We start from the raw sequence: 57,671 nt of genomic DNA, 5'->3' as shown, positions 1-57,671 counted from the left end.
GAAGCAACCACTTCGTCCTGTTCGACAGCTCCCGCCCGTTCCACGGGTGGCGGTCCTGTTCCCCGGACGTCACCACCGCCATCGTCGTCCAGATCCCCCGTGCCATGCTCGCGCTGTCGGCCAACGCCGCTGACCGGCTCACCGCCGTGCCCATTCCGGCCACCACCGGTGTCGGCGCGGTGTTCGCCCGTTGGCTGGTCGCGCTCAACCAGCGGGCCGAGGAACTGACTCCCGCCGACGGACACGCCCTGGCCTCGGTCACCGCTGGGTTGCTCACCGCCGTGCTGGCCCACCACGACGACACCCACCTCGCCCGGTCGCCGCACCCGCCGCACGACGTCCTGCGGGTGCGCGTCCGCGACTTCATCCGCCAGCGGCTCGGCGACCCTGGCCTGTCCGTCGCCGCGATCGCGGCCGCCCACGGCGTGTCCGTGCGACAGCTGCACCGGCTCTTCGAACGGGAGGGCGTCACGGTGTCGTCCTGGATCCGCCAGGAGCGCCTGCGCCACTGCTGCCGAGACCTGACCGACCCCCGGATGCGCGACATCCCCGTCCACGTCATCGCCCGCCGCTGGGGTTTCACCGCCGCCGCGCACTTCAGCCGTGCGTTCCGGGACGCCCACGGCCAGTCCCCCACCGACTACCGCCACGACCACGCGGACCCCGATCACCCGCCCACGAGGTGAGCGAGCGCGGCGGGCGGCCGCGCGGTCAACCACGTCGAGGTCGAACCGGGGCAGAAACGCGTCCGATCAACTGAACTAGCCAGTTCAAAACAATGTACTGCTTGGTTGCACATCAACCAATCGGGCCACTAGTCTGAACCAGCAAGTTCAACGGCTGATCGGCCAGCGGCAGCGCGGCCGGGTTGTCCAGCACGTCCCCCAGGGAGCCCCCTCAGTGAAGACCTTTGTTGTGTCCGGTGGCACGGACGGCATTGGCAAGGCCGTCGCGCTCACCTACCTGCGCCGCGGTGACCAGGTGGCGATCATCGGTCGCAGCGCCGAGAAGGGAGCGGCCTTCCTCGCGGACGCGGCGCGGCTGGGCGCGGCCGACCGCGCGCACTTCCTGCCCGCCGACCTCAGCCTGGTCAGCGAGAACAGGAAGGCCGTCGACCAGATCCGGTCCAGGTTCTCCACAGTGGACGCACTGGTGCTGTGCGCACGGCACTACCGGTCGACCAGGCTGGTCACCGCGGAGGGCTTCGAGCACACCTTCGCGCTGTTCTACCTGAGCCGCTTCGTGCTCAGCTACGAACTGCTGGACCTGCTCGACGCGGCGGACAACCCGGTGATCATGAACGTCTGCGGCCCTGGCGCCGACACCGGGCAGGTCCGCTGGCACGACCTGAACTTCGAGACCGACTACCACGGCCTGGCCGCGCTGGCGCACGGTGGCCTGCTCAACGACCTGCTCGGCGTCGGGTTCGCCCAGCGGCGGCCCGCGCACAGGGCGCGTTACGTGCTGTTCCACCCCGGCACGGTCAGCACCAGCTTCTCCGGGCAGTACACCCCGGACATGGCCGCGCAGATCGAGGCCATGCGGTCGACGGCCACGCCGGTCGCGGCGGCGGTCGTGCCCATCCTGGCGCTGCTGGACCAGCCACCGACCGAGCCGCTCAGCGCCTTCGTGCGGGGCGAGCCGATCGGTCTGGCCGGCCCCAGCTTCAACCAGGCGGCGGCCCAGCGGCTGTACGCCGAGACCCGCACCATGCTGTCCAGTTAGGACTTCCGGGGCGGCGCCCATGCCGCGACCCCCGCGCCCCCGACCGATCTGCGTTCTCGAAAGGCATGGCATGACGACATCAGGCGTGTCCCGCACCAGACTGCACGAGCTGCTCGACTCCAAGGTCTTCGCCACGGTGGCGACGATCCAGCCGGACGGGCGACCGCAGCAGTCCGTGGTCTGGGTGTTGCGGGACGGCGACGACGTGCTGTTCACCATCGGCCTCGGCAGCCGCAAGGAGCGCAACCTCCGCCGTGATCCCCGGGTGAGCGTGCTGGTCAGTCCGGCGGACGCGCCCTACACCTACGCGGCGATCTACGGCACGGCAACGCTGGACACCACGGCGGGACAGGACCTGATCGACCGACTGGCGATCAAGTACACCGGCCTCACCTACGCCGAACACAGCGAGCGCACCCCCGAGGCGGCCACCGACCTCACCAGGATCGCCGCCGTCCGCGTCACCCCGACCAGGATCGCCGGCCGGCTCTGACCCACCTACCCGGTCAGCCCGGGGAACAGACCCTCCACACGCGACAGTGTCGCGCGCACGTTGTCCTCGGCGGTGGCCGCACGGGCCTCGGAAACGCTGAGCCAACGCAGCGGCGCATCGGGTTTCTCCGGCCGCACCGCGTCCGGCTCGGCGGTGGCCAGCACGAACCGCAGGTCGGCGTGCTCGTGCGCGGGCTCGTCCCCCTTGGCTGGCACCGGAACGACCACCACGTGCACCAGCTCCGGCCCCGGCCAGGGCGTCAGGTCGGTGAGGCCGGTCTCCTCGTGGCCCTCGCGAAGGGCGACGGCCAGGGGGTCGGTCTCCCCCGGGTCGCCGTGGCCGCCGACGTGCAGCCACGACCGCTGCCGCTCGTGCCAGCGCAGCAGCACCCGCTCGCTGTCCGGGTGGACGATCATCGCCGACGCCGTGACGTGCAACGGGATCGTCCGCCGCCACGGGTCCCCGACCCGCTCCACCAGTGCGCGCACCCGTGCCACGTCGGCGGTCTCGACCGGATCACGGGGAACGTAGTGGGACAGCAGCTCGACGAGCCGGGGTTGGGCGGTGGCCATACCCGTCACGCTAACAGCCCGCCGACCTTCACTCCGAGAACGCGGTGTCCCTCGCCACCTTCTCCCAGGCGATGACCTCGGCGCGAACGCTGTCGAGGTGCCCGAGCACGGCGTCGACCGCATCGGAGCCCAGCGGCAGGCGCAGGGGCGTCTCGTCGGCGTCGAGCGCGGCGAGGATCGCGGCGGCGGCCTTCGCCGGGTCACCGGGCTGGGTGCCGTCGCCGCTCTCGATCATCGCCCGGGTGGGGCCCACGGTCGCGGCGTAGTCCTCGATGGCCGCACTCGCGCTGGTGCTGGCGAACAGGCCGGTGCGGAACGCCCCCGGCTCCACGACCAACACCTTGATCCCGAGTGGACGGACCTCGTCGGCCAGTGCCTCGGACAGCCCCTCCAGCGCGAACTTGGTGGCGCTGTAGGCGGAGAACCCGGCGAACGACATCTGTCCGCCCATGCTGCTCAACTGCACGATCGCACCGGACCGGCGGGCCCGCATGTGCGGCAGCACGGTGCGGATCAGCGTGGCGGGACCGAAGACGTGGACGTCGAACAGCGAGCGCAGTTCGGCGTCGGTGGTTTCCTCGGCGGCGCCCACGTGGCTGCGCCCGGCGTTGTTGACCAGCACGTCGATCCGGCCGTGCCGGTTGACCACCTCCAGCACCGCGGCCTCGATGGCGGCGGTGTCGGTGACGTCCAGCGGCAGTGCCTCGACCTGGCCCTGGTGGGCCGCGACCAGGTCGTCCAGTGCGGTGACGCGGCGGGCGGTCGCGACAACGACGTCGCCCGCGGCAACGGCCGCCTCCGTGATCGCTCGCCCGAAGCCGCTGTTCGCCCCGGTCACCAGCCAGACCCTGCTCATCGTTCTCCCTCGCTCGTGTTGCGATCAGAGCCTAGGCAGTTCCTGCCGCAGCAGGCCAAGATCAGCGGTGATAACCGATGGTTATCACCGTGCCCGGTGCGTCCTGTTCGGTCGCTGATCCGGTCCGAGGGCGCCCGGTCACGCGCCGGCAGCGGGCACCGGGTCGGGCCGCTCGGCCCCGCCGGCCACCGCGCTGGCGTGCCGTCGGCGGTAGGTGGCCGAACTGGCCTTCTCCCCGCAGGCGGCCATCACGCACCAGCGGCGCGAGCCGGGGCGCGACCGGTCGACGAAGTACAGCGAGCAGTCATGCCCGAGGCAGACCCGGATGTGGTGCCCGTGCGGGCCGCCGAACAGGCTGATCGCGTCGCGGGCGATGATCGACAGGACCGCCTCGAACGACAGCGCCCCGGGCGGGACCAGGCTTTCCCCGTCCCGGCCCAACAGCACCGGTGGCGGGTCGACCTGCGCGGTGTCGTTGACCAGGTTGATCAACCGGCGAGGCAGGGCGCGGCCGGCCACCCGGCAGCGGGCCAGTTCGTGGATTGACTCGCGGAACTCCCGTGCCCGTGCCACGTGCTGGTCGGTCAGTGGCGTCGAGGTGGGCGGGAGCCCGGCGGCGCGGAGCCACACCGCTAGCTCGGCCGGTCCGCCGAGCAGTTCCCGGTCCCCCATGCCGCGCTTGGCCAGGGTGCCCACGAAGTCCAGGCACAGCGCGCCGGACCGGAACGGAAAGCCGGCGCGGCGGAGGTCCTTGGTGGTGACCAACGGGTCCTCAGCACCCGCACCACCACGCCGCCGGATCGTCGAGGACACCGTTCCCCCCGCTGCCTGCTCTGTCGCGCCCAACCTTGCCTCTACTACCGGAATCCCGCGGCGAAGTCCAGCCATCCCAGCCGGCGTCCCACGCTGCGTGAGGCCTTTGACAACTCACACCGGCCGGGTGACGCTCGACCGCGGATCGTCGGTCCAGCGGGGACGACGCCACGGTCGGCGCCCGGTCGCTGCGACGCACAACGGCCTCGGAGAGGGCTTCCATGACCATCGAAAGCACGCTGTCCTGGCACGAACCCACCGGCCTCACCGCGCGGGGCACCCTTGTCGTACTGCCGGGCCGGGGCGAACAGCCTGGCCTGTACGAGCGGTTCGGCAGACGGCTGGCCGCCGACGCCTACCAGGTGCACGTGGTCGGGGACGCGTCGCCGGACCCCGAGGCCACCGGTGAGCGGGTCCGGTCCCTGCTCGCGGTGCCGGATCTGCCTCGGCCCTCGGTGCTGGTGGGTTCGGACACCGGTGCGCTGCTCGCGCTGCGCCTGGTGGCGCTGGGCGGTGTGGCGGTCGAGGCCCTGGTGCTCGCCGGGCTGCCGGTGCCCGGGGCCGGCGCCAGCGTGGCCGCCGAGTCCGAGGCGGAGACGCGCGCGTCCTGCCCGACGCACCAGAACCTGTTGCGCACCAAGGGACTCTTCCACTCCGGCAGGCTGACCGACCAGCACATCCCCGCGCTGTTGCGGGATCGCGTGGACCCGGCCGCGGTGACCGTGCCGGTGCTGGGGCTGCACGGGGACAACGACGTGGTCAGCCCGCTCCAGCAGGTGGAGTCCGACTACGCGGCGTTGCCCCACGCCCACCTGGTGGCCGTGTCCGACGGCCGCCACGACGTGCTCAACGCCGCCAACCACCGCAGCGTGGCCGCGCGGATCGTGCTGTTCCTCGAACAGCTCCGCGCGGGGAGCGGCCCGTCCCCCATCCTCGTCGAGCGGGCGGCCTGACCGGGGACACGACCACCGGTCACCGTCGCCCCGGAGACCGGTCCAGCTCGCCGACCACCAGGCCGAGGCCGGGCCGACCTCGGTGAGGCGAAGCGGCGTGCGCGGGCTCCTCGTCCCACCACTGTCCACACCGGACCGGGAGCGGGCGCCGCCCGTCGGCTCCGCCAGCGCCGTGCACGAAACCGGGCAGCAACAGCTACCAGCCCACCGCCCGGCTTCCACGCCAGGCGGATCAGGTCAAGGCCACTGACAACACTGCCCAGAAAGTGGGAGGCGAGGCCACTTGGTGGGAATTCGCGCCACGCCTGGCTAGCGTGGCGCTGCCGGCTCATCGGCTCCGGTGCGACACCACGTCACTCACCGCAGGAGGCTTCTCGTGTTCGGCCACGGCCCGTCCCATCCCGCCCGCACCACCGCGCTCGCACTCGCGCTGCCGCTCCTGCTCGCCGCCTGTTCCTCGGCTGGCGGAACGGGTACGACCGAGGCCGGGCCACCGCGGTCGGGCGGCACCCTGCGCCTGGGCATCTCCTCCAATCCGGACTGCCTGGACCCGCAACAGGTCGGCACCAACGCGGCCCTCAACGTGGGCAGGCAGCTCACCGACTCGCTGACCGACCAGGACCCCACCACCGGGCAGATCACGCCCTGGCTGGCCGAGCGGTGGGAGGTCAACGCCGACTCGACGAGCTTCACCTTCCACCTCAGGACGGACGCGACGTTCTCCGACGGCAGCCCGGTGGACGCGAACGCCGTCAAGACCAGCTTCGACGGGATCAAGGCGCTCGGCGCCAAGTCGCTGTTGGGCTCCAGCTACCTCGCCGCCTACCAGGGGTCGACCGTGCTCGACGCGAGCACGGTGCGGATCGACTTCAGCGCCCCGAGCGCGCAGTTCCTGCAGGCGAGTTCGACCATGTCGCTGAGCGTGCTGGCGCCGGCCGCGTACCAGCGGACCGCGGAACAGCGGTGCCAGGGTGAGGGCCTGATCGGCTCGGGACCGTTCGTGTTCAGCAGCTTCAAGCCCAACCAGGAGATCGTGCTCACCAAGCGCACGGGCTACCACTGGGGTTCGCCGCTGTGGCAGCACCAGGGCGAGGCCTACCTGGACCGCATCGACTTCAAGGTGGTGCCCGAACCGGCGGTCCGCACCGGCAGCCTGGTCTCCGGCCAGCTCGACGCCATCACCGACGTGCAGCCGGTGGACGAGCCGCAGTTCACCACGGCGGGCTTCACCGAACCGGTGCGGCCCAACCCGGGCATCGTGTTCAACCTGCACGCCAACACCACCCGGGGCGTGCTGGCCGACGAGGCCGTGCGCCAGGCCGTGTCCAAGGGCATCAACCGGGCCGAGGTCACCAGCACCGTGCTGACGCCGAACTACAAGCCGGCCACCAGCATCCTGGGTTCGGCGACCCCGCTGCACACCGACCTGTCCGCGCAACTGGCCTACGACCCGGCCGGTGCCACCGCGTTGCTGGAGGCCGACGGCTGGGTGGCCGGGCCGGACGGCATCCGGGTCAAGGCGGGGCAGCGGCTCACCGCCTCGGTGATCTTCTCCTCGGTGTTCAACCAGAACCAGAGCGTGCTGGAGCTGATCCAGCAGCAGCTCCGCAGGATCGGCTTCGACCTGCGGATCGAACTGCACACCAACACCGAGAACACCCAGCGGCAGCAGTCCGGTGACTACGACTTCCTCTGGTACAACGTGACCAGGTCCGACCCGGACATCCTGCGCCAGCACTTCTCCACCAAGGCCGGCAACCGCAGCCGGCTCACGCCGGGCAACCCGCTGGACGAGGTGCTCGACCAGCAGGCCGCCACCGTGGCCGAGGACGTCCGAGGGCTAGCGGTGGACCAGGCACAGCGGCTCATCGTCGAACACGCCTACGCCATCCCGGTGTTCGAACTGACCCAGGTGCACGCGCTCGGCCCGAACGCGCACGACATCGGCTTCGAGGCCTCGTCGCGGCTGCGCCTGTTCGACGCGTGGGTGTCCGGCTCGTGACCGCCGTGATCCGCCGACTGGCCCAGGCGATCGTCGTGCTCTGGGCGGCGTTCACGCTGTCCTTCGTGATCCTCTACCTGCTGCCCGGTGACGCCGTGCTGACCAAGCTGGGCTCCGCCGACGGCGGGATCAACGCGTCACCGGAACAGATCGCCCAGGTCCGCGCTGAGTACGGAGTGGACGATCCCGTGCTGGTGCAGTACGGCAAACGGCTGTGGGCGGCGCTGCACGGGGACTTCGGCCGGTCCATCGCGACCGGCGACGACGCCACCCACCAGGTGCTCTCCGCGCTGCCGCCGACGCTGGCGGTGTCCGGGTTCGCCCTGGTGCTCGCGGTGGTCTTCGGCGGGGGGATCGCCGTGCTGGGCACCTACACCCGGGCGCGGTGGCTGAGCCACCTGCTGCTGTCCCTGCCGCCACTGGGCATCTCGCTGCCCTCGTTCTGGGTCGGGCTGCTGCTGATCCAGGTGTTCTCCTTCCAGTTGGGGTTGCTGCCCGCACTGGGGTCCACCGGCTTCGCCTCGCTCGTGCTGCCCTCGGTCACGCTGGCGCTGCCCACCGGCGCGATCATCGGACAGGTCCTCGCCAAGAGCCTGCGCACCCAGCTCGCGCAACCCTACGTGGAGATCGTCAGGGCGAAGGGGGCCAGCCGCCGAAGAGTCCACTTCGGACACGCGCTGCGCAATGCCGCGCTACCCGCGCTGACCCTGGTCGGGGTGGTCGCCGGCAACCTGCTCGCCGGATCGGTGATCACCGAGACGGTGTTCTCCCGCGACGGCGTGGGTCGGGTGACCGCCGCGGCCGTGAGCGTCCAGGACATCCCGGTGGTGCAGGCGGTGATCGTGCTCGCCGCGTTCTTCTTCGTGACCCTCAACCTCGTTGTCGACCTGCTCTACCCGGTGCTCGATCCCCGCCTCGCCCGCGTGCCGGGCGAGCTGACGCGCAGGGAGAGGTCCCATGCCTGACTCGGTCACCCGGCGCCGCACCTGGTCGCTGCCGCGCCAGCCGGGGCTGGTGCTGTCCGCGGTGCTGCTGGCGGCGGTCCTGCTGGCCGCGGTGGCACCTGGGGTGTTCACCGGCCAGGACCCGATCACCGGCGTGCCGGCCGAGCGGCTGCGCGCCCCCTCGCCCGCGCACCTGTTCGGCACCGACGAGACCGGGCGGGACGTGTTCGCCCGAGTCGTGCACGGGGCGTCGCTGTCGTTGCGCGCCACCGTGCTCGCCGTGCTGGTCGCGCTGGTCGCGGGTGCCGCGATCGGCCTGCTCGCCGGCTTTCGCGGCGGCTGGCTCGACGCGGTGGTCATGCGGGTGGTCGACGTGCTCCAGGCCGTGCCGGCGATCCTGCTGTCGCTGGCGGTGGTCACCGCGCTGGGCTTCGGCACCACCAACGTGGCGATCGCGGTGGGGGTGTCCAACCTCGCCGCGTTCGCCCGGCTGATGCGCGCCGAGGTGCTGCGGGTGCGCTCCAGCGTGTTCGTGGAGTCCGCCCGCGCCAGCGGGGTGCGCTGGCCGGGTGTGCTGGCCAGGCACGTCCTGCCGAACGCGGCCGGACCGGTCCTGGTGCTGGCGACGCTGACGTTCGGCACGGCCGTGCTGGAGGTGTCCGCGTTGAGCTTCCTCGGTTTCGGCGCGACCCCGCCCACGCCCGAGTGGGGCGCGCTGGTGGCGGGTGGACGCAACTTCCTGGCCACCGCGTGGTGGATGACCACCCTTCCCGGGCTGACCGTCGCCGCCGTGGTGTTGGCGACCAACCGGCTGTCCCGGGCGCTCGACGGGGAACGGAGTGAGCTGCGATGAGCGCCGACCTGCTGGAGATCCGCGACCTCAGCGTGTGCTACCGCACTCGAACCGACACGGTCCACGCGGTGCGCGGCGTGGACCTGACCGTCGCCGCCGGTGAGATCGTCGCCGTGGTCGGCGAGTCCGGATCGGGCAAGAGCACCACCGCGCACGCCGTGCTCGGGCTGCTGCCCAGGGGTGGGCGGATCGATGCCGGCCAGATCCGCTTCGCCGGGCAGGATCTCACCGGACTGTCCGAAAAGGACTGGCAGGCGGTCAGAGGCACCGAGATCGGACTGGTCCCCCAGGACCCGACGGTCTCGCTGAACCCGGTGCGCCGGATCGGCGACCAGGTCGCGGAGGTGCTGCTCATCCACGGGCTGGCCGACCGGCGCGAGGCCCCGGCCCGTGCCGTGGAGCTGTTGCGCCGGGCCGGTGTCGCGGAGCCGGAGACACGGGCCAGGCAGTACCCGCACGAGTTGTCCGGTGGCTTGCGGCAGCGCGCGCTGATCGCCATCGCGCTCGCCGGCGAGCCCAGGCTGCTCATCGCCGACGAGCCGACCAGCGCGCTGGACGTCACGGTGCAGCGGGAGATCCTGGACCACCTGGAGGGGCTGGCGGCCGAGTCGCACACGGCGGTCCTGCTGATCACCCACGACCTCGGGGTGGCCGCCGACCGCGCGGCGCGGATCGTGGTGATGTCCGACGGCGCGGTCGTCGAGACCGGGCCGACCCGGGAAGTGCTCGCCGCACCGGAACACCCCTACACCCGGCGGCTGCTGGCCGCCGCACCGAGCCTGGCGCGCACCCCGCTGCGGCCCCGCCGGCCCCCCGGCCCGGACGTGCTGGTGGCCGTCACCGGGCTGGCCAAGACCTTCCCGCTGCCACGCACCAGATCCGGGCCGAGGGCGGTGCGCGCGGTGGACGACGTCTCGTTCACCCTCACCCGGGGCCGCACCCTGGCGCTGGTCGGCGAGTCCGGGTCGGGCAAGAGCACCATCGCGCGCATGATGGTCGGCCTGGAAACCCCGACATCGGGCCGGATCACCTTCGCCGGAACGGACATCACCCGCACCGGGGGCGAGGAACTGCGCCGACTGCGGCGGCGCTTCCAGCTGGTGTACCAGAATCCGTACGCCTCGCTGAACCCGCGGTTCAGCATCGAGGAGGTCGTTGCCGAGCCGCTGCGGGCGTTCCGCGTCGGCACCAGGGCCGAGCGCCGCGCCCGCGTGGTGGAGCTGATCGACCAGGTGGCCCTGCCCGCGTCGGTGCTGCGCCGCAAACCCGCCGAGCTGTCCGGCGGGCAGCGGCAGCGCGCGGCGATCGCCAGGGCGCTGGCCCTGCACCCGGATCTGGTGGTCTGCGACGAGCCGGTGTCCGCACTGGACGTGTCCGTGCAGGCGCAGATCCTGGAACTGCTGGTGCGCCTGCAGGACGAACTCGGGTTGACCTACCTGTTCATCACCCACGACCTCGCGGTGGTGCGGGAGATCGCCGACCAGGTGGCGGTGCTGCGCGCGGGCCGACTGGTGGAGTTCGGGCCGGCCGACACCGTGCTGGCCGATCCGCGCGCGGAGTACACCCGGCGCCTGCTCGACGCGATCCCGGGGAACACCCGGGTGGACATCGGCGACACCCAACGCTGATCCGCTACCTCGGCGCACGGCCACCCGCCGCACGCGCACCGCTCGGCACTCCCGTGCCTCGGTTCCGGTGTCTCCCACCGAACTCCCACCCGGTGGCGCGGCGCCGCCACCTGGTGCCGCGATTATTCCCGCCACGACAGAAAAACCCGCGAAGTTCCCAGCACGTGGCCAGCCCTGCCCGGTCGCCGTCGAGCGGCGCACAATTCGGCCACGGCCTGAGGGAAGGAAAGCCGGTATGACACAGAGAACTGGACCTCATCTCGCCGTGGCCCTGGACGGGGCCGGCTGGCACCCGGCCGCCTGGCGCGAGCCGGACGCCCGCCCCGCGGAGTTGTTCACCGCGCGGTACTGGACCGACCTGGTGCGGGAAGCCGAGGCCGGCACACTGGACTTCGTCACCATCGAGGACACCCTGGCGCTGCAGACCGACACGATCCCCGGTCCGTCCACAGTGGAACCTGGTGGCCCGGCCGGTCCGACCGACCGCGTGCAGGGCCGGCTGGACGCCGTGCTGGTCGCGTCGCGGGTCGCGCCAGTCACCTCGCACATCGGCCTGGTGCCCACGGCCGTGGTCACCCACACCGAGCCCTTCCACCTGTCCAAGGCGATCGCCACACTCGACTACGTCAGCACCGGCCGGGCCGGCGTCCGCGTGCGGATCTCCACGCAGCACGCCGAGTTCCGCCACTTCGGCCGGCGTGAACTCGGCGAGTTCCGGCTGGCCGACTCGGCCGAGCCCGACACCCCCAGCGTGCTGGCGGACCTGTTCGACGAGGCCGCCGACTACGTGGAGGTGCTGCGCCGGCTGTGGGACAGCTGGGAGGACGACGCCGAGATCCGCGACGTCGCCACCGGCCGGTTCATCGACCGGGACAAGCTGCACTACATCGACTTCACCGGCCGGTGGTTCTCGGTCAAGGGCCCGTCCATCACGCCGAGGCCGCCACAGGGCCAGCCGCCGGTCACCGCACTGGCCCACGCCGCCATCCCCTACCGGCTGGCCGCCAGGGCGGCCGACGTGGTGTACGTGACGCCGCACCACCGCGACCAGGTGGGCGCGATCCTGGCCGAGGTCCGGGCCGAGCAGGCCACCGCCGGCCGGGCCGACCAGCCGCTGCACGTGTTCGGCGAGCTGGTGGTGTTCCTGGACACCAGCGCCCAGGCCGCCACCGCCGGCAGGGCGCGGCTGGACGACCGGGCCGGCGCCGAGTACACCTCCGACGCCGCCGTGTTCACCGGGACCCCGGGTGAACTGGCCGACCTGCTGCTGGACTGGCACGCCGCCGGCCTGTCCGGGTTCCGGCTGCGCCCGGGACGGCTCCCGCACGACCTGGCCGCGATCACCCGGGGGCTGGTGCCCGAACTGCGTGCCCGTGGCGCGTTCCGCACCGGCTACGAGGCGAACACGCTGCGCGGGCTGCTCGGCCTGACCAGGCCCGCCAACCGCTACGCCGCCTGAGGAGGACCGAATGACCAAGCCGCTCAAGCAGATCCACCTCGCGGCGCACTTCCCCGGCGTGAACAACACGACGGTGTGGAGCGACCCGAGGGCCGGCAGCCACATCGAGTTCAGCTCGTTCGTCCACCTCGCCCAGACCGCGGAACGCGCCAAGTTCGACTTCTTCTTCCTCGCCGAGGGGTTGCGCCTGCGCGAGCAGGGTGGGCAGATCTACGACCTGGACGTGGTCGGCCGGCCCGACACGTTCACCGTGCTCGCCGCGCTGGCCGCGGTCACCGACCGGCTGGGCCTGGCGGGGACGATCAACTCGACGTTCAACGAGCCGTTCGAGGTGGCCCGCCAGTTCGCCTCGCTCGACCACCTCTCCGCCGGCCGCGCCGCGTGGAACGTCGTCACCTCCTGGGACGCGTTCACCGGTGAGAACTTCCGCCGAGGCGGCTTCCTCCCGCAGGAGCAGCGCTACGAGCGGGCCCAGACCTTCCTGCGCACGGCGTGGGAGCTGTTCGACTCGTGGCGCGGCGACGAGATCGTCGCGGACAAGGACACCGGGGTGTTCCTGCGCGACCCGCACGCGGGCGCGTTCGCCCACCACGACGCGCACTTCGACATCGCGGGCCGGTTCCCGGTGCCGCGCAGCCCGCAGGGCCGGCCGGTGATCCTGCAGGCTGGCGACTCGGACGAGGGCCGTGAGTTCGCCGCGTCCAGTGCCGACGCGATCTTCTCCAGGCACGGCACGCTCGCCGCCGGACAGGCCTTCTACACCGACGTCAAGGGCCGGCTCGCCCGCTACGGCCGCTCCCCCGAACAACTGCTCGTGCTCCCGGCCGCGACGTTCGTGCTCGGCGACACCGACGCCGAGGCCCAGGAGCGCGCCGACGTCGTGCGCCGCCAGCAGGTCAGCGGCCAGACCGCGATCAAGTTCCTGGAACAGCTGTGGAACGCCGACCTCAGCGCCTACGACCCGGACGGGCCGCTGCCCAGCTTCGATCCCCGGCCCGGGGAGAACACCATCGCCCGGGGGCGGGCAAGCGTGCGGATGTACCGCGACCCGGTGGCCACCGCCCGGGAGTGGCGGGCGCTGGCCGAGGCCAAGAACCTGTCGATCCGCGAGCTGATCATCGAGGTCACCGGGCGGCAGAACTTCATCGGCTCACCCGCGACGGTGGCCGCCACCATCAACGAGTTCGTGCAGAGCGACGCCAGCGACGGGTTCGTGCTGGTCCCCCACGTCACCCCGGGCGGCCTGGACGAGTTCGCCGACCGGGTGGTGCCGCTGCTGCAGGAACGCGGCGTGTTCCGCACCGAGTACACCGGGAGCACACTGCGCGAACACCTCGGCATCGACCGGGTGACGGCGTGAAGTTCCTGCTGATCACCCTCATCACGCACACCGAGGACCCGGTCACCGGGGTGCGGCTGTCCACCGCGGACCGGTTCCGCGAGGTCGTGGCCACCGCCGAACTCGCCGAGGAACTGGGCTTCGACGGCTACGGGGTCGGCGAGCGGCACGAGCGGCCGTTCATCTCCTCGGCCCCGCCGGTGGTGTTGAGCCACATCGCCGCGCGCACCTCGCGCATCCGGTTGTTCACCGCGGTGACCACGCTGAGCCTGCTGGACCCGGTGCGGGCCTTCGAGGACTACGCGACCCTGGACAACCTGTCGGGCGGACGGCTCGAACTGATCATCGGCAAGGGCAACGGAAGCGCACAGCGCGACCTGTTCGAGGTGACGACCGAGACCCAGTGGGCCCGCAACGCCGAAGGCTACGAGCTGTTCCGCCGGCTCTGGCGGGAGGACCGGGTCACCTGGTCGGGACGGTTCCGCCCGGCGCTGGTGGACGCCGAGGTCTGGCCGAGGCCGCTGCAGCAGCCGATCCGGGTCTGGCACGGCAGCGCCACCAGCCGCGAGTCCGTGGAGTTGGCGGCGAAGTGGGGCGACCCGCTGTTCTCCGCCAACGTCAGCAACCCCATCGAGCCGTACGCGGAGCTGATCCGCCACTACCGGGAGCGGTGGGCCTTCCACGGCCACGATCCGGCGCGCGCCCTGGTCGGCGCCGGCACCGCCGGTTGCTACGTGGCGCGGACCAGCCAGCAGGCGCTGCGGGTCTACCAGCCGATCTTCGCCAGCAAACTCGCCCTGCAGTCCCGGCTCGGTCTGCGCCCCGTCTTCACCACCCTGGAGGACTTCGTCGAGCGCAGTTCCGCCCTGATCGGCAGTCCGGCGCAGATCATCGACAAGGTGCTGCGCTACCACGCGGAGTTCGGCCACCAGGTGATCCACCTGCAGGCCGACCGCGACGGCCTCACCGAGCGCCAGCACCGGGACATGCTCACCCTGTTCCAGTCCGAGATCGCTCCGGTGCTGCGCCGCGAGATCCCGGCACCACCCTGGCCGGCCGAATCCTGAAAGGACACCCATGCCCCCGGTTCCCCTCTCCGTGCTCGACCTGATCCCGATCGCGGCGGGCTCGACCGCGCGCCAGGCCCTGCGCAACACCATCGACCTGGCCCAGCACGCCGAGCGGGCGGGTTACCAGCGCTACTGGTTCGCCGAGCACCACCTCAACCCGGGTGTGGCGGGCAGCTCACCCGCGGTGGAGATCGCGCTCGTCGCCGCCGCCACCAACACCATCCGGCTCGGTTCCGCCGGGGTTCAGCTCGCCCACCGCACCGCACTGTCCACTGTGGAGGAGTTCGGGCTGATCGACGCGCTGCACCCGGGCCGACTGGACCTCGGTCTCGGCCGCAGCGGCCCCCAGTTGGTCAAGGAGCGGGCGCAGCACCCGCCCACGCCGGCCCAGGACGCGCCGCGCACCGCTCCCAACGGCCTGCCGCTGCCCAAGCCCAAACGACTGGACGCGGCCGCCGTGCTGGCCGCGCCCCGGCTCGCCGCGACCTTCGCGCTCCTGCAACAGCCGGGCGCCCAGCCACCCGACTACGGTCAGCAGGTCGACGACATCCTGGCCCTGCTCAACGGGAGCCACCGGGCCGAGGACGGCGTTGACGTGCACGCCGTTCCCGGCGAGGGCGCGGACGTGCAGGTGTGGATCCTCGGCAGCAGCGGCGGGCAGAGCGCGACCATCGCGGGCAGCCGCGGTCTGCGCTTCGCCGCGAACTACCACGTGAGCCCGGCGACCGTGCTCGACGCGGTGGACGCCTACCGGGCGGCGTTCACCCCGTCCGCCGTGCTGGACCGGCCCCACGTGGCGGTCTCCGCCGACGTCGTGGTGGCCGAGGACGACCGGACCGCGCGGCGGCTGGCCGCCGGGTACCCGGCGTGGGTGCGCAGCATCCGCCGGCTGGAGGGCGCCATCCCGTTTCCCAGCCCCGAGCAGGCGGCCGAACTCACCTGGACCGAGGAGGACCGGGAACTGGTGGCCGACCGCGTCGCAACGCAGTTCGTCGGCTCGCCAGCGACGGTGGCGGCCCGGCTGCGGCAACTGCAGGAGGCGACCGGCGCGGACGAGCTGGTGATCACCACCATCACCCACGACCACCAGGACCGGGTCCGCTCCTACCAACTGCTCGCCGAGGAGTGGTACCGGAACTGACCGACCGGGCCGCCCGGTCCCGGCGGACGACCCTCGCCAGGGGTTCCCGCTGTTGAAGGTTTCCCGAAGAGACATTCAGTTCGCGGCGTCCGATGCGGACAGAAGTTTCAACGGGACGGTCAATGAAACACTTGAAGGCATGAATTCCGGCGACACCGATGTGCGCACAGCGGCACCCTCCTGGCGGGTTCCGACCGAACCAGGCGGCCGGCGAAGTGGGGAAGGAGGCGCGGCGAACCCGACCGGACCGGCCACGGCTCGGCCGGCCGCGGCGGGCGAGCGGATCCGGGTGGTCGGCGCGCGCGAGCACAACCTGGCCAACATCGACGTGGAGATCCCCAAGCGGAAGTTCACCGTGGTGACCGGCGTGTCCGGATCGGGGAAGTCGTCACTGGTGTTCGACACCATCGCGACCGAGGCGCAGCGGCAGCTCTACGAGACGCTGCCGGCGTTCGTCCGCGGGTTCCTGCCCAGCTACGGCCATCCCAACGTGGACATGATCGAGCACCTGTCCGCGGTGGTCGTCGTGGACCAGCGCCGCCTCGGCGGCGGTTCCCGGTCCACTGTGGGCACTGCCACGGACATCGCACCGCTGCTGCGGTTGCTGTTCTCCCGCGCGGGCACGCCCGCCGTCGGTGGCCCCGACGCGTTCTCGTTCAACCTGCCGACCGGCATGTGTCCCGGCTGTGCGGGGCTCGGCGAGGTCATCGACATCGACATGACCGCCTTCCTGGACCCGGACCGCTCGCTCAACGAGGGCGCCCTGCTCGCCCCGGCGTTCAAGGTCGGCTCCTGGTACTGGCAGGTCTACGCCCGTTCCGAGCGGCTCGACCCGGACAAGCCGGTCCGCGACTACACCGAGGAGGAGCGGCACACCCTGCTGTACTCGACCTCCGGCTCGGTTCCGGTGGACGTCAGGGGGCAGCAGGTCAACGCCTCCTACGAGGGCGCGGTCGTGAAGTTCCGGCGGCTGTACATCCAGCGGGACAGCGCCGAGTTGGGCCAGCGCACCCGGCAGATGGTCGAGCGGTTCACCACGTCGGTGTCGTGTCCGGACTGCGGTGGTGCCCGACTGTCCCGGGCGGCGCTGGACTGCCGGGTGGCCGGGCACGGCATCGCGGAGCTGTCCGCGATGGAAGCCGCCCACCTGCACGACGTGTTGACCGGCCTCGACCTGCCGACCGCCGCGCCGATCGTCGACGCACTGGCCGAACGCGTCGGCCACCTCGTCGACATCGGACTGGGCTACCTGAGCCTGGACCGCAGGACGGACACGCTCTCCGGCGGGGAATCCCAGCGGGTCAAGATCGTCCGGCACCTGGCCAGCACGCTGACCGACATGCTCTACATCTTCGACGAGCCGAGCACCGGTCTGCACGCCCGAGACGTGCGGCGGCTCACCGACCTGCTGCTGTCGTTGCGGGACAACGGGAACACCGTGCTGGCCGTCGAGCACGATCCGGACGTCATCGCCGCCGCCGACCACGTCATCGACATCGGCCCGGGAGCGGGTGACAACGGCGGCCGGGTGGTGTTCACCGGCGACGTGGCGGCACTGTCCACCGCGGACACCCCGACCGGCAGGCACATGCGGGCCCGGACCAGGCTCAAGGACGCGGTGCGCACCCCCACCGGACACCTCACCGTGTCCGGTGCCACCCTGCACAACCTGCGCGACCTCACCGTCGAGATTCCCACCGGGGTGCTCACCGTGGTGTCCGGTGTGGCCGGATCCGGCAAGTCCAGCCTGGTGTACGGCGTGCTCTGCGCCCAGCACCCGGAGGCCGTCGTCGTGGACCAGTCGGCGCTCACCGCGAACCGGCGCTCCACCACCGCCACCTACACCGGTTTGCTCGACCCGATCCGCAAGGCGTTCGCCAGGGCCAACGGCGTGAGCCCCGCCCTGTTCAGCGCCAACTCGGCCGGCGCGTGTCCGACCTGCGAGGGCATGGGGGTGATCTACTCGGACGTGGCCCACCTGGGTGAGGTCTCCGCCGTCTGCGAGAGCTGCCAGGGCCGGCGGTTCACCGCCGAGGTGCTGACCTACCACCTGAACGGCAGGACCATCAGCGACGTGCTGGAGATGACCGTCGCCCAGGCGCGGGAATTCCTCAGTGGACAGCGCGCGGTCGCGCCGGTCCTGGACGCCCTGGTCGATGTCGGACTGGACTACCTGCGGCTGGGCCAACCGCTCACCACCCTGTCCGGTGGCGAGCGGCAGCGCGTCAAGCTCGCCACCCACCTGCACCGGCAGGGCGCCATCTACGTCCTCGACGAACCGACCACCGGGCTGCACATGTCCGATGTCGCACGCCTGCTCGACGTGCTGGACCGGCTGGTGGACACCCACGCCGGCACCGCCGTGGTGATCGAGCACAACCTCGACGTCATCGCGCACGCCGACTGGGTCATCGACCTGGGGCCGGAGGGCGGCAGCAGCGGCGGCCAGATCCTGTTCGAGGGCACCCCGAGGGCGCTGTGCGACGTGCCCCACTCGCACACCGCCACCCACCTGCGCCAGGCCCTGGCAGCCGCCTCGGCCGAGCACCGCTGAGCCGCCGACCGGGCCCACCAACGCGAGTCCGGCCTTTGTGGGCGGTCATCGCACGCGGTCAACAGTCAACACCTGGAGTCAACGTGCGGCGTGCTGGTTCGCTCGGCGCGAAGTCGCGGTTTTCCCGTTGTGCTGGAGTGCGATCACGCCAGGGGATGGTGCGCGCCCGGCTTAATCGTTCCGTGCTGGGGGTCACCAGGCTCGGTGTGATCTCCGGCCGACCGTCCTGGCCCGTCCGGTGGCCCGGCGGACCAATCAGCGGATACGTTCGGCGGATGGCCGGTGTTCGGGTTGGTCTGGACAATAGCCCGTGTTTCTCGCCGGACCGGCTTAAGGAGAACGCATGTCCGTGCGCAACGCTGTCAGGGCGATGGCCACCGCCGTCGGGCTGATGCTCACGATGATCGCGCTCGTCGGGGCACCGGCCGCGAGCGCGGCACCCGCGCCACTCGCCGTCCGCACGATCTACTACGACGCCAGTGGTGCACAGGAGTTCCAGGCCGCGGTCAACGAGGGTGCCGCCGCGTGGAACAAGGCGGTGCCCACCATCCAGTTCAAACCGGCGACCGGTGCCCAGGCAACGGTCAGGATCTACGCGGACGACGGCTGGCCGAGGACCTACCCCGGCGGCTTCGGCCGCGGCACCGTCTACATGGGACGCGAGGCCGTTGTCGACGGCTTCTACCCGCCCCGGATCGCCGCCCACGAGCTGGGCCACATCCTCAGCCTGCCGGACAACCGCAACGGCCGGTGCGACTACCTGATGTCCGGGCACAGCTCGCCCACCTCGTGCACCAGCACCACACCGCACGCCACCGAGATCGCCCAGGTGCGGCAGAACGCCGGTGGCCTGGCCACCCTCGCCGTGCGCGAGGCCGGCTACACCGACTGCTTCGTGTTCTGACGCGCACGCGCCGACCCACCCCGGTGTCCGAGCCGCTGTGGTTCGGCCCGGGGTGGGGCGGCAATCCCATCCTCCGACGTGGTGTTCGACCCCGGGCACTGCTACGACTCGACCGGAATGTGCCACCGCAGCACCACGAGGAGCCGATCGGGTGATGCCGGGGAAACACGAACGGCACGATTTGGTCATCCCGTCGCCAGGGGCCATGAGCTGGACGTAGGGTCGTTCGGCATGGGGGTTGACCAACGAGGTTCGCCCGAATTCCGTCGTTCGGACGAGCCGCGGCACGCACGCGTTGACACGGGTACGGCCGGTGGCGCTGACCCGGCTGGCGCGGTGCCCGCCGAACAGCTGAGACAACTGGTGCTGGACTGGCTGCGCGCCGCCCTCGCCGAGGCCGCCTCCCCCGCCGGGGCCGGCGGACTCGACCAGCTCCCCGGCGTCGGCGGCAACGTGGTCAACGAACTCGGCGGACAGGCCGACATCGCGGCCCAGCTGGGCGTGGTCCACGGCAACGTGCACATCGGCCCCAAGGTCGCGCTGGTCGTCACCGGCGAGCCCGGATCGGCCACCGCGCAGGTGTTGCGCAGCGCCATCGCCCAGGCGGACGCCGAGTCCTCGGCACACCAGACGGACAACGCCCGCGCACCCGGCGCGGCCGTGGTCGTCGACGCACCGGGCAAGACCGCGGCTGACGTGGTCCGACACCTCGCCGGCCGGCTGGCCATCGACCCGGACGGCCCCGAGGTGATCGACCGGGTGTGCGCGCGGACACCGCCGCTGACCGTGGTGCTGGACGGCGTGGACGACGCGGCCGAGCCCGAGGAGCTGGTCACCGAGGTGCTCACCCCACTGGTCCAGCGGGGCGTGCGCTTCCTGCTCGGTTTCCGCCGTCCGGACTCACCCGCGCTCACCATCGCCAGAACGCGCTGGTCCGACCCCGGCCCCGGCAACCACGCCAGCCCCCAGAACGCGCGGAGCCAGATCGCGCGGAGCCTGGCCGCGCTGGCCGAGCGGGTCGCCGACGTCGCGGACCGGGAGGTCGCGTTGCACCGGCACCACCAGCACGTCGCCGCGCGCATCGCCGCCGTCCCCAGGGTGGGTGACGGCGCGCTGTCCCTGCGGCTGCAACTGCGGCTCACCGCGTTGCGCCAGGGCCAGGCCGACCAGGAACCGGACGCGCTGCTGGCGGAGTTGGCCGCGGCGGAGGCGGCCGTCGTGCGGGCACTGCGCCGGGTGGACGAGCACTGGCGGGAACTCGACCAGTTGCTCGACCGCCGCCGGGACCTGTTCGCCCTGCTGGACGCGGTGCGCGCCAAGGCAGCCGCCCTCGGTCTGGCCGAGGACACCGGCCTGGACAGCACGTACCGGCGGGCGCACGAGGCGCTCACCCGAACCCCCTGCGATCTGGTGGTCAGCGAGCAGCTCGTCAACGACTACCAGCTGGCCGTCCGGGCCGGCGGGGTGAGGGCGGGGTGAGCATGCCAGCCTGCGACCGGCCGGGCTGCACCGGAGTGATCGACCAGACCGGGTTCTGCGACCGGTGTGGCCGTCGTCCGCCGCGCGAGGCCCGGTCGCCGTCGTCACCCCGGATCGGGGCGCGCGGCCGGGGCCGTGGCTCCTGGGTGAGCGGTGACCTGCTGTCCCCGCCCGTTCTCGACCTGCCCGCCCCGGAGAGCCAGGTGGGCAGGACCCTGCTCCGCGTGGATCGCCAGGTCTGCGGGGAGTGCGGCAGGCCGGCGGGCCGCGGCTACCGGGGCCAGCCCGCGTTGACCGAGGGCTACTGCGAGCACTGCGGTGCCCGGTTCTCCTTCTCCCTCAAGCTGCGCGAGGGTGACCTGGTGGACGGCCGCTACGAAGTGGTCGGGCCGCTCAGCCGAGGCGGCATGGGCTGGGTCTACCTGGCCAGGGCACGACGGCTGAACGACATCCACGTCGTCCTCAAAGGACTGATCAACACCGAGGACCGGACGGCGCGGCGGTTCGCCGACAACGAGCGGCTGGCGCTGATCTCCCTCGACCACCCCAACATCGTGCGCATCCTGGACTTCGTCAGCCACCCCGACCCGGTGTCCGGCAACCCCACCGAGTACATCGTGATGGAGTACGTGGGCGGGCCGACCCTGTCCGAACTCAAGACCGGCTCGGCGTGGCCCGGGCACGGCCCGCTGACCGTGGACCTGGCCATCACCTACGTGTTGGAAATCCTGGCGGCACTGGACTACCTGCACGGCGAGGGCCTGCTCCACTGCGACGTGAAACCGGCCAACGCGATCCGCACGGCCAACCGGGTCAAGGTCATCGATCTGGGCGCGGTCCGCGAGATCGGCGACCGGCACAGCGCCGTGGTTGGCACCCGCGACTACCAGGTGCCCGCCGAGGAGATCAGCGAGCACGGCCTCACCGTGGGATCGGACCTGTACACGGTCGGCCGGACGCTGGAGGTGCTGGTGCAGGTCGCCGAGGAGGTGCGCGGTCAGCGGAGTGGCAGCGGCGCGATCGCCGTCGGGCTCGACTCCCTGCGCCAGGTCATCAAGCGCGCCACCGCCCCGATCGAGCACCGCTTCACCTCGGCCGCCGAGATGTCCACACAGCTCAAGGGCGTGCTGCGGGAGATCGTCGGGTTGCGGGGACGCACCGTGCGGCCCGTTTCCTCAACCGTGTTCGAGGACCCCGTCGTCCTGCTCGACGCCGGGCTCGGCAGCGTGCCACCGCTGTCCCGGTGGACCGGGGTCCCGCTGGCCACGACCGCCCCGGTCAACCAGCCGCCGGCACCCGCCGCGGTGGTCGCCGGCCTGCCCGCGCCCCGGGTGCACCCGGCCGACCCGGCCGCGGACCTGCTCGCCAGGACGGGCGCGGCGAGCCCGAGCAGCCTGATCCGCGTGCTGGCCGAGGGCCGGGACGACCCCTCGGCCGTGGTCGCCTCCGTGGAGGTCCCGCTGGTCGACTGCCGGGCCCACGCCGCCGTGGCCGACCTGCCCGGAGCCAGTGCCCGCCTGGCCGAGGCCGAACGACTGCTCGGCGCTGGTGGGGCCCACGACTGGCGGCTCGCCTGGCACCGCGGACTGGTGGCGCTGGCGGCCGGTGACACCGGTGCGGCCGAGGCGCACTTCGTCGAGGTGTACCAGGCGCTGCCCGGTGAACAGGTGCCCAAGCTGGTCCTGGGGCTGTGCCGGGAGATCCTGGGCCGCGCCGAGGCCGCCGAGCACTGCTACCGCGCGGTGTGGGCGGGCGACCCTGCCCAGGTGAGCGCGGCGTTCGGGCTGGCGCGCATCCGGCTGGGCCGGGGTGACCGCGCCGGCGCGGTGGCGATCCTCGGCTCCGTGCCGACCACCTCCCGGCACTCCGCCGCGGCCAGGATCGCCGCCGTGCGCGTCCTGTGCGGTCGGATCAGCCCGGCCGACGGCGCCGACCCGGTGCTGCCCACCGCGGCGCACTTCGCCGAAGCCGGCCGGCGGCTGGCCGCGCTCGGCCTGGACGAGGACCCCGAGGTGCGGCTGCGGGCCAGCGCCCACGAGGTCGCGCTGGACCAGATCCGGGCGGGCGGACAGGTGCTGCCGGACGGCGTGCTCTTCGCCGCCGTCCCGGCCACGCCGCCACGTCGGGGACTGCGCGCACGCGTCCGCCGCCGGTGGCCCGCGCGGGTTCGCGCCACCAGTCCGGCCAGTCCGACCAGTCCGTCCGGGACGGCGGGGACGGCGGGGACGGCCGATCGCGCTCCGGTCGCGCCGTTGACCGAGCGACGAGTGCGGGAGCTGCTGGAGGAGCTGTACGGACGACTGGCCGAACAGGCCCACAATCCCGACGACCACGGCGTACTGATCGATCGCGCCAACGCGGTACGCCCGACAACCTGGTGGTGAACGGTGGTAGCCGAGACGAACGCGGAGCACGAAACCCTGTCGCCACGACCCGGCTTCGCCGTGCGGGCGTACCAGAACCGCTACCTGCCCCTGGGCGCCAGGGACGTGTCCGCGTTCCTCACCGTGACCGGGCAGGGGCTTGCCGCGCACCTGGCGACGCCGCCCGAGGCGGCCGAGATCGTGATGATCGACTGCTCCGGCTCGATGTCCATGCCGGCCACCAAGATCGCGGCGGCGCGGCGGGCGGTCGCGGCAGCCGTGGACACGCTGCGCGACGGGGTGTTCTTCGCCATCATCGAAGGCACCGGCAGGGCCAGACCGGTCTACCCGGCCACGGGGTTGGTCAGGGCGGACGAGCGCACCCGGGCTGAGGCCAAGCGGGCGGCAGCGCGGCTGGTCGCCAGCGGCGGCACCGCGATGGGCAACTGGCTCGCCCTGGCTCGCGAACTGTTCGCGACGCGCCCCACCGCGATCCGGCACGCCCTGCTGCTCACCGACGGCCAGAACGTCGGGGAACAGCCGCAGCACCTGGACCGGGTGCTCGCGGAGTGCGCCGGACAGTTCGTCTGCGACGCCAGGGGAATCGGTGGCGACTGGGAACCCCGGGAACTGCAACGGATCGCCACTGTCCTCAACGGACACGCGGACGGGCTGCGCCGCCCTGCCGACCTGGCTGACGACTTCCGGCAGCTCACCGAGGCAGCCATGGGCAAGGTCGTGCCCAACCTGTTCGTCCGCCTCCGCCTGACCCCGGGCACCCGGCTCCGCTTCGTCCGGGAGGCGTTCCCGGCCAACGTCGACCTCACCGACCAGGTGACCCAGCTCGACGAGCGGACCGTGGAGTTCGGCACCGGTTCCTGGCCCGAGCAGGACACCAGGGAGTACTTCGTCGGGTTGACCGTCGATCCCGACACCGACCACCCGGTGGGCGAGGACATCCAGCTGGCGCTGGTCAGTCTGGCCGCGACCACGGCCGGCACCACCGAGCCGCACGCGGTTGGCACCCCGGACTCGATCGAGGCGCACTGGACCCACGATGCCGCGCTGTCCTCCCGCGTCCACCCCAAGGTCGCGCACCAGAACGGGCAGGAAGAACTGCACACCGCGCTGATGGCCGGCTTCGACGCGTTCGACCGGGACCAGCGGGCCCAGGCCGAGCACCACTGGGGTCGGGCGGTGCGGCTGGCCACCCTCGCCGGCAACGCCGAGGTGCTCGTCCGGCTGGATCCGCTGGTCACGGTGGTGGACGCGGCCGGGGGCGTGGTGCGGCTCCGGGACGACGTGCGGCGCGAGGACCTGCTCAGGGCCGCGATGAGTTCCGTCATCGGCACCCGCAGCCCCCAGGCCAGCGACGAGCTGGCCCACCCCGACCACGGGGTGGGCGGCCCCGACCGGACGTGCGCGCACTGCGGCCGGATCTGCCCCGGCACCGCCAGCTACTGCGGTGCGTGCGGCACCCCGCTGCCGGAGGCCGCCCCGTGACCGGCGACCTGCCCGCCCGCCCCCGCAGCACGACCCGCCGGACGCTGCTGCGGCTCGGCGCGGGTCTGCTGGTGCTCACCGCAGTCACCACCTGGTCCGCCTGGTTGGCCTTCACCCGGGTGCACGACGCCGTGCCCGCGCTGGTGGAGGTGACCTCGGCGCGCACCGCGCTGGTGGCGGCCGACCGGGCCGCCGTGGAGAGCGCGCGCACCAGCGGCGTGCGGCTGACCGGGGCCGGGGCGGAGTACCGCAACCAGATCGGGCTCGCCAGCCAGAACCTGGCGCAGGCGGCCGAGGACAACGTGGCGGGTGACTCCGGCCGGCAGCGGCTCGGACTGGTCGAGGCCCTGCTCGCCGTGTACACCGGTTCCGTTGAGCAGGCGGTGAACTCCCGGCAGAACGGCGCGGCCACCCTCGGCGCGGTCGAGCTGTGGCAGGCTTCGCACCTGCTGCACAACGCCCACGACGGCATCCTCGCCGAACTCGATCAGCTGCGCAGCGCCCAGCAGGCGGCCGGTGCGGCCACCACGTTCAGCACGCTGTCCTGGGCGGTGCCGGCCACCGTGCTGGCCGGCCTGCTCGGCGGCACCCAGGTCTACCTGAAGCGCCGGTTCCGACGGATCCTCAGCCCGGCGTTGCTCGGGGCGTCGTTGCTGCTGGTCGGCTTGGTGGGCGTCACAGCGCTCACCCTCGACACCGGATCGCGGGTCGAGCGCTTCGTGGCCGAGCCGGGCGCGCGGGGGTGGGAGCAGACCGCGGTCAACGACGCCCTCGGCCAACGCGAACTCGCGGAGCTGCTGGACGAGCAGTGCGCCGTGGCCACCGGCGGCTGCGGCGACACGGTCAGCGCGTGGTTCACCCACCTGCCGCCCGAGGACGCGGCCGTTGACGGCGCCGTGCTGGCGCGGTCCGCGGCACAGGCCAGGGCCGCCAACGCCGAGATGGCCGCCGTTGCCGAACGCCGCCGGAGCGCGTGGCTGATCCTGGCCACCGGTGGACTGGTCGGGGTGCTTGTCGTGGTGGGCCTCTACCCCCGAGTCGGAAGCTACAGGTACCGGGTGAGATGAACGGATCACGACAGCTGGTGTTGGTGACGCTGGTGCTGGTGGTGCTGGCCAACGCCGGCGCGGGCGGCTGCGCCAGCGATCGGCTCGGCGGCGCTGTCAGCCTGCTCGGCCCGTGGACCGGGGCGGAGGAGGACCAGTTCCGCCAGGCGCTCAGGGTCTTCTCGGCGCGGACCGGCACCCAGGTCGACTACCAGGGCACCCGAGCGCTCGGCCAGGTCCTGCTCAACGACGTGCAGCAGGGCACCCCGCACGATGTGGCGGTGCTGCCCAGCCCGGGCGAGCTGGCCCGGTACGCCGCCGAGCACGCGGTGCTGCCGCTGGACGACGTGGTCGGCCCGGAGTGGGAGTCGGAATACAGTCCACAGTGGAGGAAGCTGGCCCGGGCCGGGCAGGACGGGCTGTACGCGGTGCCGATCCAGGTGAACCTCAAGAGCATCGTGTGGTTCAACCCGAGGCGCCTGCCCGGTGACCGTCCCGCGACCTGGGCCGACCTCACCGCGTTGACCGGTGCGGTGGTGGCTCGCGGTGACACGCCGTGGTGCATGGGCATGGGCGCGTCCGCGACGTCCGGGTGGCCGGGCACCGACTGGATCGAGGACATCCTGTTGCGGCAGGCCGGCACCGAGGTCTACCAGCGGTGGGTGGCCGGCACGCTGCCGTGGACCGATGCGCGGGTCCGGCGCGCCTGGCAGACCTGGGGTGAGATCACCGGCGGTCCGGGTCAGGTCCGGGGCGGAGCGGAAAGCGCACTGCTGACCGATTTCGCCGACGCGGCGCGGGCCATGTTCACCGACCCGCCCGGCTGTTTCCTGGAACACCAGGGATCGTTCATCGCGGGTGCTTATCGCGGCTATCCCGGTGGGCCCCGGGCCGGCACCGACTTCGACTTCTTCCCGTTGCCCAGACTCGGCCCGGTCGCCGCCGGCGCGAGCCAGTCCTGGGAGGTGTCCGCGGACATGGCCGGCATGTTCCGGGACACACCACAGGCCAGGGCACTCGTGCGATTCCTCGCCTCCGCCGACGGTCAGCGCATCTGGCCGGGCGTCGGCGCGTTCTCGGCGAACACGCGAGTGGGTCGTCAGGCGTACGGCGACGAGGTGTCCCGCCGCGTGATCGATGAACTGACCGGCTCGGACACCCTCTGCTTCGATGCCTCCGACCTGATGCCCGCTACCCTGCGCAACGCCTTCTACCGGGCCGTGCTGACCTACCTCAGCGACCAGAGCCGGCTCGACGAGCTGCTCGGCGAACTCGACCAGATCCGGCGTGAACTGGCCGACCGCCCGGGTGACGAGCCCTGGCTGACGGTGTCCTGCGCCCCGTGACTCGCACAGCGGGGTCGGGCCCGCCGTGGGCCGAGGGACCAAAATAGCGAATCAAACTGTGTGTAACACTGCGAAGCCAGCCGACCCACTCAAAGGACGGCAATGACACGGCCAAACCAGGAAACCGGACTCACTTTCCCGCACGGAAAGTAATGACAATACACTCACTCTTGCGATCGTTTTCGGCCGCAAGAACTGCGTAAATGGGTCGGGTTTACGCGTTCGAGGCAGCAGCATTCCTGGAGTCGCCGTGAAACAACTTCTACGGCTGTTGACTGTCGCGCTCCTGGCCACCAGCGGCGCGACCGTCCTGCCATTACCACAGGCCAGATCGGAAGGGGCAACAGAAGGAAAAATCAACGTCCGGGTCATTCGGGACGTCAACGGGAACGGCACCTACGAAGCCGCACTGGAAGTCGGCGTCGCCGGCCTGCCGGTCACCGTCACCGCGCCCAGCGGCGCCACCACGGCCGGCACCACCGGAGACGACGGATCGGTCGTGATCGACCCCAACCAGCTGAAGGGGGGCAAGTACCGGGTCGCGGTCAGCATTCCCGACTCGATGCCCCACCTGGCTCCGGCGCCGGCCGGGTCCAAACTGTCCAGCCTGGTCAACTTCGTGGACGTCAGCGCGGGCAAGGACGCCCAGGTCGTCACCGGCGTGTGGAACCCGTCCGACTACTGCCAGCAGAACCCGACGCTGATCAGCGGTTGCCAGCAGCCGGCCAACAAGGTCGAGCCCACGTCCACCGCGCTGGTCACCTTCCCGTTCGGCGCGCGGAACACCGCGGCGCCGACCGTGCTGGCGGACCAGCAGGCGGTCGGCACGGTGTACGGCATCGGCTACCGCAAGCAGGACCGGCGGGTCTTCTCGGCCGCCTTTGCCAAGCGGGCCACCAAGTACGGCCCGGGTGGTCCCGGGGCCGTCTACGCCACCACGCCGGACGGGAAGACCGCGGTCTTCGCCACCGTGCCGGAGGCCGGGGACACGCCACACGAGAACACCCTGGCCGACGGCCGCTTCTACGGCGTTCCGGGCACGCAGAGCCTGGGTGACCTGGACATCTCCGAGGACGGCTCGGAGCTGTACGTGGTGAACCTGAACAACCGCCGGCTCTACGTCTACGACGCGACCGGCGCCACCGCGGCCGCACCCAAGGCCTCGTACGCCATCCCCGACCCCGGCTGCCCCAGCCCCGACGACTGGCGGCCCGGCGGACTCGGCGTCCACGACGTCACGGTCTACGTGGGCGGGGTCTGCTCCGGCCAGTCCACCAAGCGGCTCAGCGACGTCCGCGTGGCGGTGCACGCGTTCCGGGACGGCGCCTTCGCCGGCTCCCCGGTGCTGGTGCAGACGCTGGACTTCCCCCGGGGCCAGGTCTACTCGGGCGTTCCCGAGGGCAGCGACCGGTGGAACCCGTGGACCGACTCCTGGGCCGACACCGCCAAGCCCAACGACAGGCACCTCATCCACCCGCAACCCCTGCTGACCGACATCGGCGTCGAACCCAACGGCGACCTGGTGCTCGGCTTCCGCGACCGGTACGGCGACATGAGCGGCGCCAACCTGCCGGCTCCGGACGGCTCGGACGGGTACTACTCCAGCATGTCCGGGGGTGACCTCAACCGGGCCTGCGCCCAGCCGGACGGCACGTTCGCCTGGGAGGGCACGGGGACCTGCCCGAACAACGTCCGCGGCGACAACGGCGGCCCCCAGCCGGGTGGCGTCAAGGAGTACTACCCGGGCGACCACCTGACAACCGTGCACATGGAGACCGCTCAGGGCGCGTTCGCCCTGGTGTACAGCGCGGAGCGGATGCCGGCCACGGTCATGGACCCGATCAGCATCAGCACCGGCGGCGTGGGCTGGTTCGACCGGAGCAACGGGTTGGTGGACGGCAACGCCTATCAGCTCACGAACTCGTGGGGCAAGTCGAACGGACTCGCCGACCTGGAGGCGATCTGCGACCTCGCGCCGGTGCAGATCGGCAACCGGGTCTGGTTCGACGCCAACGGCAACGGGGTGCAGGACGCCGGTGAGCCGCCCCTGCCCGGGGTGAAGGTGAGCCTGCTGTCCTGCACCGGTGGTGCGCCGATCGCGGTCAAGACCACCGACGCGAACGGCGAGTACTACTTCGGCGTGGCGGACAAGCTCACCGCGGACACCTGTTACCGGGTGGTGTTCGACTACTCGACGGCGGACACCTCGGGACTGCCAGGAAAACCACCGAAATCCCAGTTGGCCTGGACGCGGTCCACGGCGGGTGGCGACCGGTGCGTCGACTCCAACGTGGACCCGAAGACCGGTCAGGCGGAGGTCACCGTCGGCCGGGCCGGCTCGGTGGACCACTGCGTCGACGCCGGGGTGCGGCGCCTGAACCGGCTCGGTGACCTGGTCTGGGTGGACGTCAACCGCGACGGGGTGCAGGGCGACGACGAACCCGGCGTGCCCGGGGTGCGCGTGGTCGTCCGGGACGCGACCGGTGCGGTGGTCGGCCACACCACCACCGACGACAACGGCAACTACCTGTTCGACAACCTGCCGGACGGCACCTACACGGTGTGCTTCGACCGCACGTCCCTGCCCGAGCGGTACGCCGAGTACCAGCTGACCAAGCAGCTGGTGGGCGCGCCGGACCAGGACTCGGACGCCGATCCGGCCACCTGGTGCACCGGCCCGGTCACCCTGGGGCCGGACAACCCGGAGGACCTGACCCTGGACGCCGGCATCGTCGAACCCCGCAACCGGCTCGGTGACCTGGTCTGGGAGGACCGCAACGGCAACGGGGTCCAGGACCCCGACGAGCCGGGCGTCTCGGGCGTGCGGGTGACCGTGCGCGATGTCGTGACCGGGGAGCAGCGCGAGGTCCGCACCGACGCCAAGGGTCGGTACCTGTTCGACGACCTGCCGGACGGCACCTACCAGGTGTGCGTGGACCGGTCCACGCTGCCGGCCGCGTTCGCCAGCCACCAGTTCACCGACCAGGACGCTGGTGCTGATGACGCCGCCGACTCGGATGTGGCCCCGGCGACCGGGTGCATCCCGGAGGTGAAGCTCGGACCGGGCAACCGGGAGAACCTCACCCTCGACGCCGGGATCTACCGCGCCGCGGACGGTGGTGGTGCGGTTCCGCCGCCGAACGCCCCGCCGGCGAACTCCCCGCCGCAGTACGTCCAGCGCCCACCGGGTGGCCTGGCGTCGACCGGCGCGACCGTGGGGCTGTTGACCGTGTTGGGTGCCCTGGTGGTCGCGGCCGGCGTCACCCTGCTGGTGGTGTCGCGACGCCGCAAGCGGAAGACGCGAGCGGCATAACCTGAACAGCACAACCGGGAGCGCCTGACCCGCCGGCGTGGTGACCACCACGCCGGCGGGTTCGGTTCAGGGTTCGGTTCAGCGGGCCAGGCTCGCGCCGAGCGGGGCGTCCTCGGTGAAGCCGGGCAGGATGAGGAACGCGGCCGACGCGGTCGTGGTCGCGAACCGCAGCAGGTCATCGCCCTCGGCCATCCGGTGCGCCGTGGCGACGAAGGTGCGCAGCTCGCGCTGGAACGAGATGAACAGCACGCCCCGGTCGTCGAGGCCGTTGTCGTAGTTGTAGGACCGGCGCAGCATGAGCCCGGCGCCGACCGTCAGCGCATGCGCCCGGCGGACGTGCGCCCCCGCCGGAATCAGGTACTGGCCGTCCGGTGTTTTCGCCCCCAGGTCGACGTCGGCCTGCGGGCCACCGCCGGACAGCGGCTCGGCGGTGGCCCTGCGCCGGCCGAAGATCCGCTCCTGCTCGGCCACGGGTTGGGCCAGGAAACCGGCCACGTCCAGGCGCATCCGCCGCACCACGGCCACGCAACCGGCACGCACCGCCTGGTCGCCGTCCAGCCACACCTCCCTGGCCAGGTCGGCATCTGTCCGGGGGTTCACGATCCCGTCCACGAAGCCGAGCACGTTGCGAGCGGCACCGGAATCCGTTGCCGGGCCCCGAAAACCGGTCTGCCGCCACTTCGGCGTGGCCTCGATGGTCCTGGCCACCTCGGCAGCCGCCGTGGTCAGCGTCAGCGGGTCGTTCGCGCAGAGTTGGAGCAGCAGATCGCCGCCGAGTCGGTCGGGATCGACCTGGTCGCCGGGAAAGACCGGGAACTCGGCCAACTCGCGGAAACCGGTGTGCTCGCCGACCAGCCGGGGGCCGAGTCCGACCGTGACGGTCAGCTCGGCGGTGGGCAGGCCGGCCAGGGCCGGGGCGGCTCCGCTGGCCAGTGCGCTGATGACCGGGCTGAGCCGGGCCAGCAACTGGATCGGGTCGGCGCTGGCTGGCAGATCCCAGACCGAGACGTCGCAGTGGCGTTGCGGCACCGCGGGCCGGGCCACCCCGGCCTGGGTCGCGCCGTGCGGGTCGACCACGTCCGATGCGGCGGGGGAAAGGGGGGCATCGGGGGTGGGGCCGGTACAACCGGTGACAAAGCCGGCGGCTCCGACCGCACCGGCACTCCGTAAGAGGGCACGGCGAGACAGACTGGACACCACAGCATTGTGCACACCAGCACGAGACTCACTCGATCGAGTGATATGCCTTTGGCGTTGCGGTGATCCACACACAGGCCTTCCCGGCTCCCCTGCCCAACGCCTACTGTGTTCCGGCGTGCCTCTGCATTCCGGCGTCATCCATTCCACCCCCTGTCGCACCAGCACCGCCCGGTCCCACGCGCCACGGCCACCTCGGCGGCGTGCCCGGCTGTTGCGCCAGACCGCGGCCGTGGCCGCGGCGAGCCTGCTGGCAGGTCTGCTCGCCGGCTGCGGCCCGAGCGACGCCCAGGCGGTGCGCCCGGATGTGGCCGGTCCCGCCACGATCCGCGTTCCGGAGCAGGCGCCGACGATCCAGGCCGCGGTGGACGCCGCCCGCTCCGGCGATCTCGTGCTCGTGGCGCCCGGCGTCTACCACGAGACCGTCCAGATCCGCACCCCGGACGTGGTGCTGCGCGGCACGCAGCGGGCCGGTGTCGTCATCGACGGCGAGGTGCGGCGCGCGAACGGCGTGGTGGTGACCGCGCCGGGCGTGGCCGTGGAGAACCTGACGGTCCGCAACAACACGCTCAACGGCGTCCTCGTCACCGGGCTGTCCGACCAGAGCGGTGGCGTGGCCAGGGGCAGCGCCGGCTACCAGCGGCTCGATCCGGCCAGCCATCCCCCGTTGCAGGGCTTCCGGGTCTCCTACGTCACCGCCAGCAACAACGGGCTCTACGGCATCTACGCCTTCGACGCCCAGCACGGCGTGATCGAGCACAGCTACGCCTCGGGCAGCGCGGACTCCGGGATCTACGTGGGCCAGTGCAAGCCGTGCGACATCCTGGTGCGCGACAACGTGGCCGAGCGCAACGCCGTCGGCTACGAGGGCACCAACGCCTCCGGATCGATGTACGTGGTCGGCAACCGGTTCAGCGGCAACCGGGTCGGCCTCACCTCGAACTCCGACTACCAGGAGGCGTTCGTCCCGCAGGAGGACGCGGTCATCGTCGGCAACCTGGTGGCGGGCAACGGCGAGCCGACCTCGCCCGCGCAGGCCGACGGCGCGTTCGGGTTGGGCGTCGGCCTGGCCGGCAGCGCCAGGAACCTGGTGGCGCGCAACCGGATCACCGCCAACCCGGTCGTCGGCCTGGTCATCGGCTCCGCCGAGGACCTCGCGCCGGTGGACAACCGCGTGCAGGGCAACGTGATCACCGGTGCTGCCACGGCCGTGGCCTACACCGCAAGCAGTCGGGCTCCTGGTTCGGGGAACTGCCTGCGGGACAACACCGTCGAGCCGGCCGCGCCCGAGTTGTCCGGCGCCTGTCTCAGCGGCCCCGGTGCGCCGTTCACCCAGCCGACCGCGCCGCCGGGTGTCCCGTTCACCCAGGTGCCCGCCCCGCCGGCACAGCCAGAACTACCCGATGCCGCTTCCGCCCCGGCACAACCGGCGCACGGGCTGCCCGGCACCCCTGACCTGGACGCGGTGCCGGTGCCGGCCAACGACCTGCTCGTCGACCGGGCGGCGGTGCGGCCATGAGGCGGACCGCGCTGCTCCCCGTCGTCCTGTTCGCGCTGTTGGCCGGGTGCGCGTCAGCCGCCGAACCCCGGCCGCTGACCACCACCGAGGCCGAGCAACTGGCCATGGTGCGGTTCACCAACTACAGCCAGCAGACCGCCGATCTCACCACCACCGTGCCGGCACCGGGCGGGCGGCTCCGGCTCACCGGCCGGGTCGACTTCGTCAACCACGTGGGATACGCCAGCCTGGAGACCGAGGGCCGCAGTGACCAGGACTCGACCGGGCTGGTGCTGTGGAACCTCACCACCGTGGCCTTCCACCCGGGCCCAGCCGGCCAGCTGAACGAGCCGCCACCGCCGGACAGCTGGCAGGTGCGCGAGTTGCGGGAGAACGGGTCGGAACTGGACGGGGCGCTGCGGCTGATGCTCAACCTCGCGGCCGACCGACCGGACAACGCGCAGCTGCTGGCCCAGAGTTCGGCCCGGTGGCTGCGCGCGGACAGCATCGGCGCGGTGTCCGTGGCGGTGCTGGAAGGGCCTCAGCAGGCCGGCCAGGCACCGAGCGCCCAGCCCGGCGACGCGCGGCTGCGGTACTGGCTGGACGCCGAAGGCCGGCTGCACCGGGTCGAGGCGCGGCTGGGCAACCAGCAGGAGTTCGCGGTCATCGACTTCACCGGCCCGGGCGGCCCCATGCCCACGGTTCCCGGCGTCCCGCTCCCCGGACAGTGAACGGCCGTCCGCGACCGCCGACCACACCCACTGTCCACTGAGGACAGGAATACCCGGGCGAGGCATCCGGTTCCCCTCCATCCTCTTCCACGGGGCCACCTACGACGTGCCGCCTTCCACCGCGTGCACGCGTTCTCCGGATGCGCTCGACGCAGGCACTCCAGCCACGGACCGGTGCGGAGCCGGAGCGGATCGCCCGTGTCACGCCTGATCATCCGGTCCTTCTCGGCGGCGGCGGTCGCCACGAAGCCGGGAACGCCCTCGGCGGACCCACCGCCCACCAAGGGCTGGCGCAGCACGGCATCGGGCTCGCCGACAGCACACCACGCACTAACCGGAAAGACCCGTCCGGTTTTCGGTTAAAGTGAGAGACATGACCGGTCAGGCCGCTCAACTGCCGCGCGTGTCCCCCCACAGGCCACCCGAGACACCGCGGCTGCGCGCCGACGCGCAGCACAACCGCGACCGCATCCTGGCGGTCGCCCGCGAGACCTTTGCCACGCTCGGCCTCGACGTGCCCATGGCCGCGATCGCCCGGCGCGCCGGCGTGGGGGTGGCCACGCTCTACCGCCGCTTCCCCACCAAGGAGGCACTGGTCACCGAGGCGTTCGCCGAGCAGATCGCGGCATGCGTCGCGGTCGTCGACGACGCGCTCGCCGACCCCGACCCGTGGCGCGGGTTCTGCTCGGTCATCGAGAAGGTGTGCGACATGCACGCCGTGGACAAGGGGTTCACCGCCGCGTTCCTGTCGGCGTTCCCCGACTCGACCGTCTTCGACCACCAGCGCGCCCACGCCGAACTGGGGTTCGTCAAGCTGGCGCAGCGGGCCAAGGACGCCGGGCACCTGCGCGCCGACTTCGCGCAGGACGATCTCGTCCTGCTGCTCATGGCCAACGCCGGCATCGTCACCCAGTCCCCGGAAGCGGCCCTGGCCGCGTCCCGCCGACTCGTGGCCTACCTGCTCCAGTCCTTCCGGGCCGACCACACCGGTCCGCCCCCGCCCCTCCCCCCAACCACCCCACTCGGCCTGCAGGACGTGTTCTACCGTCCAAAGCCCTGACCTGCCGCGCGGCTTCTGGTGGAGCCACGCGCACACCCACCACCACCCGCGGCCCCAGCACCGCTCACCCGACCCGAACAGGACGACCACGCGGTGCGGTGCCCCTCGAAGCGTCCGAAGAGGACGTGAAAGAGGGGCACCTACGCGCACACCGTCCACATCGGACAGCGTCCCGCCGGTCAGACGCTGACGCCGTCGACCTGGAACGTCTGCACGGACTGGGCCGCGAAGGAAACGCGCAGCTGCTTGCCGGTGAGGTAGGTGTCCTGGTGGGCGGTGTAGCGGTCTCCGGTGCCCGAGGTGAGGGTGTTCCAGCGGGGTACCAGGCCGCCGGTGCCGCCGCTGACCTGGCCGAACCTGCTGAGGTCGAAGGTCAGGTTCTGCGCAGCGCCCGGGTTGACGGCCACGATGACCAACCTGCGGGCGGCCGGGTCGTAGGCCGCCACCGCGTGATCGGAGCCGGTCTCCAGGATGCGCATGCCGGGGCGGATGTGCCGGGTGAACTGGGCCAGCACGTAGAGCTTGGTCTGGACGGCACCCGGTTGCAGGGTGTCGGGGCTGTAGTGGATCAGGGCCCAGCCGGGTGAGGGATCCATGACCTGCCAGTAGCACCAGGCGGTCGGGTGCAACCAGCGGAAGTCCAGGCACAGGTTGGTGGCCAGGGTCAGGCCGGTGCCGTCGCTGTCGCCGGTCTCGGAGTTCCACAGCTTCTTGCCGGCCGCGCGCACGTCCGCGTACAGCAGGTCGCGGCGTCCGCCTGAGCCCTGGTAGCCGTGCACGTTGACCTGGTCGACCAGGCTCCGGGTGCTGGCGTCGAAACCGCCCCAGGTGGTGCGCGCCAGGTCGTAGCTGGTCTCGTCGGACGCGGAGATCCGCGTGCCGGTCAGGCCGCGCGCGTCGAGTTCCGCGCGCAGGTGGCCGAGGACCGTGCGCTGCACGGCGGCGTCGATGTGGCAGCCCTCCTGCGTGCCGTCGGCTCGCCACCAGGTGGACGACGGCTCGTTGAACGGCTCAACGGTGGCGAACCGGACGCCCCAGTGGTCCGCGGCGTAGCGGGCCGTGGTCGCCAGGTGGACGGCGAACTGGCGGTAGTTCCACGGCTGGAGGTTGTTGCCGCCGTCCGCGGCGCCGGACGGGTTGTGGTTCAGACACATCCACCACATCGGCGAGTTGGCGAACAGTTCGGTGATCGCGCCGCGTTCACTCGCCTTGACCAGTGCGGCGCGCTGGGTGGCGTCGGCGTTCCAGTTCCAGGCGGAGGACGCCGGATCCTCGCTGTGCCAGTCCTGCCAGTAGCCCTCGACCTGTTTGAACCGCGGGATGTTGGGTGAGGCGACCATGGTCTCGCCGGCGACGCTGTTCCAGCTGCACGCGCCCAGGTTGTAGCGGGCGATGTTCAGGCCGAGGCCGGGCAGCGAACGGCCGTTGTAGGTGACGGACTTGGTGGTGAAGAACAGGTCGGCGAAGTCGTTGCGCTGGCCGAAGACGGTGGCCCACCACGCCAGTGAGGTGCCCCAGCCCTCCCACTGCCCGTGGTCGGTGCCGGGGAGGACGGTCACGGTCTCGTCGGCCCGCGCCGTCCCCGTGTTCACCACGCTGCCGAGCAGCGCGCCCGAAGCAGCCGCCAGCAGTGTCCTGCGCCGCACCATGATCGCCTCCTGTCCGCGCGGGCCCTGACACATGAAGCGTGGTGCGTGGACGGGTGCTTGTCGATCGGCTGGATAGCGCTTTCTCGTGCCAACCGCCGACCCGGTACCCGGCTACGACCGGCCGATGCCGGGCTGGTGCGCCCGCGCGGGGCGGGTCAGCGGCTGGCGAGCGCGTGCACCGTGTCGGCGCCGCGGAAGGCGTGCCGGTAGGCGTGCGGGCTGATGCCGACGATCCGCTTGAACCGGTCCCGGAAGGCCGTGGCGGAGCCGAACCCGGTCTGGCTGGCGATCCGGTCGATGCCGTGGTCGGTGCTCTCCAGCAGGTACTGGGCCTGGCGGATGCGGGTGCGGTGCAGCCACTGCAGCGGCGTGGTCCCCATCTGCTCGCGGAAGCGCCGGTTGAGCGTTCTGGTGCTCATGCCGGCGTGGTTGGCGATGTCCTCCAGGGTGAGGTCCTTGCCGATGTTGTCGGTCAGCCAGCGCAGCACGGGTTCCAGCAGCGAACCCTGTGGGGTGGGCGGCAGTTCGTGGACGATGAACTGGGCCTGGCCGCCCTCGCGCTCCAACGGCATCACCGACAGGCGGGCGGCGTCCGCGGCGACGGCGGAGCCGTAGTCGCACCGGATCATGTGCAGGCACAGGTCCAATCCGGCGGCGGCGCCCGCCGAGGTCAGGAACTGCCCGTTGTCCACGTAGAGCACGTCGGGGTCCACCACCACCTCGGGGTGGCGCCTGGCCAGCAGGGCCGCGGCGATCCAGTGCGTGGTGGCGCGCAACCCGTCGAGCAGACCGGTGGCCGCGAGGATGAAGGCGCCCGAGCAGATCGAGGCGATCCGGGTGCCGTTGGCGGCCGCCGCGCGCAGCGCGTTCAGCACGTCCTCCGGCAGCGGCGCGGTCGGGTTGGCGCACCCGGGCACGATGATGGTGTCCGCTTCGGACAGTGCGTCCAGGCCCCACGGCGCCTGCAGGGTGAACACGCCAGCGTCCACCTGGGGACTGGCCGCGCAGATGCGGACCCGGTAGGCGGGTCGGCCGTCGGGCAGGCGGGTCCGGCTGAACACCTCGATCGGGGTGGACAGGTCAAAGGCGATGACCCCGTCCAGGGCGAGAACAGCCACGGTGTGCATGACGACAACTTAGGCCACCGGCGAAATCCCGCCAATCCCGACCTGACCAGCGGATTCCACTGGAATCCGGACAATCTCCCGGCACGCGCGGGCGTCCGGCGGTTGGCGAGAATCCGATGAAATGTGGCAATCCAGCCGGTTCCGGTTGACCGTGGCGCTGGCTACCGTCAGCGCCGGCACCACCCCTCCCCCACCAGACAGGACCGCTGCCGGATGCTCGCGCGCAGACCGTGTTGTTCGCCGGATGGCGATCCGTTGGACGCCATCGCGCCCCGCGCGCACGGGCCCCTGCCGGCCGGCCACGAGCCCGGGGTCCGGCTGTCACCGGCCCCGCACCGCGCTTCATCTGTGAAAGGCACGTTGTTCCCGTGACAAAAGCACTTCTCGCCATCCACGTCCTGGCCGCGATCATCGCGGTCGGGCCGGTGACGGTGGCCGCCAGCATGTTCCCGGCCGCCGCCCGCCGCGCTCGTGCCCTTCCCGACGACGCGCAGGCCGTGGCCGTGCTGCGCACCCTGCACCGGATCTGCCGGATCTACGCGGCGATCGGGGTGGTGGTCCCCGTCTTCGGGCTGGCCACCGCCAGCAGCCTGGGGGTCATGGGGGATGCCTGGCTGGTCGCCTCGATCGTGCTCACCGCGCTGGCCGCGGCCGTGCTGGCGCTGATCGTCCTTCCTGGACAGACCGCGGTCCTGGCCGAGTTCGACACCACCGCCACGCCCACGAGCACCGCCACCTCCACCGGCGCCACGATCACGGCGGTGTCCACCGCCACGGCGGTGACCGGGACGGCGCAGCGCGCCGCCGCCCGGCTGGCCATGTACACCGGTGTGTTCAACCTGTTGTGGGCGACGGTCACCGTGCTGATGATCGTGCGCCCCGGCTCCACCACGGGAGTCTGAGCCGTGAACCCGTCACTGCGTCCCCTGCGGATCGCCGCCGCGGTCGAACTCCTCTCCCTGCTCGTGTTGCTGGTCAACCTCGCCACCGTGCACCTGCCGGCGGTCTCCTCACTGATCGGCCCCACCCACGGCTGCGCCTACCTGTTCGTCATCATCGCCACCGTCCGGTTGCCCGGCACCGCCACCCGCACCAAGCTGCTGTCGCTGGTTCCCGCCATCGGCGGTGTGCTCGTGCTCAGGACCGGTAACGCCGCACCAGCAGGACAGCGGCAGCGGTGAACCCGATCACGGCAACGCACGCGCGCAGCAGTGCGGGGGGCATCCGGCGGCCGACGCGTGCGCCGATCTGGCCGCCGACCAACGAGCCCACGGCCAGCAGCAGCGCCGGCCACCAGGCGATCTCCGCGACCACGACGAAGATGGCCGCCGCCGCCGCGTTGATCACGCCGATGCAGATGTTCTTGATGCCGTTCAACCGTTGCAGGTCGTCGTTGAGCAGCAACCCGAGCAGCGCCAACACGATCACGCCCGCGGCGGCGCCGAAGTAGCCGCCGTAGCCGCCCGCGACGAAGATGCCCGCGCACAGCAGTGGGCCGCCGGACGCGGTGCTGTCCCTGGACCGGCGCGCCAGTCGCTTCTTCAGCCACGGCTGGGCCACCACCAGCAGGCTGGCCGCCAGGACCAGCAGGGGCACCACCGCGTCGAAGGTGGCCTCGGGCAGCACCAGCAGGGCCAGCGCGCCACCGCTGCCGCCGAGCAGGGCGACCGTGCCGAGCACCAGCACCCGCCGCCGCTGGCCGCGCAGCTCCCGCCGGTAGCCGAAGGCACCGCTGAAGTTGCCGGCCACCAGCCCGACCGTGTTGGACATGTTGGCGAGCACCGCGGGATAACCCGCGGCCAGCAGGACGGGAAAGGTCACCAGGGTGCCGGAGCCGACGATCGTGTTGATCAGTCCAGCGGCGATCCCGCTGCCCAGGACCAGGGTTGCCGTCAGCGCGTTCATCCTCGCTCCACCCGTTGTCGGTCCGACCCGCTCACCCGGACGTCACGAACCGCCGGAACCGCCTGGCGACCTCGTGGGGCGCGGTGGTGGGCCGGCCAAGCCGATCGAGCGACCCGACGGCGATCCTGGTGTGCAGCAGGTGTGGGCCCGGCCGGGTCAGCGCGTCCTGGAACGCCTCGGCGAAGCCGTCGACCTCGTCGCACACGGCCGCGCCGCGATACCCGCACGCCAGGGCGACCTGTCCGAACGAGACAGTGCCGGACACGGTCCGCTGTCCGCCGGTGGAGTCGTGCGCCTGGTTGTCGAGCACCACGTGGATCAGGTTGTCCGGCCGGCAGGCGCCGATGGTGGCCAGGTTGCCCAGCTTCATCAGGGCGGCGCCGTCGCCGTCCAGCACCACGACCCGCCGGCGGGTGTTGAGCGCGATTCCCAATCCGAGCGCGCTGGCGCATCCCATGGAGCCGACCTGGTAGAAGAACTGTTCCCGGTCGCCGAGGGTGAACAGTTCCCGTCCGCACTTGCCGGTGCTGGCGAGCACGGCGACGTCCGGCGGCACCAGGTCGGTGACGCTGGCCAGCACGTGGACCCGAGCCGGGCGGTCCCGGCCGCGGCAGTGGTCGGCCAGTCTCCCGGACGTGGTGGGCGGCTGTGGTGCTGGCGGGTCCAGCGGCTGGCCCGCGCTCACCGCACCCCGCTCCACGACCAGCGCCACCGGCAGTTCCGCAGTGGCCAGCAGGTGGCGCACCTCGTCCAGCGCGGGCCGAACCAGGTGCGCCTGATCGGGAAACGGGCGGTGCCGGACCCGGATCGTGGTGAGCAGGTCGTGCATGACCTGACCCATCACCTCGTGCTGTGGTTCGTCGCGCAGCCCCGGTTTGCCCCGCCACGTGCACAGCAGCAGCACGGGGATGCGGAACGGGTGGCACAGCGAGGTCAGCGGGTTGACCATGTTGCCCAGTCCGGAGTTCTGCGCCAGCACCACCGGGGTGTGCCCGGCCAGCCAGGCGCCGGCGGCCAGCGCCACCGCCTCGCCCTCGCTGGTGGCGCCCACATAGGACAGTCGTGGGTGGTTGATCGCGGCGTTGATCAGGGGTGTCAGGAACGAGCAGGGCACGCCGGTGTAGAAGTCGAAGCCCTGGTCCAGCGCCGCGTCCAGGAACGCGCTCGGGCCGATCACGGTCCCGCCCCCGCGGTCGTCTCGTCGCCGTGCCAGGAGCTGTAGCGCAGGGTGGCCGCGTCCAGTTCGTCGTAGTCGAGGAAGTCGAACACCTCCTGCACCGAGACCAGCGCCGGTTCCACGGCGGTGAGCCCGCGGTTGGCCGCGATCGACTGGCACACCTGGCGCATGGCCAGCACGGCCGCCCGCATGTTCTGGTTGGCCCAGATCAGCATGGCGACGCCCGCGCGTTCGAACGCGTCGACGCCCACCCCGTGGTAGGTGGTGGGGGTGATCACCAGGGGACACCGGCCCGCCCACTCCCGGGCGAAGTCCAGCACCTCCCTGCCGTCCTGCTGCTTGGAGTGGATGAAGACGGCGTCGGCGCCGGCGCGGCGGTAGGACTCCGCCCGGTGCAGCGCCTCGGTCAGGCCGCGACCGGAGACCAGTGCCTCGACCCTGGCCACGACGCAGAACTCCGCGTCGAGCTGGCTGTCCTTGCAGGCCCTGATCTTGCCGCAGAACTCGCGCTCGTCCGCGAGCGGCTGGCCGGTGCCGAGGAACGAGTTGGTCTTGGGGAACAGCTTGTCCTCCAGGCACACCGCGGACACCCCGAGCCGGCCCAACTGGCGGACCAACCGCCTGGCGTTGTTGAAGTTGCCGTAGCCGGTGTCGCCGTCGACCACGATCGGGACCGTGGTGGCGTCCACCATGAACGCGACGGTGTCCAGCAGCTCTTTGGTGGAGAGTTCGTTGCTGTCGCGCACGCCCAGCGCGGTGGAGATGGCGAAGCCGGAGGCCCAGATCCCGGGGAAGCCGGCGTGCTGCGCGATCCGCGCGGACAGTCCGTTGTGCGCCTCCATCAGGAAGCTGATCTCCGGTGCGGCCAGCATCGCCCGCAGGCGGGCCGACCTGGACGGTGGCTGGGCCGGTCGGGTGCTGTCCATGGCGGGCTCCTCCCGGTCGGGGGCCGGCGGTGGGCTGGACGGGTCACGCCGTTGGCTGGTCATATCCCCAGTCCGCCCGGTCGTGCCGGGAGCGGCGCAGCGTCGCGGTCCGCTCCACGGTGTTGGTCAACTCGACCTGGTCCAGGTAGCCGTAGCCCTCACCGTTGCCCAGCTTGATCAGTGAGCCGTTGCCGGTGAACCCGTGCGGCACGCAGGGGCCGACCCACAGGCTGTCGTCGCGGTTGAGCCGCTGGCGGCGCAGCGTGCCGTCGGTGTCCAGCCACCAGGCGATCATGCTCCCGTCCGTGGCGAGGTAGTGGCTGGCGCCGTGGTCGACCAGGTTGGCCGGCTGCGCCGCCGACCGGTCCACCCGCATGAACAGGCCGACCAGGTCCGGCAGTTGGGGGGCGGCGGCCATGGAGGCCACCGTGTAGGAGTGGAACTCGCGGATGGTGGCCCTGCTCTGCTCGATCGAGCAGCTGGTCTTGCCGATCGCGTCGTGCTGGTGCGCTGGCGGCAGCAGCAGCCGGTAGTCCAGGCCGAGCACCGCGCCGAGCCGGCGCAGCGCCACCAGGTCCAGCGCGGCGGTGTCACCGGCGAGGTGGTCGTCGAGGTGCTGGCGGCTGATGCCGGCCGCGCTGGCCAGTGCGGCCACGGTGAATCCCCGGCGGGTGGCGGCGATGGCCAGCATGGCCGCGTGCGCGTCGGCCGACCAGTCCTCGACGAACCGGTCGAACACCGGGTCCGGCCAGTGGTTGGCCAGTGCCAGCAGCGCCTGGAGGTTGGACTTGCAGGTGTAGGAGATGATCCTGGCCGGTTCGGCCGTGGCCAGTGCGTAGCTGTGCGGCCGGTAGGAGGGCTCCAGGTAGGAGTCACCGATGATCCAGGCCGGGTCGCCGTCGTGGTTGGCCGCGAGCCTGGCCCAGGTCAGCTCGTTGATGTCGGTTCCCCACCGGCCGAAGATGTCACCCGGTCCGATGTTGATGGTGATGGCCGGTTCGAGGTGGCCGTTGTTCAGCTTCGGCAGCCTCCCCTGTGGACAGAGGATGTCCAGGACGACCGGGGCGATCCAGCCGGTGGGTGCGGGCAGCGAGTAGTAGTTGTAGAAGTGGATGTTGTCCCGCCACACCGCGCGCCTGGTCGCCTCGGTCTCGGCGGCGCTCTGGTGGATCACCGCGGGTTGACGTCCCCCACCGGCGGTCAGCTTGTCCGGTGCCACGTTCAGGGCCTTGGCCAGCAGCCGCACGTCGGCCATGGCCAGCGGGATCTCCTCGGGTGCGTCCTTGCCGGGCAGGTCCAGTTCCAGGCCGGTCAGCTCGCGCAGGTGGGTGGGGGTGAGCTTGCGCGCGTTCAACCAGTGCATCAGCTTGTACACGTCCACCGAGGTCGTGGGCGAGGACATGGGAACCTCCAGAAGACGGGCGGGGCCGGATCGGCCGGGTCGCGGGGTGCCGTCAGGGAGCGCGGTCAGGGAGTGCGGGCAGGGGGCGTCGTCAGCGCGGTCAGCAGCGCGGTGAGTTGCGCCCGGGACATGTGCCTGGGGTTGTTGGTGAAGCGGTCGTAGGACAGGACGTCGTCGGCCAGGCTGGTCGGGTCGATGCGGCGGAGCTGGGCGAGCTGGTGCGGCGCGGGCAGCCCCAGCCGGCGCACCAGCTCGGCCACCCGGCGGGCCGCCGCGGCCGGTGTTGGCGCGCGGAGGTGGCGCACCACCGCGCGCACCACCGCCAGGGTGTGCGCGACGCCGCGCGGGTCGTGGCAGTCCCGCTCGCCCACCTCGGCGTTGAAGCACAGCACCGCGCCGAGGGTGAGCGCGCACGCGTGCCCGTGCGCCAGGCCGAGCCGGGCGGTCATCGGATAGGACAGGGCGTGCGGGATCGTGGTCCTGGTGCGCGCGATGGCCAGGCCGGCGGTCAGGCTGGCCCGGCTGAGCAGGCTGCGCGCGGTGACGTCCGCAGGTGCCGTGAGCACCGCGTGCAGGCCGTCGGCGGCCATCCGCACCGCCGGCAGGCTGAACCGCAGCGACTCCTCGTCGGCGGCCACGGCCCAACTCGACTCCACCGCCTGGGACAGCGCGTCCAGCCCGGCGCTGGCCCAGACCGAGGTGGGGGCGCTCGTGGTCAGCACGGGGTCGACCACGGCCAGGTCCGGGAACAGCTGGGGGTGGTCCAGGGCGTGTTTGCGCCCGGCCCGGTCGTCCCACACGGTCGCCGTGCGGGTCACCTCGGCGCCGCTGCCGGCGGTGGTGGGCACGGCGACCAGCGGCACGCGGCGCGGCGCGGGCACACCGTGGCGCAGCGCGTGCGCCACCGACGTGGTGCCCGACAGCAGCAGGGCCACGGTCTTGCCGGTGTCCAGCACACTGCCGCCGCCGATCGCCACCACGCCGTCGGCACCGGCCCGCCTGGCCAGTTCGAGCACCGCCTGGATGCTCTCGCCGGTCGGGTTGGGCCGGCTGTTGGCCACGACGACGGCCGCGCCCAGCCGGCGGCACTGGTCCACGACCTGGTCCAGCCACGGCTTGGCCGGCCCGCCACGACCGGTCAGCACCAGGGGGCGACGCGGGACCGCGGCCGCGCCGAGGCGGTCCCGGACCAGGGCGGCCAACTGGGTTGCCGCGCCCCGGCCGAACACCACCCTGGTCGGCACGTAGCTGGGAGTCGGCAGGTCGGTCGGGCCGGCGGTGTCGGGGTCACCGCCGGAGCAGGGGGTGGACCCGCCGCGACCGCGCGGGTGTCGGGTGGGGCCGGCCATGTCGTCCTCCTCGGAGGCGGGGTTGCCCTCGGGGAACCGGCTAGGCCAGTCGGCCGAACAGCGGGGGCCGGTCCGCCACCAGCACCCGGTGGACCTCCTCGGCCACCCGGCGCCGCTGGCTGTGCTCGGATGTGTCGGACAGGAAGGCGCGGTGCGCGCTGACCACGGTGTTGGGCAGCGCGATGATCTGCCGGTTGACCGGGTGCGCGGTCGGGTCCTCGGGGCTGAACACGTCCGCGGCGTAACCGCCGAGCCGGCCGGTGCGCAGGGCCCGCAGCACCGCCTCGGGCTGGACCAGCCCCCCGCGTGCCGTGTTGACCAGCAGCGCGCCCGGGCGCAGCGCGCGCAGTGCGGCGTGGTCGAGCAGGTTGCGGGTGCTGGCGTCCAGCGGCGCGTGCACCACCACCGCGTCGGACTCGGCCAGCAACCCGGCCAGTGAACTCTGGGCGGTCACGCCGTAGCCGCGCATCAGATCGGCGTGCACGTACGGGTCGTGGGCGAGCACCCGCTGGTAGAACGGCTGGAGTTTGCGGCTGGTGGCGCGGCCGATGCGGCCGAAGCCGATGATGCCGACGGTGCGGTCGGCGGTGCGCCTGGGCACGCCGCCGCCGTGGATGCTCCACCGCCCGGCCTTGACCAGGCTGTCCTGGCTGACCAGGTGGCGTTCCAGCGCGAGCAGCATCGCCACGGTGTGGCTGCTCACCTCGTCGACGCAGTAGTCGGGGACGTTGAACGCCAGGATTCCGTGCTGGGCGAGCAGTTCGGCGTTGAGGTTGTCGGTGCCCACGCCCTGGCGGGCGACCACCCGGCAGTGCGGTGTCAGCGCCGCCACCACCGCCGGGGTGATCTCGGCGCGGTGGATGACCACGGCGTCGGCACCGGACAGGCTCTCCAGGAACGCCGGTCCGGAAACGTCGAAGCCGCCCTTCCGGTGGGGGCCGAACCGGATGTCCACCGCGTCGGCGTAGACGGCTCGTTCGACATCGGCCCGGCCGGCATCGAGTTCGCCGGCGGAATTGACCGCCCAGGCCGGATCGGTGTAAACGACAGTGGGCATGCTGATATCACCTCGGGAGTCCGCGGAATCCAGCGGGAAACGCACCAACAACCACGCGGCGCAGCCGAGTCGGCTGCCGCCGCCTACAGCACCACGGTTTTCACCCGGGTCATCTCGCGCATCGCGTAACGCACCCCCTCACGGCCGCGGCCGCTGTCCTTGACGCCGCCGAACGGGATGTTCGGCGCCTCGAACTGGGGACCGCCGTTGATCACCACCGTGCCCACGACGAGTTGTCCGGCCGCCCACAGCGCGTCGCCGATCCGCTGGGTGAACACCCCCGTCTGCAGGCCGTGGGGCCCGCTGTTCAGGTAGTCCACGGCGTCGCGCAGCCCGCTGACGCGCACGATCGGCGCGCACGGTCCGAAGGTCTCCGCGCACACCAGCGCCGCGTCCCTGGGAACGTGGTCGAGCACGGTGGGCCAGTACTGCGCGCCGCGGCGCTGGCCGCCGACCAGCAGGCGCGCGCCGGCCGCCACCGCCTCGTCCACCCGGCGCGCCACCCGCACGGCCGCGGCCTCGTCGATGAGGGTGCCGATGTCGGTCTCCGGGGCCATCGGGTCACCGACGGTGAGCCGGCTGGCCGCCCGCGCCAACTGGGCGGCGAACCGGTCGGCCACCCGCTCGTCCACCAGGACGCGCTTGACCCCGCGGCAGGACTGCCCGGCGGTGCCGAACGCGCCGGTGACCGCCGCGGCGACCGCGGCGTCCAGGTCGGCGTCGTCGGCCACGACCAGCGCGCCGACATCGCCCAGTTCGAACGCGCTGTGGGTCAGGCCGATGCGGCGTGCCAGGTGCTTGCCGACCGCCACGCTGCCGGTGAACGTCACCATGTCGACGTGCTCGCAGCTCACCAGCGCCTCGCCGACCTCCTGGGCCTCGCCGGTGACCAGTGCGATCATCTCCGCCGGCAGGCCGGCGGCCAGCAGGGTGCGCACGAACCGCACCGCGGTGAGCGGGGCCTTCTCCGAGGGTTTGACGATCACGCTGTTGCCGGTGGCCACCGCCGGCACCACCTTGGTGACCACCTGGTTGAGCGGCCGGTTGAACGGGGTGATGGCGCAGACCAGGCCCAGCGGCTCGGGCAGGGTCAGGGCCAGCCTGGCCGGCCCGTTCGGGGTGACGTCGGTGGTCATGGTCTCGCCGCCGAGCCGGGTGGCCTCGGCCGCGCCGAACCGCAGCTGGGCCACGGCGCGCCGCACCTCGTTGGCCGCGTCCCTGCGGGCCGTGCCGGTCTCGGTGACGATGGAGTACACGAAGTCCTCGGCGGCGTCCGCCACCCGGTCGGCCGTGTCACGCAGGATCTCGCCGCGCTCGAAGGCCGAGAGCGCGCAGCGGAACGCCTTGGCGGCGCGGGCGGCCTCGACCGCCTGGTCCGCGCTGGCCCGCCCGGCGTGCCCGACGACCTCGCCGGTGTAGGGGTTGGTCACCGGCAGGACCTGGTCGACGGGCAGCCACCGGCCGCCGCTGAGGATCGAACCCATCGGTCATCTCCAGCTTTCGAAGAAAACGTCCCGCGTCACCGGTGAATGACATCTCACCGCCGCTCGACGAATTTCTGTTTCAGCGACAAGGACTGGACACATCTCGCGGAGCCAATTGTCCGCGTTTCCGGCCAGCACCCCGAGGAACGATTCCGATGATAAGCAGGGAGTTTTTTTACCGTCAAGACACCTGCCGTTTGTCACCCGTTCCGGACATCGTCAACCAGCGAATACCCCTGTTGTCATCGATCGCTCATTCAATGATTCTCCGGAAATTCGCCGGAGCGCCCAGCCGTCGGCGCGCGCCGGTGTGGCCCAGCGCCGCCGTCCGGTGGCGGTGGAGTCCGTGGCGCAGTTCGACCACCGCGGCCTGCTCACCGTGTCGCTGCCGGAGGCACCCAGGCACTCGACGCTCTCGTCGGGCGGTGGCCGCTCCCCGGCGGTGCCCCACCCGCGCCGGTCGCGGCCGCACCGCACTCCCCCGGGCGCCCACTTCCCCGTGTTCCCGGGAATTCACCGACAACGCGAACCAGAAAAACCCGGACCTGCCGGTCGTGTCGCAGCCCGGTGCGGCGAGACCGATTCGTGACCACGAGGGTGGCGGGAAAGGTTGCGGCGGAGCGCCGCGAGGCTGATCATTCGCAGGCAGAGTGGCACACGCTGCGTGCTGAGACCACGTCGGAGCGCTACCAGCCCGCACGTCGCAGTGCCCCTGGGGGAAGGACGTTGTATTCGTGACCGGGTTCCTGGTCAGGCGACTGCTCAACTACCTGTTGCTCTGCCTGGTCGCCACTTTTCTCGCCTACCTGCTGGCCGCGCAGACCTTCGACCCGCTGGCCGTGCTGCAGTCCCGCAACCCCGCCCCGCCCCCGGAGGCGATCGCCGCCAAGGCCCACGAGTTGCACCTCGACCAGCCGGTCATCCCGCGCTACCTCGACTGGCTCGGCAACGCGCTGCACGGGGATTTCGGGCGGACCGTTGACGGCGCCCCGGTCAGCGCGGAGCTGTGGCGGCGGGTCGGGGTGAGCCTGCGCCTGTTCCTGCTGGGCACGGTGATCGGCATCGCCGTCGGGGTGATCTGCGGTGTGGTCAGCGCCATCCGCCAGTACCGGTTCACCGACTACGCGATCACCGTCCTGTCCTACGTGATCCTGTCGACCCCGGTGTTCCTGCTCGGGCTGCTGCTCAAACAGGCCGCGCTGAACGTCAACCAGGGCCTGGGCACCGAGCTGCTGCGGTTCACCGGCGAGGTGACGCCCAACTTCAGCGGCGGGTTCGGCGCGGCCCTGCTGGACCGGCTCCAGCACCTGGTCCTGCCCACGCTCACCATCGCCCTCGGCCAGATCGCGCTGTACTCCCGCTACCAGCGCGGCGCCATGCTGGACGTGCTCGGCAGCGACTTCCTGCGCACCGCGCAGGCCAAGGGGCTCACCCGGCGGCGGGCCCTGGTCAGGCACGGCATGCGCACCGCGTTGATCCCGATGACCACACTGTTCGCCTTCGGGTTCGGCACCCTGGTCATCGGCGGGGTGTTCACCGAGAACCTGTTCAGCTGGTTCGGCATGGGCGACTGGCTGGTGCACGGCATCGGCGCGCAGGACGCCAACATCACCGCCACGGTCACGCTGTTCGTGGCCGTCTGCGTGCTGCTCTCCGGCTGGCTGTCCGACGTGCTGCACGCGGTGCTCGACCCGAGGGTGAGGGGATGAACCGGATGGCCGCGGACACCGCGAACACCCCGGGCGGGCCCGACGCGCCCGCGACGGCGACGGCCGGGGCGGTGCGGCTGGGCGCGGCGGCCGGCGCCACGCGTGGTCGGCTCACGCTCCGGCGGTTCCTGCGCAACCGGCTGGCGGTGGCCGGCGTGGTGGTGATCGTGCTGCTGTACGTGCTGGCCTTTGCCGCGCCGCTGTTCTCCCCGTGGGACTTCACCAGCCAGGACCCCGACGCCTACCTGTCGCCGCCCAGTGCCCGGCACTGGTTCGGCACCACCCAGATCGGCGGCGACGTGTTCGTGCAGACCATGCGCGGCCTGCAGAAGTCGCTGTCCATCGGGTTGCTCGCCGCGGTGGTCTCCACCGGGCTGGCCGCCGTGGTCGGCGCCGCGGCCGGCTACTTCGGACGCTGGGCCGACCGCGCGCTGATGTGGCTGGTCGACCTGATGCTCGTGCTGCCGGGGTTTCTCATCCTGGCGATCATGAGCCCGTGGCTGCGGGAACGCGGCTGGTTCTTCTTCATGCTGATGCTCGCCGCGTTCATGTGGATGATCACCGCGCGCATCGTCCGCGGCATGACCCTGACCCTCAGGGAACGCGAGTTCGTCAAGGCCGCGCGGTTCATGGGCGAGTCGCCGTGGCGGATCATCTTCCGGCACATCCTGCCGAACATGGCGTCCCTGCTGATCGTCGACGCCACCATCAACGTCGGGTCCGCGGTGCTGGCCGAGACCGGGTTGAGCTACTTCGGTTTCGGGGTGCAGCCGCCGGACGTGTCGCTGGGCACCCTCATCCGCGACGGCGCGCCGTTCGCGCTGACCTCGCCCTGGCTGTTCCTGCCCGCCGGCCTGCTGCTCATCCTCGGGGTGCTCGCGGTCAGCTTCGTCGGTGACGGGCTGCGCGACGCGCTGGACCCGCATGCCTCGCACGGCCGGTTCAAGGAGAAGAAGAACGCATGACAACCGCCGAAGCCGCAGCGGCGCCGGACGAGCGTCCCGACGCGGACCCGGTGTTGCGCGTGGACGACCTCCAGGTCAGCTTTCCCAGCGAGGCCGGCCGGGTGCACGCTGTGCGCGGCCTGAGCTACCACGTCGACCGCGGCGAGGTGCTGGGCATCGTGGGTGAGTCCGGCTCGGGCAAGTCCGTGTCCTCGCTGGCGGTCATGGGGCTGCTGCCCGCCCAGGCCCGGGTCTCCGGGTCGATCCGGTTCGCCGGCCGCGAGCTGATCGGCCTGTCCGACCGGGAGCTGTCCGGCATCCGGGGCAGGCGGATCGCCATGGTGTTCCAGGACCCGTTGTCCGCGCTGACCCCGGTCCACACCGTCGGCGACCAGGTCGCCGAGGCCCTGCTGGTGCACGGCGGCGGCAAGCTGTCCACAAAGGACGCGACAGCCCGGGCGGTCGAACTGCTGGACCTGGTGGGCATCCCCAACGCCGCCGCGCGGGCCAGGGCCTTCCCCCACGAGTTCTCCGGCGGCATGCGCCAGCGGGTGGTGATCGCCATCGCGATCGCCAACAACCCCGATCTCATCATCGCCGACGAGCCGACCACCGCCCTGGACGTCACCGTGCAGGCACAGGTCCTGGAGGTGCTCAGGACCGCCCAGGAGGTCACCGGCGCCGGCATCGCGATCATCACCCACGACCTCGGCGTGGTCGCCGGTTTCGCGGACCGGCTGATGGTGATGTACGCGGGACGCGCGGTGGAGACCGGACCGGTGCGCGAGATCTACTCGGCTCCCCGGATGCCCTACACCCTGGGCCTGCTCGGCTCGATCCCCCGGGTGGACGTGGCCGAGAAGCAGCCGCTGGTGCCGATCGAGGGCCAGCCGCCGTCCCTGTCGGAGCTGCCCCCCGGCTGCCCGTTCGCCCCGCGCTGCCCCCTGGCCGTGGACGCCTGCCGCGCCGCCGAACCGCCGCTGGTCCCGGTGACCGGCACCGGGGGCGTGGCCCACCGGGCGGCCTGCCACCGCAGCGAGGAGTTGGCCGGCGACCGGTCCGCCGAGGAGACCGCCGTCCAGGTGTTCGGCGCCGAACTGGTCGAGCCGACCGACCTGGCCACCGTGCCCCGCGCGCGGCGCCAGACCGTGCTGCGGGTCGACGGGCTGGTCAAGCACTACCCGCTCACCAGGGGCACGCTGCTGCGCCGCCGGGTCGGCACGGTGCGCGCGGTGGACGGCGTCTCCTTCGACATCGTGCGGGGCGAAACCCTCGGCCTGGTCGGCGAGTCGGGCTGCGGCAAGACCACCACGCTGATGGAGATCCTCAGCCTGGCCAAGCCGACGGCCGGCACGATCAGCGTGCTCGGGTCCACTGTGGAGTCACTGGGGCGGGCCGAGGCCAAGCGGATCCGCCGGGATCTGCAGGTGGTGTTCCAGGACCCGACGGCCGCACTCGATCCCCGGCTGCCGGTCTTCGACATCATCGCCGAACCCCTGCGGGTGCACGGGTTCGACAGGCCGCACATCCGCCGGCGCGTGGCGGACCTGCTGGAACTGGTCGGCCTGCGCCCGGAGTTCGCCGCCCGCTATCCGGCCGAGTTCTCCGGCGGCCAGCGCCAGCGCATCGGCATCGCCAGGGCACTGGCGCTGGAACCGAAACTGGTGGTGCTGGACGAACCGGTGTCCGCGCTGGACGTGTCCATCCAGGCCGGTGTGATCAACCTGCTGGACGAACTCAAGGCGAAGCTGTCGCTGTCCTACCTGTTCGTCGCGCACGACCTGGCCGTGGTGCGGCACGTGGCCGACCGGGTCGCCGTGATGTACCTGGGCAAGATCGTCGAGATCGGTGACGCGCCCTCGGTGTTCGGTGCGCCGCGCCACCCCTACACCCGTGCCCTGCTCTCGGCCGTGCCCGTGCCCGACCCCGTGGTGGAGCGGCGGCGCGAGCGGATCATCCTCACCGGTGACCTGCCCAGTCCGGCCGACCCGCCGTCCGGCTGCCGGTTCCGGACCCGCTGCTTCACCTTCGCCGCGCTGCCCGAGGACCGGCGCGTGCTGTGCGTGGAGCGGGAACCCGTGCTCGACGCGGCCGCCGACCACGCGGCCGCCTGCCACTACCCCCGGGACAGCACCTCGCTCCAGCGGGTGTGAGCGGCCCCGAGCGGTGTGCGAGGGACCCTCGCGATGAGAGGAGAAGATGGTGGGGACAGCACGACGCCACTGGGCGTTCACCGTGGCACCGCTGGCGGTCGGAGCGTTGCTGCTCTCGGCGTGCGGCGGCGGTGCCGGCCAGGGCGGTGGCAGCAACGTCCAGGTCCGGGAGATGACCGGCAACGACATCAACCCGCAGCCGGCGGACCAGCTCAAGGACGGCGGCAACCTGAACCTGCCGCTGGTCCAGTGGCCGCAGCAGTGGAACTACAACCAGGTGCAGGGTGTCGGTGTGGACCTCGCCCTGGTCAGCAGGGCGCTGATACCCGAGGTCTTTCTCAGCGAGGCCGACGGGACGGTGCGCCCCAACCCCGACGTGCTCACCGAGTGGAAGCTGCTCTCGACCGAGCCGCAGGTCATCCAGTTCACGATCAACCCGAAGGCCCGCTGGTCGGACGGGACCCCCATCACCTACCAGGACTTCGTCGCCACCTGGAAGGCGAGGAACGGCACGGACACCGCCTACCAGCCGGCGAGCACGGCCGGGTGGCAGGACGTCAGCTCGGTCGAGCGCGGCGCTGACGACCGGGACGTCCGGATCACCTTCGCCAAGGTCTACGCCGAGTGGCAGGGACTGCTGCAGTTCCTCTACCCCGCCTCGCACTACGCCACGCCCGAGCAGTTCAACGAGGACTGGGTGGGGCAGCTCCCGGTGACCGCCGGGCCGTTCAAGGTCAAGAGCATGGACAACACCGCCAAGGTGCTCGTCCTGGAACGGGACCCGAACTGGTGGGGGGAGAAGCCGAAGCTGGACACCATCACCTTCAAGACGGTGCCGGCGTCCGCCCAGCCCCAGGCGTTCCAGGCCGGTGACATCGACGCCGTGGACATCGGCCCGGACGTGGCCACCTTCCAGACCATCCAGCAGGTGCCCAACGCGGTCATCCGCAAGGCGCTGGCCCCGGACTGGCGGGTGCTGAACTTCAGCGCCAGGCCGGGCACGCCGCTGGCGGACGTGGCGGTGCGCACCGCGCTGTTCAAGGGCATCGACCGGACCGCGCTGGGCAAGGCGGTGCTCGGTCCGATCGTGCCGGACGTGCGCCCGCTGAACAACCACATCTTCGTGGAGGGGCAGAAGGGCTACCAGGACAACGGCGCCCCGTACGACTTCGACCCGCAGCAGGCCCAGGCCGAACTCGACGCGGCCGGCTGGAAGCTGGCCGAGGGCAACCCGATCCGCGCCAAGGACGGCACGCCGCTGCGGATCACCCTCACCATTCCCTCGGGCATCCCGACCAGTTCCAACGAGGCGCAGATCTTCCAGCAGCAGCTGAAGAACATCGGGGTGGACCTGCAGATCAGCACGGTCGACCTGAACGCGTGGCAGACCCAGTACCTGCAGACCGGCAACTTCGAGCTGCTCAACATGGCCTGGGAGGGCACGCCGTTCCCGATCAGCTCGGTCACCTCGATCTACACCTTCGACCCGGGCAACGTGAACCAGAACTACGGCCGGATCCCGGACACCACCGGCATCAACGAGCTGTTCCGGCAGGCGAACGAGGAACTGGACGAGGCCAAGCGGATTGAGCTGGCCAACAAGATCGACCAGGCGGCCTGGCAGGAGGGCTTCTCCCTGCCGCTCTACCAGCGCCCGGACGCGTGGGGCGTGAGGAAGGACCTGGCCAACTACGGTGCGTTCGGCTTCGCCGAGGTCGACTTCACCAAGGTCGGCTTCACGCGGTAGTGCGCCAGTCCTGGCCGAGGCCGGTGCGACACGGCCTGCTCACGACCGCGCTGGTGGCAGTGGTCTGCCTGGTCGTGGCGGCCGCGTCCGCCGTGTCCTGTTCGGACGCGGCCGCCGAGATCGGCACGCTGACCGCGCGAGCACGCGGCACACTGACCACTGTGGACGGACACGCGGTGACGGTGTCCTGGCCGCTGCCCGACGGCGCCACGGCCACCGCCCGCATCGACCTCGCCGCGCCCCCGCCGCCCGTGGGCACGACCACCGAGATCGCCTACCAGCCGGCGGATCCCTGGCACGCGGTGATCCCGGGCGCGAGCCTGCTGGCCGACGCCGACCGCGCCCTGAACGGGCTGGTGTTCGCCGCGCTGGTGGGGTTGGCGGTGCTGGTGGCCGCCGGCTGGCGGGTGTGCGGCCGGGCGCGGCTGTTCCGCCGGCCCGCCCGCCGGGCACTGGTCCGGCGGGTGCGGGTCCAACAGGGACTGCTGACCCGGTCCTGGCTGGAGACCGAAACCGGGCCGCCCCGGTGGATTCCGGTCTACTTCGACCCGGTGCTGGTGAGCCTGCCCTCGCCCGCCGAGGTGACGCTGTACGGCGACCCGCGCGCGGACCGGCTGGTGGCCGCGGCGGTCGACGGCGTGCGGCTGCACCCGTCCGGGCCGGTCCGCGCGCACGAGCCGAGAGGGCGGCGCGGCGACAACCCGACGCGTCCCGACGAGCACGCCCGCGCCCGGGCACGGGCGGTGTCCGGACTGGCCCGGCAGTTCCGGGTGGATTCGGCGACCCTGGTGCCCGCGCCACTGGTGGGTCTGTTCTGGACCTTCCTCACCGACGGGGGTTTCCCGGCCTGGGCGGCGGCCACCGCGATCACCGCGGCGCTGGGCCTGTGGCTGTCGGCGTGGCGCGGTTCGGACCCGTCCTGACCGTGCCGCTCCCGCACGTCAGCGGTGCACGACGGCCCGCTCCAGCAGCTGCTGCAGCACGCACTGCTCCTGCTTGCTCAGGCCGGCCAGCGGCGATTCCTGGTTGAGCACGTCGAGGAGCCGTTCCCGCAGTGCGGTGCCGTCCTCGGTGAGCACCAGCCGCTTGGCGCGGCGGTCGGTGGGGTGCGGCTGGCGCTTGATCAGCCCCTGCTTCTCCAGCTTGTCCACGACGAACGTGGCGTTGGACGGCTCGCAGCTCATGCGCTCGGCCAGTTCCCGCATGGTCATCGGCCCGCTCAGCTCGCGCAACGCGGTGGCCTGGGGCGCGGTGAGACCGAGCGTGGCCGCGCGGACGCGCACGTGGTCGCTGATCTGGTTCGCCAGTGAGTTCACCAGCCCGCACAGCTGCCGTTCGGCAGCGGCCTCCGACTCACCGGTTGACATGCGTCGAGCATACCAGCGCATCAAGGCGAAATATTTCAAGCTTGATTTGTTCTAGCTTGAAGCTTATGGTTCCCTCGCCTCGGTCGGCGGTACCGGATCCGACCAGGCAGTCCCACGAACCAGGAGGTCACAACCATGGCGAACCCCCAGCAGCACCAGACCGTCCAGGCAGGACACCCGACCCAGGCAGCACGGCTGCGCAGGCCGTCCCCGCTCCGCTCGCTGCGCCTCGGCGACACCACGGTGACCTACGTTCCCGACGGACTGGTGCTGCTCCCGGCGCGGGGCTGGCTGCGGGACAGCACCGAGGAGGTGTGGGCCGCCCACCCGGAGTACCTCGACGAGACCGGCAACCTGGTGGCGAGCATCGGCGGGCTGCTGGTGCGGCGCGACGACCGGGCCCTGCTGATCGACGCGGGCTTCGGGCCGCAGTCGGCGCCGGCCAACCCGAGCGTTCCGCACGGCCCCATCCACGGTGGCGCACTCCTGGACAACCTGGCCGCGCTGGGCGTGCGCCCCGAGCAGATCGAAGCGGTGGCCTTCACCCACCTGCACACCGACCACATCGGCTGGGCCTGGCATCCCGCGCCGGGCAGCGACCAGCCGGCGTTCACCAACGCCACCTACCTGTTCAGCGAGCCGGAGTGGACACAGCGCCACCTGGCGAAGGACACTCCCCCGCAGGCCCTGGCCGCGCTGGCGCCCCGGGTGCGCACCACCACCGACGGCGAGGAGATCTTCCCCGGGGTGCGCGTCCTGTTCACCGAAGGCCACACACCCGGGCACGCGACCTACGTCATCAGCTCGGGCGGGCAGCGGCTGATCGCCTTCGGCGACGCCATGCACACGTCACTGCAGATCGACCACCCCGAGTGGTCCGCGGCCCCCGACCACGACCGCGAACAGTCCGCCGAGTCCCGCCGCCGCCTGGTCGCCGAGTTGGCCCAGCCCAACACCATCGGCTTCGGCGTGCACTTCGCCGACGTGGTGTTCGGCCGGGTCCAGCCGGACGGCACCGGCCCGGCCTGGCGCCCGGTCGACGAAGCCTGATCCCGACCGGCGCCGCGGGCCCACCGCGCGAGCGCGCGCCAGGCTCTCCTGATTGGTCAAGTGGTCTAGACCCATTGACACTGTGGTCTAGGCCACTTTACCTTCGGGTGGCTGGCCGAGGCGGCGGCCACGGGCTCGGGTGTTCGCGCCACCACCCGCACCCGTTCGGTGCGCCGCCCCGGCCGGCCAGTGCCAGTCCCTCACCGCGCCCCTGCCCCGTGGAGGACGACCATGCGAACCAGCCCAACCAGGGTGGCCGCGACCGCACTACTGCTCGCCGGGTTCCTGTCCACCGCGGGCACGGCCACCGCGGCCGACACTCCCCCTGCCACCGCCCCGGCCACCCCGGTGGCCGCCGCCCCGATGACGGCGGCGCCCTACTACATGCCGCTCGACAACAACCCGCAGGACGTGGCCGACATCCTGGCCAACAGCGGGGTGAAGCACCTCATCCTGGCGTTCGTGCTGGCCCCCAACACCGGCGGCTGCACACCGACCTGGGACGGCAACCCGGCCCAGCCGGTGCGCACGGACACCGCCGTGGCCGCCACGATCGCCGCGATCCGCGCGGCCGGCGGTGACGTGTCGGTCTCCTTCGGCGGCTACAACGGCGTGGAACTGGGCGCCGCCTGCTCCGACGCCACCTCCCTGGCCAACGCCTACCAACAGGTCGTCGACAAGTACTCGCTGCGCTACATCGACCTGGACATCGAGGGCGACGACCTCGGCGACGTGGCCGGCGAGACCCGCCGGTTCCAGGCCGTGCGCACGCTCAAGCAGCGCAACCCCGGCCTGCACGTGTCCCTGACGCTGCCGGTGACCACGATCGGGCTCAGCGATCTCGGCAAGAGCGAGATCACCAGGGCCAAGAACACCGGCACGGACATCGACCTGTTCAAGGTCATGCTGTTCGACTACGGCGGCCCGGCGGGCAACCAGGCCAACGACGTCATCCGGATCGCCGAGCTGGTGCACGGCCAACTGCGCCAGCTGCACCCCGAGTACGACGACGCCACCGCCTACGCGCGGACCGGCGCGATCCTGATGAACGGCCACACCGACCAGCCCAGCGAGCTGTTCACCCAGGCCACCTTCACCGCCGTGCGCGACTACCTGCGCGCCCACCACCTCGGCCGGTTCTCCTTCTGGTCGCTCAACCGGGACCGCGCCTGCACCGGACAGGTGGGGTGGGTGGACGGCAGGTGCAGCAGCGTGAGCCAACAGCCCTACGAGTTCGCCAAGATCATCGCCCAGTACCAGGGCTGAGGGGGTTCTGCCATGCCTGCCAACAACACCACCCGCGTCCGCGGAACGCGTCACCGGCTGACCGCGCTGCTGCTGGGCCTGACGCTGCCCACCCTGGCCGCGCTGGGCGGCGCGCCCACCGCGACCGCCCAACCCGGCTCCGCCCCGCCGCCCGCTGCCGCCGCCCAGCTCCGGTCGGCCCCCTACATCGACATCACCATGCCCACCCCGTCCCTGGTGGACGTGGCCAGGGCCACCGGGCACAAGGTGTTCACCCTGGCCTTCGTGCTGGCCGACAGCACCGGCTGCAACCCGTCCTGGGGCGGCACACTGCCGTTGACCGACGCCCGGATCCTCAACGACATCAAGGCGTTGCGGGCGATGGGCGGCGACGTGGTGGTGGCCACCGGCGGCGCAGCCGGGCCCTACCTGGAGTACACCTGCCGCAGCGCCGACGCCCTGGCCGCCGCCTACCGCAAGATCCTGGACACGGTGGGCAGCAACCACCTCGACGTGGACATCGAGGCGACGGTGCCCC

At 71.8% G+C, this 57,671-nt stretch carries 47 protein-coding genes (2 of these 47 only partly in view); 33 read left to right on the top strand and 14 right to left on the bottom strand.

Annotated elements, in window-relative coordinates:
* From LX83_RS05895 to LX83_RS05885, 3 genes are all read left to right on the top strand, one after another.
* A protein-coding gene (locus LX83_RS05895; protein WP_253767844.1) for an AraC-like ligand-binding domain-containing protein crosses the window boundary here: on the top strand, window positions 1-686 show its 3' portion. 322 nt of this gene lie to the left of the window's left edge; only the last 686 of its 1,008 coding nucleotides appear in the window; the start codon falls outside the window, past its left edge; its stop codon occupies window positions 684-686.
* A gap of 214 nt (window positions 687-900) precedes the next feature.
* Window positions 901-1,725 (top strand): SDR family NAD(P)-dependent oxidoreductase, encoded by an 825-nt coding sequence (locus LX83_RS05890; RefSeq protein WP_253767842.1) that lies wholly within the window; start codon window positions 901-903, stop codon window positions 1,723-1,725.
* A 70-nt stretch (window positions 1,726-1,795) separates the two neighbouring features.
* Window positions 1,796-2,218, top strand: a complete 423-nt coding sequence (locus LX83_RS05885; RefSeq protein WP_253767840.1) for a PPOX class F420-dependent oxidoreductase — start codon at window positions 1,796-1,798, stop codon at window positions 2,216-2,218.
* 5 nt (window positions 2,219-2,223) lie between these two features.
* Here LX83_RS05885 and LX83_RS05880 read toward each other — a convergent pair whose 3' ends face one another.
* The 3 genes from LX83_RS05880 to LX83_RS05870 form a co-directional block, all read right to left on the bottom strand.
* Entirely contained in the window at window positions 2,224-2,790 is a 567-nt protein-coding gene (locus LX83_RS05880) for an NUDIX hydrolase (RefSeq protein ID WP_253767838.1), read from the bottom strand.
* A 28-nt stretch (window positions 2,791-2,818) separates the two neighbouring features.
* Window positions 2,819-3,646, bottom strand: a complete 828-nt coding sequence (locus LX83_RS05875; protein ID WP_253767836.1) for an oxidoreductase — start codon at window positions 3,644-3,646, stop codon at window positions 2,819-2,821.
* Between the two features lie 138 nt (window positions 3,647-3,784).
* Entirely contained in the window at window positions 3,785-4,459 is a 675-nt protein-coding gene (locus LX83_RS05870) for a CGNR zinc finger domain-containing protein (protein ID WP_253767834.1), read from the bottom strand.
* A 221-nt stretch (window positions 4,460-4,680) separates the two neighbouring features.
* Between LX83_RS05870 and LX83_RS05865 the strand changes: the two genes are divergently transcribed.
* The 17 genes from LX83_RS05865 to LX83_RS38320 all read left to right on the top strand — a co-directional run bounded on the left by LX83_RS05865 (window position 4,681) and on the right by LX83_RS38320 (window position 30,356).
* Entirely contained in the window at window positions 4,681-5,412 is a 732-nt protein-coding gene (locus LX83_RS05865; RefSeq protein WP_253767832.1) for an alpha/beta hydrolase, read from the top strand.
* 376 nt (window positions 5,413-5,788) lie between these two features.
* Window positions 5,789-7,414: an ABC transporter substrate-binding protein gene (locus LX83_RS05860; protein ID WP_253767830.1), complete on the top strand. Its 1,626-nt coding sequence runs from the start codon at window positions 5,789-5,791 to the stop codon at window positions 7,412-7,414.
* Window positions 7,411-8,379, top strand: coding sequence for an ABC transporter permease (locus tag LX83_RS05855; RefSeq protein ID WP_253767828.1), 969 nt, complete (start codon window positions 7,411-7,413; stop codon window positions 8,377-8,379). Before LX83_RS05860 ends, LX83_RS05855 begins: the two co-directional genes overlap by 4 nt.
* Complete coding sequence (locus LX83_RS05850; protein ID WP_253767826.1) at window positions 8,372-9,211, top strand: ABC transporter permease; 840 nt, start codon at window positions 8,372-8,374, stop codon at window positions 9,209-9,211. The genes LX83_RS05855 and LX83_RS05850 overlap by 8 nt, the downstream gene beginning before the upstream one ends.
* Window positions 9,208-10,839, top strand: a complete 1,632-nt coding sequence (locus tag LX83_RS05845; RefSeq protein WP_253767824.1) for a dipeptide ABC transporter ATP-binding protein — start codon at window positions 9,208-9,210, stop codon at window positions 10,837-10,839. The genes LX83_RS05850 and LX83_RS05845 overlap by 4 nt, the downstream gene beginning before the upstream one ends.
* A gap of 235 nt (window positions 10,840-11,074) precedes the next feature.
* Window positions 11,075-12,298, top strand: coding sequence for an LLM class flavin-dependent oxidoreductase (locus tag LX83_RS05840; RefSeq protein ID WP_253767822.1), 1,224 nt, complete (start codon window positions 11,075-11,077; stop codon window positions 12,296-12,298).
* A gap of 10 nt (window positions 12,299-12,308) precedes the next feature.
* Entirely contained in the window at window positions 12,309-13,658 is a 1,350-nt protein-coding gene (locus tag LX83_RS05835; protein ID WP_253767808.1) for an NtaA/DmoA family FMN-dependent monooxygenase, read from the top strand.
* Window positions 13,655-14,704, top strand: a complete 1,050-nt coding sequence (locus LX83_RS05830; RefSeq protein ID WP_253767806.1) for an LLM class flavin-dependent oxidoreductase — start codon at window positions 13,655-13,657, stop codon at window positions 14,702-14,704. Before LX83_RS05835 ends, LX83_RS05830 begins: the two co-directional genes overlap by 4 nt.
* Before the next feature lie 10 nt (window positions 14,705-14,714).
* On the top strand, window positions 14,715-15,848 hold the full coding sequence (locus tag LX83_RS05825) for an MsnO8 family LLM class oxidoreductase (RefSeq protein WP_253767805.1): 1,134 nt from the start codon (window positions 14,715-14,717) through the stop codon (window positions 15,846-15,848).
* Between the two features lie 139 nt (window positions 15,849-15,987).
* On the top strand, window positions 15,988-18,402 hold the full coding sequence (locus LX83_RS05820; RefSeq protein WP_253767804.1) for an ATP-binding cassette domain-containing protein: 2,415 nt from the start codon (window positions 15,988-15,990) through the stop codon (window positions 18,400-18,402).
* A 343-nt stretch (window positions 18,403-18,745) separates the two neighbouring features.
* Entirely contained in the window at window positions 18,746-19,306 is a 561-nt protein-coding gene (locus tag LX83_RS05815; RefSeq protein ID WP_253767803.1) for a snapalysin family zinc-dependent metalloprotease, read from the top strand.
* A gap of 336 nt (window positions 19,307-19,642) precedes the next feature.
* Entirely contained in the window at window positions 19,643-20,785 is a 1,143-nt protein-coding gene (locus LX83_RS05810) for a hypothetical protein (protein WP_253767802.1), read from the top strand.
* 2 nt (window positions 20,786-20,787) lie between these two features.
* Window positions 20,788-23,169 (top strand): serine/threonine-protein kinase, encoded by a 2,382-nt coding sequence (locus LX83_RS05805; RefSeq protein WP_253767940.1) that lies wholly within the window; start codon window positions 20,788-20,790, stop codon window positions 23,167-23,169.
* 3 nt (window positions 23,170-23,172) lie between these two features.
* Window positions 23,173-24,651: a VWA domain-containing protein gene (locus tag LX83_RS05800; RefSeq protein WP_253767801.1), complete on the top strand. Its 1,479-nt coding sequence runs from the start codon at window positions 23,173-23,175 to the stop codon at window positions 24,649-24,651.
* Window positions 24,648-25,718, top strand: coding sequence for a hypothetical protein (locus tag LX83_RS05795; RefSeq protein WP_253767800.1), 1,071 nt, complete (start codon window positions 24,648-24,650; stop codon window positions 25,716-25,718). Before LX83_RS05800 ends, LX83_RS05795 begins: the two co-directional genes overlap by 4 nt.
* Complete coding sequence (locus LX83_RS05790) at window positions 25,715-27,043, top strand: ABC transporter substrate-binding protein (RefSeq protein WP_253767799.1); 1,329 nt, start codon at window positions 25,715-25,717, stop codon at window positions 27,041-27,043. Before LX83_RS05795 ends, LX83_RS05790 begins: the two co-directional genes overlap by 4 nt.
* Before the next feature lie 250 nt (window positions 27,044-27,293).
* Window positions 27,294-30,356 (top strand): SdrD B-like domain-containing protein, encoded by a 3,063-nt coding sequence (locus LX83_RS38320; protein ID WP_253767798.1) that lies wholly within the window; start codon window positions 27,294-27,296, stop codon window positions 30,354-30,356.
* A 78-nt stretch (window positions 30,357-30,434) separates the two neighbouring features.
* On the opposite strand, the gene LX83_RS05780 is transcribed toward LX83_RS38320, so the two are convergent.
* Window positions 30,435-31,433 carry a Dyp-type peroxidase gene (locus tag LX83_RS05780; protein ID WP_253767797.1) on the bottom strand — a complete coding sequence of 333 codons (999 nt, stop codon included), beginning with the start codon at window positions 31,431-31,433 and terminating at the stop codon, window positions 30,435-30,437.
* Between the two features lie 334 nt (window positions 31,434-31,767).
* Here LX83_RS05780 and LX83_RS05775 point away from each other — a divergent pair, with 334 nt between their 5' ends.
* The 3 genes from LX83_RS05775 (at window position 31,768) to LX83_RS05765 (ending at window position 34,842) form a co-directional block, all read left to right on the top strand.
* Window positions 31,768-33,072, top strand: a complete 1,305-nt coding sequence (locus tag LX83_RS05775) for a right-handed parallel beta-helix repeat-containing protein (protein WP_253767796.1) — start codon at window positions 31,768-31,770, stop codon at window positions 33,070-33,072.
* Window positions 33,069-33,782, top strand: coding sequence for a hypothetical protein (locus tag LX83_RS05770; protein ID WP_253767795.1), 714 nt, complete (start codon window positions 33,069-33,071; stop codon window positions 33,780-33,782). Before LX83_RS05775 ends, LX83_RS05770 begins: the two co-directional genes overlap by 4 nt.
* A 403-nt stretch (window positions 33,783-34,185) precedes the next feature.
* Window positions 34,186-34,842 carry a TetR/AcrR family transcriptional regulator gene (locus tag LX83_RS05765; RefSeq protein ID WP_253767794.1) on the top strand — a complete coding sequence of 219 codons (657 nt, stop codon included), beginning with the start codon at window positions 34,186-34,188 and terminating at the stop codon, window positions 34,840-34,842.
* Between the two features lie 179 nt (window positions 34,843-35,021).
* Here LX83_RS05765 and LX83_RS05760 read toward each other — a convergent pair whose 3' ends face one another.
* A complete protein-coding gene (locus tag LX83_RS05760) occupies window positions 35,022-36,491 on the bottom strand; it encodes a glycoside hydrolase (RefSeq protein ID WP_253767793.1) in 1,470 nt (489 codons plus the stop codon).
* A 155-nt stretch (window positions 36,492-36,646) separates the two neighbouring features.
* Window positions 36,647-37,618 (bottom strand): GlxA family transcriptional regulator, encoded by a 972-nt coding sequence (locus LX83_RS05755; RefSeq protein ID WP_253767792.1) that lies wholly within the window; start codon window positions 37,616-37,618, stop codon window positions 36,647-36,649.
* A 368-nt stretch (window positions 37,619-37,986) separates the two neighbouring features.
* Here LX83_RS05755 and LX83_RS05750 point away from each other — a divergent pair, with 368 nt between their 5' ends.
* Complete coding sequence (locus LX83_RS05750; protein ID WP_253767791.1) at window positions 37,987-38,520, top strand: hypothetical protein; 534 nt, start codon at window positions 37,987-37,989, stop codon at window positions 38,518-38,520.
* A gap of 3 nt (window positions 38,521-38,523) precedes the next feature.
* Entirely contained in the window at window positions 38,524-38,799 is a 276-nt protein-coding gene (locus LX83_RS05745) for a DUF3817 domain-containing protein (protein WP_253767790.1), read from the top strand.
* Here LX83_RS05745 and LX83_RS05740 read toward each other — a convergent pair.
* The 7 genes from LX83_RS05740 to LX83_RS05710 form a co-directional block, all read right to left on the bottom strand.
* Window positions 38,756-39,523 (bottom strand): sulfite exporter TauE/SafE family protein, encoded by a 768-nt coding sequence (locus LX83_RS05740; protein ID WP_253767789.1) that lies wholly within the window; start codon window positions 39,521-39,523, stop codon window positions 38,756-38,758. The genes LX83_RS05745 and LX83_RS05740 overlap by 44 nt on opposite strands.
* 31 nt (window positions 39,524-39,554) lie before the next feature.
* A complete protein-coding gene (gene aepY, locus LX83_RS05735) occupies window positions 39,555-40,700 on the bottom strand; it encodes a phosphonopyruvate decarboxylase (RefSeq protein WP_253767788.1) in 1,146 nt (381 codons plus the stop codon).
* On the bottom strand, window positions 40,697-41,626 hold the full coding sequence (aepX, locus tag LX83_RS05730; protein WP_253767787.1) for a phosphoenolpyruvate mutase: 930 nt from the start codon (window positions 41,624-41,626) through the stop codon (window positions 40,697-40,699). Before aepX ends, aepY begins: the two co-directional genes overlap by 4 nt.
* Before the next feature lie 43 nt (window positions 41,627-41,669).
* Entirely contained in the window at window positions 41,670-43,028 is a 1,359-nt protein-coding gene (locus LX83_RS05725) for a histidine kinase (protein ID WP_253767786.1), read from the bottom strand.
* Between the two features lie 65 nt (window positions 43,029-43,093).
* A complete protein-coding gene (locus LX83_RS05720; RefSeq protein WP_253767785.1) occupies window positions 43,094-44,377 on the bottom strand; it encodes a phosphonoacetaldehyde reductase in 1,284 nt (427 codons plus the stop codon).
* Window positions 44,378-44,417: 40 nt separating this feature from the next.
* Complete coding sequence (locus tag LX83_RS05715) at window positions 44,418-45,434, bottom strand: C-terminal binding protein (protein ID WP_253767784.1); 1,017 nt, start codon at window positions 45,432-45,434, stop codon at window positions 44,418-44,420.
* A gap of 83 nt (window positions 45,435-45,517) precedes the next feature.
* Window positions 45,518-46,918, bottom strand: coding sequence for an aldehyde dehydrogenase family protein (locus tag LX83_RS05710; protein WP_253767783.1), 1,401 nt, complete (start codon window positions 46,916-46,918; stop codon window positions 45,518-45,520).
* Between the two features lie 734 nt (window positions 46,919-47,652).
* On the opposite strand from LX83_RS05710, the gene LX83_RS05705 reads away from it, so the two are divergent.
* The 5 genes from LX83_RS05705 to LX83_RS05685 are packed head-to-tail and all read left to right on the top strand — an operon-like array spanning window position 47,653 to window position 54,394.
* On the top strand, window positions 47,653-48,627 hold the full coding sequence (locus LX83_RS05705; RefSeq protein WP_253767782.1) for an ABC transporter permease: 975 nt from the start codon (window positions 47,653-47,655) through the stop codon (window positions 48,625-48,627).
* The gene (locus LX83_RS05700; protein WP_253767780.1) at window positions 48,624-49,592 is read left to right on the top strand and encodes an ABC transporter permease; all 969 of its coding nucleotides are present in this window, start codon (window positions 48,624-48,626) and stop codon (window positions 49,590-49,592) included. The genes LX83_RS05705 and LX83_RS05700 overlap by 4 nt, the downstream gene beginning before the upstream one ends.
* Window positions 49,589-51,724 carry an ABC transporter ATP-binding protein gene (locus tag LX83_RS05695; RefSeq protein ID WP_253767778.1) on the top strand — a complete coding sequence of 712 codons (2,136 nt, stop codon included), beginning with the start codon at window positions 49,589-49,591 and terminating at the stop codon, window positions 51,722-51,724. Before LX83_RS05700 ends, LX83_RS05695 begins: the two co-directional genes overlap by 4 nt.
* A gap of 49 nt (window positions 51,725-51,773) precedes the next feature.
* Window positions 51,774-53,471, top strand: coding sequence for an ABC transporter family substrate-binding protein (locus LX83_RS05690; RefSeq protein ID WP_253767776.1), 1,698 nt, complete (start codon window positions 51,774-51,776; stop codon window positions 53,469-53,471).
* A gap of 53 nt (window positions 53,472-53,524) precedes the next feature.
* The gene (locus tag LX83_RS05685) at window positions 53,525-54,394 is read left to right on the top strand and encodes a hypothetical protein (RefSeq protein WP_253767774.1); all 870 of its coding nucleotides are present in this window, start codon (window positions 53,525-53,527) and stop codon (window positions 54,392-54,394) included.
* A gap of 18 nt (window positions 54,395-54,412) precedes the next feature.
* On the opposite strand, the gene LX83_RS05680 is transcribed toward LX83_RS05685, so the two are convergent.
* The gene (locus tag LX83_RS05680) at window positions 54,413-54,838 is read right to left on the bottom strand and encodes a MarR family winged helix-turn-helix transcriptional regulator (RefSeq protein ID WP_253767772.1); all 426 of its coding nucleotides are present in this window, start codon (window positions 54,836-54,838) and stop codon (window positions 54,413-54,415) included.
* A 135-nt stretch (window positions 54,839-54,973) separates the two neighbouring features.
* Between LX83_RS05680 and LX83_RS05675 the strand changes: the two genes are divergently transcribed.
* The 3 genes from LX83_RS05675 to LX83_RS05665 all read left to right on the top strand — a co-directional run.
* Window positions 54,974-55,888 (top strand): MBL fold metallo-hydrolase, encoded by a 915-nt coding sequence (locus LX83_RS05675; RefSeq protein ID WP_253767770.1) that lies wholly within the window; start codon window positions 54,974-54,976, stop codon window positions 55,886-55,888.
* A 231-nt stretch (window positions 55,889-56,119) separates the two neighbouring features.
* Window positions 56,120-57,154 carry a chitinase gene (locus LX83_RS05670; protein ID WP_253767768.1) on the top strand — a complete coding sequence of 345 codons (1,035 nt, stop codon included), beginning with the start codon at window positions 56,120-56,122 and terminating at the stop codon, window positions 57,152-57,154.
* Window positions 57,155-57,166: 12 nt separating this feature from the next.
* On the top strand, window positions 57,167-57,671 hold the start of the coding sequence (locus LX83_RS05665; RefSeq protein WP_253767766.1) for a chitinase. It continues 518 nt past the right edge of the window; 505 of the gene's 1,023 nt are visible here — the first part of the coding sequence; its start codon is at window positions 57,167-57,169; the stop codon falls past the right edge of the window.

Source organism: Goodfellowiella coeruleoviolacea (assembly GCF_024171785.1).
Taxonomy (GTDB): Bacteria; Actinomycetota; Actinomycetes; order Mycobacteriales; family Pseudonocardiaceae; genus Goodfellowiella; species Goodfellowiella coeruleoviolacea.
This window is presented reverse-complemented; position numbering and strand designations above follow the sequence as displayed.

What these genes read in the sequence shown, in the direction of transcription:
- LX83_RS05885 (WP_253767840.1), top strand. Translation starts at nt 1,796, where the DNA reads ATGACGACATCAGGCGTGTCCCGCACCAGACTGCACGAGCTGCTCGAC.
- LX83_RS05880 (WP_253767838.1), bottom strand. Translation starts at nt 2,790, where the DNA reads ATGGCCACCGCCCAACCCCGGCTCGTCGAGCTGCTGTCCCACTACGTT.
- LX83_RS05875 (WP_253767836.1), bottom strand. Translation starts at nt 3,646, where the DNA reads ATGAGCAGGGTCTGGCTGGTGACCGGGGCGAACAGCGGCTTCGGGCGA.
- LX83_RS05865 (WP_253767832.1), top strand. Translation starts at nt 4,681, where the DNA reads ATGACCATCGAAAGCACGCTGTCCTGGCACGAACCCACCGGCCTCACC.
- LX83_RS05850 (WP_253767826.1), top strand. Translation starts at nt 8,372, where the DNA reads ATGCCTGACTCGGTCACCCGGCGCCGCACCTGGTCGCTGCCGCGCCAG.
- LX83_RS05845 (WP_253767824.1), top strand. Translation starts at nt 9,208, where the DNA reads ATGAGCGCCGACCTGCTGGAGATCCGCGACCTCAGCGTGTGCTACCGC.
- LX83_RS05840 (WP_253767822.1), top strand. Translation starts at nt 11,075, where the DNA reads ATGACACAGAGAACTGGACCTCATCTCGCCGTGGCCCTGGACGGGGCC.
- LX83_RS05835 (WP_253767808.1), top strand. Translation starts at nt 12,309, where the DNA reads ATGACCAAGCCGCTCAAGCAGATCCACCTCGCGGCGCACTTCCCCGGC.
- LX83_RS05825 (WP_253767805.1), top strand. Translation starts at nt 14,715, where the DNA reads ATGCCCCCGGTTCCCCTCTCCGTGCTCGACCTGATCCCGATCGCGGCG.
- LX83_RS05820 (WP_253767804.1), top strand. Translation starts at nt 15,988, where the DNA reads ATGAATTCCGGCGACACCGATGTGCGCACAGCGGCACCCTCCTGGCGG.
- LX83_RS05815 (WP_253767803.1), top strand. Translation starts at nt 18,746, where the DNA reads ATGTCCGTGCGCAACGCTGTCAGGGCGATGGCCACCGCCGTCGGGCTG.
- LX83_RS05805 (WP_253767940.1), top strand. Translation starts at nt 20,788, where the DNA reads ATGCCAGCCTGCGACCGGCCGGGCTGCACCGGAGTGATCGACCAGACC.
- LX83_RS05790 (WP_253767799.1), top strand. Translation starts at nt 25,715, where the DNA reads ATGAACGGATCACGACAGCTGGTGTTGGTGACGCTGGTGCTGGTGGTG.
- LX83_RS05770 (WP_253767795.1), top strand. Translation starts at nt 33,069, where the DNA reads ATGAGGCGGACCGCGCTGCTCCCCGTCGTCCTGTTCGCGCTGTTGGCC.
- LX83_RS05760 (WP_253767793.1), bottom strand. Translation starts at nt 36,491, where the DNA reads ATGGTGCGGCGCAGGACACTGCTGGCGGCTGCTTCGGGCGCGCTGCTC.
- LX83_RS05755 (WP_253767792.1), bottom strand. Translation starts at nt 37,618, where the DNA reads ATGCACACCGTGGCTGTTCTCGCCCTGGACGGGGTCATCGCCTTTGAC.
- LX83_RS05740 (WP_253767789.1), bottom strand. Translation starts at nt 39,523, where the DNA reads ATGAACGCGCTGACGGCAACCCTGGTCCTGGGCAGCGGGATCGCCGCT.
- aepX (WP_253767787.1), bottom strand. Translation starts at nt 41,626, where the DNA reads ATGGACAGCACCCGACCGGCCCAGCCACCGTCCAGGTCGGCCCGCCTG.
- LX83_RS05725 (WP_253767786.1), bottom strand. Translation starts at nt 43,028, where the DNA reads ATGTCCTCGCCCACGACCTCGGTGGACGTGTACAAGCTGATGCACTGG.
- LX83_RS05720 (WP_253767785.1), bottom strand. Translation starts at nt 44,377, where the DNA reads ATGGCCGGCCCCACCCGACACCCGCGCGGTCGCGGCGGGTCCACCCCC.
- LX83_RS05715 (WP_253767784.1), bottom strand. Translation starts at nt 45,434, where the DNA reads ATGCCCACTGTCGTTTACACCGATCCGGCCTGGGCGGTCAATTCCGCC.
- LX83_RS05710 (WP_253767783.1), bottom strand. Translation starts at nt 46,918, where the DNA reads ATGGGTTCGATCCTCAGCGGCGGCCGGTGGCTGCCCGTCGACCAGGTC.
- LX83_RS05700 (WP_253767780.1), top strand. Translation starts at nt 48,624, where the DNA reads ATGAACCGGATGGCCGCGGACACCGCGAACACCCCGGGCGGGCCCGAC.
- LX83_RS05695 (WP_253767778.1), top strand. Translation starts at nt 49,589, where the DNA reads ATGACAACCGCCGAAGCCGCAGCGGCGCCGGACGAGCGTCCCGACGCG.
- LX83_RS05680 (WP_253767772.1), bottom strand. Translation starts at nt 54,838, where the DNA reads ATGTCAACCGGTGAGTCGGAGGCCGCTGCCGAACGGCAGCTGTGCGGG.
- LX83_RS05675 (WP_253767770.1), top strand. Translation starts at nt 54,974, where the DNA reads ATGGCGAACCCCCAGCAGCACCAGACCGTCCAGGCAGGACACCCGACC.
- LX83_RS05670 (WP_253767768.1), top strand. Translation starts at nt 56,120, where the DNA reads ATGCGAACCAGCCCAACCAGGGTGGCCGCGACCGCACTACTGCTCGCC.